Origin of the sequence: Kocuria oxytropis (genome assembly GCF_040981195.1) — a bacterium.
GTDB classification, from domain to species: Bacteria; Actinomycetota; Actinomycetes; order Actinomycetales; family Micrococcaceae; genus Kocuria; species Kocuria oxytropis.
This window is the reverse complement of sequence record NZ_JAVFXA010000007.1, coordinates 171,402-212,858: the sequence shown is the minus strand read 5'-3', so window position 1 is coordinate 212,858 and position 41,457 is coordinate 171,402. Positions and strand designations below refer to the sequence as shown.

At 71.2% G+C, this 41,457-nt stretch carries 40 protein-coding genes (1 of these 40 cut by a window edge); 23 read left to right on the top strand and 17 right to left on the bottom strand.

Features of this window, described 5'->3' with window-relative positions; translation table 11 throughout:
* On the bottom strand, positions 1 to 719 hold a 719-nt coding region (locus tag QYM41_RS09600; protein ID WP_368799508.1), incomplete at its 3' end, for a (Fe-S)-binding protein.
* Positions 720 to 1,162: 443 nt separating this feature from the next.
* Here QYM41_RS09600 and QYM41_RS09595 point away from each other — a divergent pair.
* From QYM41_RS09595 to QYM41_RS09585, 3 genes are all read left to right on the top strand, one after another.
* The gene (locus QYM41_RS09595) at positions 1,163 to 2,950 is read left to right on the top strand and encodes an L-lactate permease (protein WP_368799507.1); all 1,788 of its coding nucleotides are present in this window, start codon (positions 1,163 to 1,165) and stop codon (positions 2,948 to 2,950) included.
* A 147-nt stretch (positions 2,951 to 3,097) separates the two neighbouring features.
* Positions 3,098 to 3,811 (top strand): FadR/GntR family transcriptional regulator, encoded by a 714-nt coding sequence (locus tag QYM41_RS09590; RefSeq protein ID WP_062735556.1) that lies wholly within the window; start codon positions 3,098 to 3,100, stop codon positions 3,809 to 3,811.
* Between the two features lie 342 nt (positions 3,812 to 4,153).
* Positions 4,154 to 4,405 (top strand): hypothetical protein, encoded by a 252-nt coding sequence (locus QYM41_RS09585; RefSeq protein ID WP_058872649.1) that lies wholly within the window; start codon positions 4,154 to 4,156, stop codon positions 4,403 to 4,405.
* A 62-nt stretch (positions 4,406 to 4,467) separates the two neighbouring features.
* On the opposite strand, the gene QYM41_RS09580 is transcribed toward QYM41_RS09585, so the two are convergent.
* Entirely contained in the window at positions 4,468 to 5,058 is a 591-nt protein-coding gene (locus QYM41_RS09580) for a recombinase family protein (protein ID WP_368799519.1), read from the bottom strand.
* Between the two features lie 237 nt (positions 5,059 to 5,295).
* Here QYM41_RS09580 and QYM41_RS09575 point away from each other — a divergent pair, with 237 nt between their 5' ends.
* The 5 genes from QYM41_RS09575 (at position 5,296) to QYM41_RS09555 (ending at position 8,292) form a co-directional block, all read left to right on the top strand.
* Complete coding sequence (locus QYM41_RS09575) at positions 5,296 to 5,763, top strand: hypothetical protein (protein WP_017831926.1); 468 nt, start codon at positions 5,296 to 5,298, stop codon at positions 5,761 to 5,763.
* Positions 5,760 to 6,071, top strand: a complete 312-nt coding sequence (locus QYM41_RS09570; RefSeq protein WP_017831925.1) for a winged helix-turn-helix domain-containing protein — start codon at positions 5,760 to 5,762, stop codon at positions 6,069 to 6,071. Before QYM41_RS09575 ends, QYM41_RS09570 begins: the two co-directional genes overlap by 4 nt.
* Positions 6,072 to 6,304: 233 nt before the next feature.
* Complete coding sequence (locus QYM41_RS09565) at positions 6,305 to 6,505, top strand: antitoxin (protein WP_017831924.1); 201 nt, start codon at positions 6,305 to 6,307, stop codon at positions 6,503 to 6,505.
* A gap of 369 nt (positions 6,506 to 6,874) precedes the next feature.
* Positions 6,875 to 7,267, top strand: coding sequence for a large conductance mechanosensitive channel protein MscL (gene mscL / locus QYM41_RS09560; RefSeq protein ID WP_031282206.1), 393 nt, complete (start codon positions 6,875 to 6,877; stop codon positions 7,265 to 7,267).
* Positions 7,268 to 7,872: 605 nt separating this feature from the next.
* Positions 7,873 to 8,292 carry a hypothetical protein gene (locus tag QYM41_RS09555; protein WP_336650179.1) on the top strand — a complete coding sequence of 140 codons (420 nt, stop codon included), beginning with the start codon at positions 7,873 to 7,875 and terminating at the stop codon, positions 8,290 to 8,292.
* A 137-nt stretch (positions 8,293 to 8,429) separates the two neighbouring features.
* Here the strand turns inward: QYM41_RS09555 and QYM41_RS09550 are convergent, their stop codons facing one another.
* Positions 8,430 to 9,062 (bottom strand): recombinase family protein, encoded by a 633-nt coding sequence (locus tag QYM41_RS09550; protein WP_017831921.1) that lies wholly within the window; start codon positions 9,060 to 9,062, stop codon positions 8,430 to 8,432.
* Between the two features lie 719 nt (positions 9,063 to 9,781).
* Between QYM41_RS09550 and QYM41_RS09545 the strand changes: the two genes are divergently transcribed.
* The 3 genes from QYM41_RS09545 to QYM41_RS09535 all read left to right on the top strand — a co-directional run bounded on the left by QYM41_RS09545 (position 9,782) and on the right by QYM41_RS09535 (position 11,289).
* Complete coding sequence (locus tag QYM41_RS09545; protein ID WP_368799506.1) at positions 9,782 to 10,009, top strand: hypothetical protein; 228 nt, start codon at positions 9,782 to 9,784, stop codon at positions 10,007 to 10,009.
* A 369-nt stretch (positions 10,010 to 10,378) separates the two neighbouring features.
* Complete coding sequence (locus QYM41_RS09540; protein WP_368799505.1) at positions 10,379 to 10,855, top strand: VOC family protein; 477 nt, start codon at positions 10,379 to 10,381, stop codon at positions 10,853 to 10,855.
* A 137-nt stretch (positions 10,856 to 10,992) separates the two neighbouring features.
* Complete coding sequence (locus tag QYM41_RS09535; RefSeq protein WP_368799504.1) at positions 10,993 to 11,289, top strand: antibiotic biosynthesis monooxygenase; 297 nt, start codon at positions 10,993 to 10,995, stop codon at positions 11,287 to 11,289.
* 120 nt (positions 11,290 to 11,409) lie between these two features.
* Here the strand turns inward: QYM41_RS09535 and dnaB are convergent, their stop codons facing one another.
* Positions 11,410 to 14,010 (bottom strand): replicative DNA helicase, encoded by a 2,601-nt coding sequence (dnaB, locus tag QYM41_RS09530; RefSeq protein ID WP_368799518.1) that lies wholly within the window; start codon positions 14,008 to 14,010, stop codon positions 11,410 to 11,412.
* 155 nt (positions 14,011 to 14,165) lie between these two features.
* Between dnaB and QYM41_RS09525 the strand changes: the two genes are divergently transcribed.
* Both QYM41_RS09525 and QYM41_RS09520 read left to right on the top strand, forming a co-directional pair.
* Positions 14,166 to 15,596 carry an amidase family protein gene (locus tag QYM41_RS09525; protein ID WP_368799503.1) on the top strand — a complete coding sequence of 477 codons (1,431 nt, stop codon included), beginning with the start codon at positions 14,166 to 14,168 and terminating at the stop codon, positions 15,594 to 15,596.
* A 217-nt stretch (positions 15,597 to 15,813) separates the two neighbouring features.
* Positions 15,814 to 16,782, top strand: coding sequence for an ABC transporter substrate-binding protein (locus QYM41_RS09520; protein WP_368799502.1), 969 nt, complete (start codon positions 15,814 to 15,816; stop codon positions 16,780 to 16,782).
* Here the strand turns inward: QYM41_RS09520 and QYM41_RS09515 are convergent.
* A complete protein-coding gene (locus QYM41_RS09515; RefSeq protein ID WP_368799501.1) occupies positions 16,779 to 17,852 on the bottom strand; it encodes a patatin-like phospholipase family protein in 1,074 nt (357 codons plus the stop codon). The genes QYM41_RS09520 and QYM41_RS09515 overlap by 4 nt on opposite strands.
* 467 nt (positions 17,853 to 18,319) lie before the next feature.
* Positions 18,320 to 18,628, bottom strand: a complete 309-nt coding sequence (locus QYM41_RS09510) for a hypothetical protein (protein ID WP_368799500.1) — start codon at positions 18,626 to 18,628, stop codon at positions 18,320 to 18,322.
* A 78-nt stretch (positions 18,629 to 18,706) separates the two neighbouring features.
* On the opposite strand from QYM41_RS09510, the gene QYM41_RS09505 reads away from it, so the two are divergent.
* A complete protein-coding gene (locus tag QYM41_RS09505; protein WP_368799499.1) occupies positions 18,707 to 19,324 on the top strand; it encodes a class I SAM-dependent methyltransferase in 618 nt (205 codons plus the stop codon).
* A gap of 205 nt (positions 19,325 to 19,529) precedes the next feature.
* On the opposite strand, the gene rplI is transcribed toward QYM41_RS09505, so the two are convergent.
* The 5 genes from rplI to QYM41_RS09480 all read right to left on the bottom strand — a co-directional run bounded on the left by rplI (position 19,530) and on the right by QYM41_RS09480 (position 21,915).
* Complete coding sequence (rplI, locus tag QYM41_RS09500; RefSeq protein WP_298587300.1) at positions 19,530 to 19,979, bottom strand: 50S ribosomal protein L9; 450 nt, start codon at positions 19,977 to 19,979, stop codon at positions 19,530 to 19,532.
* A 19-nt stretch (positions 19,980 to 19,998) separates the two neighbouring features.
* On the bottom strand, positions 19,999 to 20,235 hold the full coding sequence (gene rpsR, locus QYM41_RS09495; protein WP_017835048.1) for a 30S ribosomal protein S18: 237 nt from the start codon (positions 20,233 to 20,235) through the stop codon (positions 19,999 to 20,001).
* A 78-nt stretch (positions 20,236 to 20,313) separates the two neighbouring features.
* A complete protein-coding gene (locus QYM41_RS09490; RefSeq protein ID WP_368799498.1) occupies positions 20,314 to 20,952 on the bottom strand; it encodes a single-stranded DNA-binding protein in 639 nt (212 codons plus the stop codon).
* Positions 20,953 to 21,062: 110 nt separating this feature from the next.
* On the bottom strand, positions 21,063 to 21,368 hold the full coding sequence (gene rpsF / locus QYM41_RS09485) for a 30S ribosomal protein S6 (protein WP_058873271.1): 306 nt from the start codon (positions 21,366 to 21,368) through the stop codon (positions 21,063 to 21,065).
* Positions 21,369 to 21,522: 154 nt separating this feature from the next.
* A complete protein-coding gene (locus QYM41_RS09480) occupies positions 21,523 to 21,915 on the bottom strand; it encodes a TM2 domain-containing protein (RefSeq protein ID WP_368799497.1) in 393 nt (130 codons plus the stop codon).
* Positions 21,916 to 22,146: 231 nt separating this feature from the next.
* On the opposite strand from QYM41_RS09480, the gene QYM41_RS09475 reads away from it, so the two are divergent.
* The 4 genes from QYM41_RS09475 to QYM41_RS09460 are packed head-to-tail and all read left to right on the top strand — an operon-like array spanning position 22,147 to position 28,608.
* On the top strand, positions 22,147 to 23,175 hold the full coding sequence (locus QYM41_RS09475; RefSeq protein WP_368799496.1) for an extracellular solute-binding protein: 1,029 nt from the start codon (positions 22,147 to 22,149) through the stop codon (positions 23,173 to 23,175).
* A complete protein-coding gene (locus tag QYM41_RS09470; RefSeq protein ID WP_368799495.1) occupies positions 23,172 to 24,863 on the top strand; it encodes an ABC transporter permease in 1,692 nt (563 codons plus the stop codon). The genes QYM41_RS09475 and QYM41_RS09470 overlap by 4 nt, the downstream gene beginning before the upstream one ends.
* Positions 24,860 to 26,044 carry an ABC transporter ATP-binding protein gene (locus tag QYM41_RS09465; protein ID WP_368799493.1) on the top strand — a complete coding sequence of 395 codons (1,185 nt, stop codon included), beginning with the start codon at positions 24,860 to 24,862 and terminating at the stop codon, positions 26,042 to 26,044. The genes QYM41_RS09470 and QYM41_RS09465 overlap by 4 nt, the downstream gene beginning before the upstream one ends.
* Before the next feature lie 23 nt (positions 26,045 to 26,067).
* Entirely contained in the window at positions 26,068 to 28,608 is a 2,541-nt protein-coding gene (locus QYM41_RS09460; RefSeq protein ID WP_368799492.1) for an AMP-binding protein, read from the top strand.
* Here the strand turns inward: QYM41_RS09460 and QYM41_RS09455 are convergent.
* The 6 genes from QYM41_RS09455 to QYM41_RS09430 form a co-directional block, all read right to left on the bottom strand.
* Entirely contained in the window at positions 28,583 to 29,710 is a 1,128-nt protein-coding gene (locus QYM41_RS09455) for a hypothetical protein (protein WP_368799491.1), read from the bottom strand. The two genes, QYM41_RS09460 and QYM41_RS09455, sit on opposite strands and share 26 nt — an antisense overlap.
* A gap of 115 nt (positions 29,711 to 29,825) precedes the next feature.
* On the bottom strand, positions 29,826 to 30,842 hold the full coding sequence (locus tag QYM41_RS09450) for an ABC transporter permease subunit (protein ID WP_368799490.1): 1,017 nt from the start codon (positions 30,840 to 30,842) through the stop codon (positions 29,826 to 29,828).
* Positions 30,839 to 31,804: an ATP-binding cassette domain-containing protein gene (locus QYM41_RS09445; protein WP_368799489.1), complete on the bottom strand. Its 966-nt coding sequence runs from the start codon at positions 31,802 to 31,804 to the stop codon at positions 30,839 to 30,841. Before QYM41_RS09445 ends, QYM41_RS09450 begins: the two co-directional genes overlap by 4 nt.
* A 174-nt stretch (positions 31,805 to 31,978) precedes the next feature.
* Entirely contained in the window at positions 31,979 to 33,217 is a 1,239-nt protein-coding gene (locus QYM41_RS09440) for a glycosyltransferase 87 family protein (RefSeq protein ID WP_368799488.1), read from the bottom strand.
* The gene (locus tag QYM41_RS09435; protein ID WP_368799487.1) at positions 33,214 to 34,506 is read right to left on the bottom strand and encodes a glycosyltransferase family 87 protein; all 1,293 of its coding nucleotides are present in this window, start codon (positions 34,504 to 34,506) and stop codon (positions 33,214 to 33,216) included. Before QYM41_RS09435 ends, QYM41_RS09440 begins: the two co-directional genes overlap by 4 nt.
* Positions 34,503 to 35,915: a CCA tRNA nucleotidyltransferase gene (locus QYM41_RS09430; protein WP_368799486.1), complete on the bottom strand. Its 1,413-nt coding sequence runs from the start codon at positions 35,913 to 35,915 to the stop codon at positions 34,503 to 34,505. Before QYM41_RS09430 ends, QYM41_RS09435 begins: the two co-directional genes overlap by 4 nt.
* A gap of 177 nt (positions 35,916 to 36,092) precedes the next feature.
* Between QYM41_RS09430 and QYM41_RS09425 the strand changes: the two genes are divergently transcribed.
* From QYM41_RS09425 to trxA, 5 genes are all read left to right on the top strand, one after another.
* Positions 36,093 to 36,593, top strand: coding sequence for an NUDIX domain-containing protein (locus QYM41_RS09425; protein ID WP_368799485.1), 501 nt, complete (start codon positions 36,093 to 36,095; stop codon positions 36,591 to 36,593).
* A gap of 73 nt (positions 36,594 to 36,666) precedes the next feature.
* A complete protein-coding gene (gene murJ / locus QYM41_RS09420) occupies positions 36,667 to 38,289 on the top strand; it encodes a murein biosynthesis integral membrane protein MurJ (protein WP_368799484.1) in 1,623 nt (540 codons plus the stop codon).
* A gap of 154 nt (positions 38,290 to 38,443) precedes the next feature.
* A complete protein-coding gene (locus tag QYM41_RS09415) occupies positions 38,444 to 39,922 on the top strand; it encodes a hypothetical protein (RefSeq protein ID WP_368799483.1) in 1,479 nt (492 codons plus the stop codon).
* A 132-nt stretch (positions 39,923 to 40,054) separates the two neighbouring features.
* Entirely contained in the window at positions 40,055 to 41,086 is a 1,032-nt protein-coding gene (gene trxB, locus QYM41_RS09410; protein ID WP_438612574.1) for a thioredoxin-disulfide reductase, read from the top strand.
* Between the two features lie 135 nt (positions 41,087 to 41,221).
* Positions 41,222 to 41,457, top strand: partial view of a thioredoxin gene (gene trxA, locus QYM41_RS09405; RefSeq protein WP_368799482.1) — the 5' portion only. 100 nt of this gene lie beyond the right edge of the window; the window shows 236 of its 336 coding nt (coding positions 1-236); its start codon is at positions 41,222 to 41,224; its stop codon lies off the right edge, out of view.

Here is a 41,457-nt window from a genome sequence, read left to right as displayed (position 1 = left end):
AAGTGCACGGTGGCCGGCCCGGTGTCCCGGCGGTTCATGGCCCCGCCCAGGTGCATGAGGCAGGAGGCGTCCCCGCCGGTGCACAGCTCGGCGCCCGTGGTCTCGATGTTGCCGATCTTCTCCTCGGCCATCGCGGCGGAGACGTCCGGGTTCTTGAAGGAGAAGGTGCCGCCGAACCCGCAGCACTCCTCGGCGTCGGGCAGGTCCACGAGGTCGATGCCGTCGACCGAGGCGACGAGGTCCTTCTGCCGGTCCCCCAGGCGCAGCAGCCGCATCCCGTGGCACGACGGGTGGTAGGTCACCCGATGCGGGAACCAGGATCCCAGCTGCGCGGCCGCGTCGCGCACGCCGAGCACGTCGGTCAGCAGCTGCGAGAGCTCGTAGGTGCTCGCGGCGACCGCCGCGGCGTCCCGGGCGAGGGCCTCGTCGCCGCCGGCCCGGGCGATCATCGGCTGCTGGTGGCCGAGCGACGCCACGCAGGAGCCGGAGGGGGCCACCGCCACGTCGTAGTCCGCGGCGGAGAAGGCCTTGACGTGGTTGCGGACCACGGGCAGGGCGTCGTCGAAGTAGCCGCTGTTGACGTGCATCTGGGAGCAGCAGCCCTGACCAGGCGGGAACACCACCTCGTGGCCGAGCCGCTCGAGCACCCGCACGGTGGCCAGCGCGACCCGCGGGTACATCGCGTCCACGATGCACGTGGCGAACAGGGCGATTCTCATGGGACCTCCGGGGGACAGGAGAACAAGGACGAAAGAAGAAAAAGGGTCGATGCGAGAACACCGCACCACCTGTGGTCTGACCATAGTAGGACTATGAGCCGCACCACACAACCAGGGCGGCAGGCGGCGAAAACATTGCGCCGAAGGGTTGGTGGTGTGACCTGGGTCATGTACTCTTTGTGGTCAGACCATTGTGGTCCGACCATACGGTGATGGCCTGTCTGGTTCTTCTCGCACCGGGGTGTGGGGAACCCGACCGGCCACCCGACAGACACCAAGGTCTGTGCTGCTTTTCCGGAACTCATCGAAAGGCGCATCGAGGCCACCGGGGACGGGACGAGCTGCGCGTCGCGTCCCGGAAACCTTGACCCAGCCCGTACCACGCACCCGGCCCGCCCCGTCACCCGTGATCCTGCGGGGCAGGGCCCAGAAAGGATCTGTCAATGGACAATCTCGCTGTTCTGAGCCTGTTGGCTCTGCTGCCCCTGCTGTTGGTGGGTGTGCTGTTGGCCGGGTTCCGCTGGCCGGCGAAGTTCGCGATGCCGGTGGGCTACTTCGCCGCCGTCATCGTGGCTCTGGTGGTGTGGCAGATGAGCTTCACCGGGGTGCTGGCCGCCACCGTCGAAGGCCTCATCGTGGCCATCACCATGCTCTACATCGTCTTCGGCGCCCTGCTGCTGCTCGCCACCCTCACCGTGGGCGGGGCCATGGCCACCATCCGCGCCGGCTTCAACAACATCTCCGCCGACCGGCGGATCCAGGCCATCATCATCGGCTGGCTCTTCGGCTCGTTCATCGAGGGCGTCTCCGGCTTCGGCACCACCGCCGCGGTCGTGGCCCCGCTGCTGCTGGCCATGGGCTTCCCCGCGATGGCCGCCGTCATGATCGGCCTCATCGTCCAGTCCACACCGGTCAGCTTCGGGGCGGTCGGCACCCCCATCCTCGTCGGGGTCGCCAACGGCCTGGGCGGGGACCCCGCGGTCGCTCAGCGCGTCGAGGTCCTGGGTGTGACCATGCCCGAGTTCATCAACTCGATCGGCTTCTACACCGCGGCCATCCACGCCATCGTGGGCATCCTCATCCCGCTCATCCTCGTCACCCTGCTCACCGGCTTCTTCGGCCCCGAGCGGCGCTTCCGCGACGGGCTGGCCGTGTGGCCCTTCGCCGTGTACGCCTCCCTGGCCATGACCGTCCCCTACGTGCTGGTCGCCCGCTTCCTCGGCCCCGAGTTCCCCTCCATGTTCGGCGGGCTCCTCGGCATGGTGCTGGTGATGTACACCTCCAGCCGCGGCTTCCTCATGCCCAAGGACACCTTCCAGTTCGGCCCCCGCGCCGACTGGCCCACCCGCTGGATGGGCACCATCGAACCGGCCGAGGCCACGGACGTCTCCACGCACATGAGCACGGTCCGCGCCTGGGCCCCCTACGCCCTGATGGCGGGGCTGCTGGTGGCCACCCGTGTCATCGCCCCGCTGAAGGAATGGCTGACCGGTCTGGCGATCCCCTTCGAGAACATCCTGGGCACCGAGATCACCACCACCGTCCAGCCCTTCTACCTGCCCGGGTTCGTGCTGATCCTCGCCTCGGCCTTCGCCTACCTGCTGCACCGGATGAACTCCCGCGAGATCGCCCAGACCCTCAAGATCTCCGCCGGCCAGCTCGCCGGCACCGCCGCCGCCCTGCTCTTCGCCGTGCCCCTGGTCCGGGTCCTCATCCAGTCCGGTCCGGCCCTCAACGAGTCCGGGCTCTCCAGCATGCCGGTCACCCTCGCCGAGGGGGCCGCCGCGATCTCGGGCAGCTCCTGGCCGGTGATCGCCCCGTGGATCGGCGCGCTGGGTGCCTTCGTGGCCGGGTCCAACACCGTGTCCAACCTGACGTTCTCCCAGTTCCAGTTCTCCACCGGAGCCGCGATCGGTCTGGACCGTCCCGAACTCGTCGTGGCCGCCCAGGCCGTGGGCGGGGCCGGAGGCAACCCGATCGCGATCCACAACATCGTGGCCGCCTCGGCCACCGTGGGCCTGCTCGGGCGTGAAGGTGATCTGCTGCGCAAGACCATCATCGTCACCACCTACTACTGCCTCGCCGGCGGCGCGATCGCCTACCTGTTCATCCACGGGGTGGGCCTGAACCTGGGCACCATCATGCTGGTGGCCCTCATCGCCGGACTGGCCCTTATCGCCGCCCGACTGTGGCGCCAGGACGCCCCCACCAAGAACGAACTCCGGGTTTGAGCCCGGCACATGGGGCCGGGCTCATGACCGGCGCCGGCCCCACGCCTGCTGCACCCCGGGGGCTGCACCCGACTGATCCGGTCGGGTGCAGCCCCCGGGGTCTCTCTAGAATGGTTTGGTTCCCCATCTACCCTCCAGGAGCCCCTCGTGCCCGCGCCCACACGCACCTACACCCTCGTCCTCGACTGGCTCGAAGAACGACTGCGCTCGGGCGAGATCTCGGTGGGCGACAGACTGCCCGCAGAGCGCCACCTGGCCGAAGAGTTCGGGATCTCCCGCGCCTCGGTCCGCGAAGCATTCCGGGTCCTCGACGCCATGGGCCTGGTCCGCTCCTCCACCGGGTCCGGGCCCAACGCCGGGGCGATCGTCATCTCGGACCCCTCGGCCGCCCTCGGCTGGGCGCTGCGGATGCACGTGGCCAACCGGTCCCTGCGCATCGGCGATCTGGTGCAGACCCGGCTGCTGCTCGAAACCCAGTCCGCCCACGAAGCCGCCACCGCCCCGGACACCCCCGAGCGCACCGCGATACTTGACCAGGCCACCGAGCTGGTGGCCGCCATGGACGACCCGGACCTGCCGGACGAGCGCTTCCACGCCCACGACGCGCAGTTCCACATCCTGCTCGCCTCCCTGGCCGGCAACGTGGTGGTCGAGACCATCATGGCCTCGCTGCGCCAGGCCACCATCGGCTACGTCCAGGAGACCGTCGCCGGCCTGGCGGACTGGCCGCAGGTACGCCACACCCTCCAGGAACAGCACAAGAACATCCTGGAGGCCTTCCAGCAGCGCCGGGGCGCAGACGCCGCCGAAGCCCTGCGCCACCACATCATCTGGTTCTTCGAACTCAGCGATCACCGCTAAAGAGCGGCCCCCAGACTCCCGCACCACCCAGGACTCTTGACCGCCGCCCACCGAACGGTGCCACCAGCACGGGACCGCCCGAACGAGCCATCCCAGACCCACCCTGCCCGACTGCTGACGGACACCTCCAAAACCTCCGGCTCCAGCCGGCCGCGACCGGCCTCCGCCTCGTGCCGCCGTGGGGGACCCATACGCGTTCCAGGCCGAGAACACCCCGCGTCGACACCGCACCACTGAGCGCACCAGATCGGGACGACCACCCAGCATGTGCTCACCGCGTCCCGGCTGACCACCCCGAGGCCGCACCCCAGCCCATAGGCGCCGACGAAAGGCACCGCCACCATGACCAGCCCCGACCCCGTCCCCGGCCCAGTCCCAGTCCTCGTGGAGGACTGCACCGTGCTGCAGGCAGGTGATCGCATCGACGTCCACCTTGCCGGTGACCTCTACTACCGCGGACTCGTCGAGGAGACCATGCCACTCCTCCACGTGGTGTGGGCCCGAGAACTGGGAACCGGCGAACGGAGAATGTTTTCCACCGACGAGAACCGCATCTTCCAGCAACCACCCCCAGCCACCCCCGGAAAACTCTGACGGAGGCTTCTCCACGCGCCTACGCATCACCGACGGTGCGGTGGAAACACCACCACGCCCCCTCAGCCCGCCGGTGTCGACAGCTCTCGGACGCGCCGATAGAACGTCGCCCTGGACATCCCCAGATCGCAGACCACTTGGGTGACTGGCTCACCCGCCTCGACGAGCCGGAGTGCGTTGCGGATCTGGGAATCAGTGAAGACCGGACGACGCCCACCCAAGTCCTTGCCGGCAGCCCGGCGCTTGGCCACCGAGTCCGTGATCCGCTCCCGCTTGATCTCCAGCTCCATCTGCGCCAAGGCCGCCATCACGGTGAACACCATCGAGCCCATCGGGGTGTGAGTGTCCACGTCTCCCCCACCAAGATTCAACACCCGCAGACCGGAACCTCTGCTCCGCAGCGCCTCGGCAAAAGCCAACATGTTCTGGGTCGAGCGCCCCAGACGGTCCAGGGTCGTGATCACCAACGTGTCGCCCTCCTGGAGGGCGGCCACCGCCTTGTCAAACTGCGGACGCGAAGCATGAGCTCCAGACACTCCATGATCAACATAGAGGTCATCACGCCGCACGCCGGCAACCAACAGATCAGACACTTGACAGTCCGCGTCCTGCTGCCGCGTCGAAACACGTGCATACCCGATCAACTTCCCCACGTCCACCCCATCTGTCTCGCAACCAATGTCCACTACGCGATTCTGGGCACATAGATAAAGTACATGGTTGCAAGACTCAGCAAGTCGCGGGAATCCGCGAAAAATCACAACGGAAAAATTCCTGGGACGAGACGTCTCGCATCCCATGAGTTGGGAGGGGCGGTGGGCTGATGAGCAGCAATTGGTCCAAGGCACATACTTGTGAGAGTGGAAAGTATTTGCTTTGATCGTGATATCATGTCTTTTCTGCAGGAGGACCCCGTGGGCCATCACCTCACCCCCGACCAAGCCCGGCAGCGGCTGGACGCTATCCGGAGCCGTCCCCTGGTCACCTCCCGAGACCGTGCGGTGCATGCCGGGGCGACGGCGGTGTTCGGGGTGATCACGGTCCTCTACATGGCCGCCCAGAACATGCGCTCCGACCGGGTGAGCTATACCGTGGCCACCGCGGTGTTCGTGGTTGCCTGGGTGGTAGCGGTGTGCTGGATCGAGCGGGTGGCGCGGACCGTGCCGCGCCGGGCCAAGGCGTGGTCGCGGGGCGGGATCGCAGCCTCTTTCGTGCTGACGCTGACCGTGGTGCTGCCGTGGCTGAACCTCTCCGCCCAGAATTCCCCCAATACCTGGCCCATGGTCGCCGCCGGGGCGACCGTGGCCGCCGTTCCCGCTCTGGTGGCTGCGGTCGTGATCCGCTGGGGGGCCAGATGAGCACCAGGGCAGGACGCCACGCCCGGCACCGGCTGGACGAGCTCATTCACGCCCCGGTGCGCCTGAGCATCGTCGCGGCCCTGGCCCAGGTCGACGAGGCCGAGTTCGCCCGGGTGCGCGACACCGTGGAGGTCTCCGACTCGGTGCTCTCCAAACAGGCGGCCCAGCTCGAGGCCGCCGGCTACGTGAAGATCCGCAAGGGCTACGTCGGCAAACGCCCCCGCACCTGGCTCTCGCTCACTCCCACCGGGCGCACCGCCTACACCGGTCACCTCGAGGCTCTGCGCGCCATCGCTGAGGGCGTGTAGAGGTTCAGACGTTCCCTTTTCCGGAACAGGACAGCCAGGAGCAGCCACCTCATTTGCCCGGCTGGAGGGGCTGATCCCTTTTCCCTGACGAGTCATCGCGCACCCCTTACCGTGCGCACTTCCACACCCTGGGTCTTTTCGGCGATCGATTGACATGAATCGAAGCGGTGCTCCAGGCTGGGGAGTTCCCGGGCGGAGAGGATTCGCCCTGACCGATCGAGGAAGGAGTCAGCATGGTGGACATCGGAGGCTTTGCGGACAAGGCTAAGAATTTCGCCGGCGAGAACCCGGACAAGGTGGAGCAGGGCATCCAGCGCGGCGGCGACATGGTCGATGACCACACCGGCAACAAGTTCCAGGACCAGGTGGACCAGGCTCAGGAACACGCCGGCGGCCTGCTCGGCGGGCAGAACCCTGAGGACCAGCAAGGCTGATCCAGACGGGGTATCACGGGCCTCGGCCCCCCCTGGGGGGACCGAGGCCCGCGCCGTGCCCGCCCCCTTGAGCTCGAAGAACCGGCGCCCCGACCCGGGCACGGGAGGCGGATCCCCCGACATCGGGCCGACCCGCTGCTGCACACTCCGAGCCGGCTACTACCGCTCTCCCCGTCAAGACCCGCCCCCTGCACCCGGTGCCACCCCCCTGTCCACCCGCAGGAGACGGGCATACAGAACCCGTGGGTGCCGACAGTAGTGGCCGCTCAGACCGATATGCCGCCACCGGCGCATCGCAAGTTCTCGAAAGCGTCTCTAAAGGTGGATGGGAGCGGCTCCGGGGGAGCTCAACACCGGTAGTCTGAGCGCATGCTTAAAGGATTCAGAGAATTCATCATGAAGGGCAACGTCCTGGACCTCGCCGTCGCCGTGATCATCGGCGCCGCCTTCGCCCAGGTCGTCAACGCCCTGGTCGAGTCCGTGCTCATGCCCGCCATCTCCGCACTGGTGGGCTCACCCAACTTCGACTCGTTCGCGATGGTCACTCTCAACGGCAACGACATCAAGTTCGGGGTGCTGCTCACGGCGCTGGTGAACTTCCTGCTCGTGGCCGCCGCCGTGTACTTCGCGATCATCATGCCCATGAACAAGCTGATCGAGGCCCGCAACCGGCGCCTGGGCATCACCCCGGCCGAGGAGGAGGTCGACCCGCAGGTGCAGCTGCTCACCGAGATCCGCGACTCCCTCAAACAGCGCTCCTGAGTTCAAACCCATCCTTGACGGGGGCCTGTCCCTACCCCGGGGCAGGCCCCCCGTTCCTGTCCTCCGGACGAGGTGACACCCGTCAAGCCAGACCCGGACAGCAGTCGTCACTACCTCGCCCTGGTGAGCACCTCGACCCCATGAGCGCCTCGACCCTATGAGCGACTCGGCCCCGAGGGAGCGAAACCTCAGGCGCAAGGGATCCGATCTGGGAGTGCTAAGCCACAACCAACCACAGCGGCGCTCCACCGCACCGGAATGGTGTGGGGCGGGAACACCGGGCAGCCGGCGCCGCGCAACATCCTGTGACGCTGGCCGTGAGGGGCGCATTGGCTCCCGATCGCACCACCCATGGGGATCCCGCGACATGACCTATGGCCGGCATCACTCCCACACGAGTCGAACAGCCGACCCACCGTGGATGAGACGTCAAGCATCCCCTCAGTTGAAAGATGCCGCAGGTCACAAGGATCAGCGTGCTTCCCTCGGTGTCCGTGTGGTGTCTACCGTGGACCATCACCATCGGGTTTCGTCTTCGTCCGCAGTGGGGTTCATCCCTGGCCGCTTTCGCGACGTGATTCTTCACCAGCAACCAGGAAGCCGGCATGGACGCCTCTGCCTCCGGGACTCTCGCCGTTGAGCTGTACCCGCACTCCCCCGCCCACTGGGTCGCCACCTACTACCCCATGGTGGTCACTCCCGCGGGCCGCTGGGCCGATGTCACCTGGGTGCTGCACCAGTGTCTGATGCCCCTCGCCCGTTACCCCTTGACCTCGACACGGTGGTTGGAGCTCGGCAGCTCCGATCCGGCGCACCCGGGATACGACCGCCACCCGCTCTGGAGTGCGGCCCTGGCCGCCGGCTATGCCACCGCGCGAGTCGTGCACACCACCGAAACCGCGAACACCACCGGTGCGACTCTTTCGCCCGAGGAAACCCGGCAGCTGCGTGCGGCCACGACCGTGGTGCCGGCCGCACAGCTGACGGAATGGCTGCTCGACGATCTCCAGCACCTGGACTGCTGAAACCACCCCGATCACCTATCGACCGGCCACCAACCCCGAGGTGGAACGAGATCCACCTGAAGCTGTGGCTGACCCCGTGGCCGGAGCGCAACCTCCACACCGGACCCTGCCCACCCCCAGCCACCGCCGTAACCTGATCAGCCCGCGGCACCCCGCTCGGCCTCGGCAGCAGTGACCGACTCGACCGTGACCGACTCGACCGGCCGGGGCGGCAGGTGCCGGTAGAGCGTGGTGCGGGTGATCCCGGTCTTCGCCACGATCTGCGCCATGGTGTGCCCGGTCTCGCGCAGGTGCACCGCGTAGGCCAGCTTGTCCGCATCCACCACGGAGGGCCGCCCGATCCGCCGCCCCTTGGCCGTGGCCACCGCCCTCGCGTGGGCGGCCCGCTCCAGGGTGTAGGTGCGTTCCATCTGACCGAACAAAGCCAGCAGCACCACCGCCAACTGCGCCATCGGATCATTGGGGTTGGTGGAGTCCACCTTGATCGGATCCGCCAGGTTGCGCACCCCCACCCCCCGCTCGGCCAGATCATGGATCAGGTTCAGAGTGTCGCGCACGGTGCGCCCCAGCCGGTCCAAGGTATGCACCACGATCACATCACCCTCCCGGGCATAAGCCAGCGCCGCGGTCAGCCCGGGGCGGTCAGTCGTGGCCCCGGACTTCTTGTCCACATAGATCCGCTCCGCCGCGATCCCCACCTGTCGGAGGGCATCGATCTGCCGATCGAGGTCTTGTTTGGCCGTCGAGACCCGCGCATAACCCAAATCCATGACGACAGCGTACCGAAGGTCGGATCCGTACAGCTGAAACGGGACTGTACTTTTGACCCAACTTATGGAACAGGAATCGCCGATGCCAACCTCGATCTGACGCTCTTGCGACCAACCGTCCCACTACCAAGGAAGTGGGACACCCATCTGGAGCCGTCGGCCCTCGACCGACTCGAGCTCAAGGAGAGATCTCGCATCATGTCGGGGGTAGAGCTCGGTGCGTACATTTCTGTGGTGGACCATTCCCCTTTGCAACCACACCTGATTGCCTGATCCATGGAGGGTCTGGGACGGGGGAAGAGGGGACACGTGCGGGGATCAAGGACACAGGGGCTGCTGACGGGAATGGCCGCCCCGACGGCTCTGGCGGCTGCTGGTTGCTTCGCGGCGGGGTACACGCTCCTGGGGCTGGGGCTTGTCCTGCTGACTCTTGGCCTGGTCTATGCCGGTTGGCGCGCCGTGAAGCGCGGCCGGACGACCGAAGCGATGGATGCCAAAGCAGAGTACGACCGCTTGCACGAGAGGGAGCATCACGACGAGTCCAACTGAGCCGACGGAGCCCGGGGTGGGTGCTTCCAACCGGGAAGCCGGCGCGCCCGGCGGTGCTCACCAGGTCGAGGCCGGGACGGGCTCTGCGCATCACCTTCGTAGTACTTCGTGAGATCCGTCGTGAGGTGTTGTGCTCCGCGCTTCGGACGGGCAGATCGACAGGGGGCATCGTGGCCGCGGGAAAAGCGCCGATCAGCGGGAGCATCGCCATCGTCTTGGGCGTTCTGGCTGTGACCCTCTTGGTCGTCGCGATTTTCGACGGAGTCACCTGGAGCACTGTGGTGGGCGCGTTCCTCAACTTCACGATCTTCGTCATGGTGTGGCGAGGTGCGAAGAAGCAGGATCGGGAATACCAAGAGCGCGTGGAACGCCTGGAGGAGCGCCTGAGAGGCGATTAGTTGTACCTCAAAGCCCCGGAGCCTGCCCCATGCGCGTCGACACCACCACTGGTCCGGCTGATCGGACCACGCACTCTCGAAGCCGTCAATCAGCTCTGGGAGAAGCGCGCCACTTATCACTGCGGTTCATATGCGGAGCCTGGAGTCTCGCGGTTGCAAATAATTTCGACGAGACGTCTCGCGTCCCATTCTTCAGAACACCTGAGCCTGTCCCCGTCGTCCGCCTGACCCACCTCTTTCGCCTGGTCCGGGGGTGCGCCGATGGCGCCTGGTGCGGCAGTCCCCGCATGCTGGATGAGCACTTTGCAGGCCCCGTCATGTCGTCGCCGGCACCTTCCCCCGCCGAGCACGAGGGCGGACAATCCCCCCATGACGACTCTCACGCCCTGCCTGTGGTTTGACACGGAAGCCGAGGAGGCGGCGAACTTCTATCTCACCGTGTTCCCCCGCTCCCGGATCACCGGCATCACCCACTACGGCGAGGCCGGGCCACGGCCGGCGGACATGGTGCTGACGGTGGAGTTCGAGCTCGACGGGAATCCGTTCACCGCGCTCAACGGCGGCCCCGAGTTCCGCTTCACCGAAGCCGTGTCCTTCCAGATCGACTGCGCCGATCAGGCGGAGGTCGACCGGTACTGGGATGCCCTCACCGCCGACGGCGGTGAGGAGAGCATGTGCGGGTGGCTCAAGGACAAGTACGGACTGTCCTGGCAGGTGGTGCCCCGCAGGCTGGTCGAGCTGCTGTCGGATCCCGACCCGGGTCGGGCGCAGCGGGTGATGGCCGCGATGATGCCGATGCGCAGGCTCGTCGTCGCCGATCTGGAGGCCGCCGCCGACGCCTCCTGAGGAACGGAGGACATGCCTGGAAGGGCCGTGGGCCACCCGGTCAGTGCGGATCCGGGGCGTGCCCGTCGAACCGGTCCCGGGTCGTCCTCACGGTGAGGCTCAGAACCATGTCACACACGGCGAGAAGAGGGACGCACATGAGTGCACAGGTCGTGACGACGATCGACACCGTGATCGAGGCTGAGCACGAGGAGGACCTCATCGAGGGATTCCGTCGGATGACGGCAGGTCCCCGGCCCGAGGGCCTCATCCGCTCGGAACTCCTCCGGGGACAGGGCGGTGCGTGGCGGATCCAGACGACGTGGCGGGACCGAGAGGCCCTGCTGGCTCTGCGCGCCACCGGCGAGCCTCCGGCGGCCGTGGCCCTTCTCGACCGGCTGGGAGCCCGGCACTCCCACACCGTGCACACGGTGGAGCACAGCATCACGGCATAGGGACTCGGGCACACCGGAAAGGCGCCTGTACCCCATGCCCCGTGGACCGCTCGCTCCGGTCCGCATCCCGGCCATCTGGCCCCGGACGACCGGGACGACCTGGACCTCACCCTCCGGGCGTCACAGCCCCTCGTGGGCCATGTTCGCGAAGCGCGAGTAGTGACCCTGGAACGCCACCACGATCGTCTTGGTGGGACCGTTGCGGTGCTTCGCCACGATCACGTCGGCCTCGCCGGCGCGCGGCGACTCCTTGTCGTAGACGTCGTCCCGGTGCAGCAGGATCACCATGTCGGCATCCTGCTCGATCGAACCCGACTCGCGGAGGTCCGAGACCATCGGCTTCTTGTCCTGGCGCTGCTCCGAGCCACGGTTCAGCTGGGACAGCGCGATGACCGGGACCTCGAGCTCCTTGGCGAGCAGCTTCAGGGCACGGGAGAACTCCGAGACCTCCTGCTGGCGGGACTCGACCTTCTTGCCCGAGCTCATGAGCTGGAGGTAGTCGAGCACCACGAGCTTCAGGTCGTGCTTCTGCTTGAGCCGGCGGCACTTCGCCCGGATCTCCATGAGGGACATGTTCGGGGAGTCGTCGATGAACAGCGGCGCGGAGTCCATCTTGCCCATCGTGGTGGCGATCTTCGCCCACTGCTCGTCCTGCAGGCGGCCCTTGCGCAGATCCTGCATGTTCAGCGTGGCCTCGGCGGAGAGCAGGCGCATGGCGATCTCGTTGCGGCTCATCTCGAGGGAGAAGATCACCGTCGTCTGGTTGTGCTTGATCGCCGCGGACCGCGCGACGTCGAGGGCCAGGGTCGAGTTGTGCGTGGGGATGAACGTCCGTCCGGCCAGATACAGGTGTGAGGGATGGTCGATCTCGATACACCGCACCGGCACGCACTCCATGGGCTCGACCGAGGTGATGAAGCGCTGAGAGCGCTTCGGGGTGGAGCGCGCATCGCGCTCCTTATGCATAATTTGTTTGCGGCTCAGACCGAACACCTGATCGGCCGTCGAAAACGTCACGAGATAGGCGGTGGACGAGGCTTCGCTCCGTCCTTTGACTCTTTTCTCGGCCCACCCTGATCGGTATCCCAGCGAATGGACCAGTTCACGCACGTCCTGTGCCAGTCGTCGGTTTGTCACCGCGAACTGGACGCAACCCGCATTGGTCACGGTCCCGTCGGTGTCCAACAATCCGGCGAGCAGTTCTCGGCGCTGGGTTTCACTGGCTCTCAGGTACGGCAGGGGAATGTGCTTGTCGCCGAGCACGCCCAGCGCACGCAGGCGGCCTTGGAGTGACGCCTTTTGCTGGTGGCAGGCGAGGCACCGCAAACCTCCAGTACAGGCACCACCGCAGTCAATACACGTAGCCCTTACCTTCGTCGCCAGTTCCCCTTTGAGCTTGCCGCCGCAGGTCTTGGAGCACGTGCGGACATTTCTGTCGGTGTGAGTGAAGGGTTGGTCACAGACCTCGCATTGACCGTGCAACACCCGCTCTTCTCTAGGCAGGCCTATGGCATGGGTGATTCCGGAAACTGGGTGGATTTCATATCCCTCCGCCGATACACGCATCAGAACCTCATCGTCGGCGCTGGTGATGCGTGCCGCCCTCGAGTGACCGTCGCCGAGCCACGCGCCGAGTGTGTACGGCTCAATCGTTAACTCTCTGGGAGCCAACTGCAATGCCGAGGCATTCTTCACGCTGTGATTGAGCCTGGCTTCCTTGGTGGTACAGCGCAATGTCGAACGAATGTCGGCCGTCGTCCGGATTTCGGCAAAGGTCTGCTGATTCTTCGCCCGGCTGTATTTGGCCATCGCGGCCTGGGCAGATTTCCGGGACGAGCGTGTGTCCGTCAACCACTCGTGCTGCTCGTCGGCCACGATCTCCGAGCCGTCGTCGAAGGTCACCCGGTAGCAGGGGCGGTCGGTCATGACCTCGGTCGCCGCGACCACTCGGGTTGGAGTGCCGTCGGCGGCGATGACGTCGTCCCCCACCTGGACCTCACCCATGGTGGTCCACCCGGTGGGAGTAGGGATCGCGGTGTCCAGGGCGAGCGCCTTGCCCATGGCCGGCCTCGCCGCGATGACGATCATCTGACCGCCCTGGAAACCCTGGGTCAGCTCGTCGAGCTCGATGAAGCCGGTGGGCACCCCGCGCATGCCCTCGCCGCGGGAGCCGGCGGCCTCGATCTCGTCGACCGTGGACTCGATGACTTCCTTCAGCACCGTGTAGTCCTCGGAGGAACGGCGCTCGGCCACCTGGTAGATCTCGGCCTGGGCGGCGTTGACGATGTCGTCGACCTCGCCGTCCGAGCTGTAGCCCAGCTGCACGATCTTGGTGCCGGCCTCCACGAGCCGGCGCAGCACGCCGCGCTCGCGCACGATCTCGGCGTAGAAGCCGGCGTTCGCCGCGGTGGGCACGGAGGAGATGAGGGTGTGCAGGTACGCGGGACCGCCGACGCGCTCGATCTCGCCGCGCTTGGTGAGCTCGTCGGCCACGGTGATGGCGTCGGCGGGCTCGCCGCGCCCGTACAGGGAGATCACGGCCTCGTAGATGGACTCGTGGGCGGGCTTGTAGAAGTCGACGCCGCGCAGGACCTCCACCACGTCCGCGATCGCGTCCTTGGACAGCATCATCCCGCCGAGCACGGACTGCTCGGCGACGTTGTCCTGCGGCGGGGTCCGGCCGAACTCCCGGTCGCTCCCGGACGAGCGCTCCGACACCATCGACACCTGGTCCACCTCTCCTCGCACCACCTGCGGACGGCAGGGGCGCACACGACGACGACGACGCCGCCCCGGCCTTCCGGGCAGCCCCTCCATTCTCGCACCGACTGCGGACACCGCTTGCCGCCCGGGCCGGTCCGTGGACACCATGGACCATGACGCTCAGCACAGATCTCAGCGGGCCCTGTTCGTGGGACGTCCGGACCACCCGGGCGGAGCTGGCGGCGGGCCGGATCAGCCACGTGGAGCACGTGGACGCCCTGCTGAAGCGCCTGCCCACGGCGCAGCGGCTGGGCGCGGTGATCAGTGCTGACCCGGAGCTGGCCAGGGCGCTCGCCCACTCCCTGGACCGCCGGGAGACGCGGGGCCCGCTCACGGGCATCCCGCTGGCGGTCAAGGACATCGTGGACGTCGCGGGCTTCCCCACCACGGGCGGGACCCGAGCGCTCGAGCAGGACGTGGTGACGCGGGACGCCCCCGCGGTGGCCCGCCTGCGTGAGGCCGGGGCCCTGTTCACCCTGAAGACCAACCTGCACGAGCTGTCCTTCGGCATTACCTCCAACAACGGCTCGTACGGCCCGGTGCGCCACCCCGCGGACCCGGCGCTGAGCCCGGGCGGCAGCAGCGGCGGCTCGGCGGTGGCCGTGGCGGTGGGCCTGGTCCCGGCGGCGGTCGCCGCGGACACCGGGGGCTCGGCCCGCATCCCCGCCGCCCTGTGCGGGATCGTGGGGTTCCGGCCCACGCTGGGGCGCTACCCCTCCCGGGGCGTGCTGCCGATCGCGCACTCGCGGGACACGATCGGGCCCATGGCCCGTACCGTGGACGACGTGGTGCTGCTGGACGCCCTGCTCGCCGGGGAGCACCCGCGCGGCGTGCCCGGTGCACGGCACCTGGAGTTCGACGACGAGGGCCCGGGGCCGCTGCACGGCGTCCGGCTCGGCGTGCCGGAGCTGTTCCTCGAGGACCTCGAGCCGGGCGTGGACGCGGTCATCGGGGCGGCCCTGCGAGCGCTCGAGGCCTCCGGGGCGGAGCTCGTGGGAGTCGACCTGCGGCCCGCCCGCGAGCAGGCCGCCGCGGCGGGCATGACGATCGCGCTGCACGAGTTCCTGCCGGACCTCGAGGCCTACCTGGACGCGCGCGGCACGGGGCGCTCCCTCGACGAGGTGCGGGACGGGATCGGCAGCCCGGACGTGCGGCGGATCTGGGAGCTGGCGCAGGTGTTCCGCGCGGCCGAGGACGAGTACCGGGCGGCCCAGGAGCAGCGTCGGCTGGCCCAGCGGCTGTACGCCGGGCTGTTCCGGGACCGGGGGGTCACGGCCCTGGTGCAGCCGACGTGCCCGCTGACGGCCCGGCCGATCGGCGACGACGAGACCGTGGAGCTCAACGGCCGGCGCGTGCCCACCTTCGAGACCTTCACCCGCCACAGCGACCTGGCGGGGATCCTCGGCACCCCGGGGATCAGCATCCCGGCCGGACACACGGCGGAGGGCCTGCCCGTGGGCCTGGAGCTTGCGGCGGGGCCAGGGACGGACGCCGTGCTGCTGGACCTGGCGCGCACCGTGGAGGCGCTGCTGCACGACCAGTGAGGCGGGGCGGCCAGTGAAGCGGGGCGGCCAGTGAGGTTGCGCGACCGGTGAGGCGGGGCGATCCCTTTCGGGGGACACCGCAACGATTCACAGCCACAACCATTGACGAATCCAACGGTACCCCTCTACGGTGAGGGCACCGACGTGCGTGATGCATGTCACAGCGGAGTCGCCGGCGCCGGGCGCCGGCCGGACCGACCCGAGGAAGAGGACCACCATGAAGCACCCGTTCGCCGGAGCAGCCGCCGTCGGAACCGTCCTGACGTTCGCCCTGACCGCCTGCGGCGGCGGGGGGACCACCGGCGGGGGCGGGGAGCAGCTCCAGCCCCTCACCATCGGCGTCATCCCCATCGCCCCGTCCGCGCCCGTGCAGCTGGCCCTCGACGAAGGCATCTTCGAGGAGCACGGCCTGGACGTCACGATCGAGACCGCCCAGGGCGGTGCGGCCATGCTCCCGGCCGTCTCCGGCGGGTCCATGGACATCGGCGTGGGCAATCCGCTCTCGGTCATCCTCGCCAAGGACCAGGGCCTCGACATGAAGATCCTCAGCGGCTACAGCAGCTCCCTGCCCGAGGGCGAGGACATCACCGGTGTCGCCGCCAACCGGGACGCAGGCATCGCGTCCTGGGCCGACCTGGCCGGCAAGCGGGTCGCGGTGAACACGATCAACGGCCAGGGGGACCTGACCATCAAGGAGGCCGTGAGCCAGGACGGCGGCGACCCCGAGGCCGTGGAGTTCGTGGAGATGCCGTTCCAGGACATGCCGGCCCAGCTGGAGCGCGGGGAGATCGACGCCGCCTGGGTCCCGGAGCCGTTCCTGACCCAGCTGATCAACGGCGAGCAGACCGAACTGGTGGGCTACAACTACCAGGACACGGTCCCGGGCCTCGACACCATGGTCACCTTCAGCAGCGCCTCTTTCGCCGAGGAGAACCCGGAGGTCCTCGAGAACTACGACGCCGCCATCGAGGACGCGCTCCAGTTCGCCCAGGAGAATCCCGACCGGGTGCGCGAGACCATCGTGAGCTTCCTCAACATGCCGGAGGAGGTCGCCGCGGACCTCCGGCTCGAGGAGTTCGACGCCGAGGTGGACCGCGACGAGCTCGAGACCCTCTCGGAGCTCATGCTGAAGTACGACGTGATCTCGAACGAGGCGAACCTGGACGAGATCATCCAGGCCGACTAGACCTGCGGGCCCGGCCGCGCCGGCGAGAAATCGTCGGCGCGGTCGATGGCCTCCGCGGTCAGCCGCCGGCCGAGTTCGACGAGCTCCCCGGCACGGTGGAAGTCCAGCAGCCGACCGGCGCTCTTCGGCACGGTGATGAGGAGGTCCGGCGGGTACCCGGCCAGCCGGTAGCGCAGCACCATGGACTGCAGCACCTCAAGGGAGAGCTGCATGACGTCGAGCGTGCGCAGCCCCGACGGCAGGACGCCGAACCCCTCGGAGACGAGCTCCTCCCCGGCCTCCTCGACCACGTCCTGGACGAGGGCCTCCGCCACGTCCGCCGGGACGGGCCCGGACGGGCGCAGGAAACGACCCGGGACGCCTCGGGTGCGCGTCTCGGCGAAACGCTCCAGCACGCTGCGCGTCAGCTCGCGGTCCAGGACGTGGGCGGCACCGCGGCGGAACCGCTCCGCCCACTCCTCCGCGGGACGCGCGGCGGCCGTCTCGTGCGCGGGGACCCTGCCCTCCCCCGAGGGCTGCCCCCCGGACAGGGAGACCGCCACCGTCACGTCCGCCCGGGTGGCGACGGTCGCGGCGATGGGCACCGGGTTCATGATGCCCCCGTCGGCGAGCAGCCGCCCGTTGAGCATCACGGGCGTGATGATGCTGGGCAGGGCGATCGAGGCGCGGACGGCCACGTCCACCGGTCCTTCCTGGAACCAGACCTCCTTGCGGGCGAGCAGGTCGGTGGCCACGGCGGTGAAGGGGATGGGCAGGTCCTCGATCAGCGTGCCGTCGAGCAGCTCGCGCACCTTCGCCATGATCTTCTCGGCGCGGATCACGCCGGGGGCCGAGGGGGACGGGTCCAGCAGCCGCAGCACGTCACGCTGGCTCAGCCCCAGCACCCACTGCGTGTACTCCTCCAGCCGGCCGGCGGCATGGAGACCGCCCACGAGCGCCCCCATGGAGCTCCCGGCGACGGTCACGACGTCGTAGCCGCGCTCCTCGAGGACCTGCAGCACGCCGATGTGCGCGTAGCCGCGGGCGCCGCCGCTGCCCAGCGCGAGGGCCACACGGGTGCGTGGAGGCATCCGACGCTCCTCTCCGGCGGGGACACCCGGCCGCCGCGGCCGGGTGCCACCGAGCCTAGCCCCCCGACCCCGTTGCAGGGACCCGGTGCGACCCCCGGGAGAGCCGGCAACCCTACCATCCACGGGAGTTTTCCACCCTGTGGACAACCGGTGGAAAACGCCGGGGACGGCTGTGCACAGGTTGGGGAGAAGCCTGTGGACATTTGTCCACAGGCCGTCCACAAATCCGTGCTGACCTGCAACGATGTCGGTGCACACCCTGTGCAGGGCGGGGTGGGAGATGTCCCCTGCCATCCACAGCGACGTGTTCTTCGACTCGTCCGCGGACCCCGGCAGGAGGGCTGTGGGGACAGCCGGCCGCGCGGGCGCGGGAGGGGACTGCCGGACCAGGGTCGTGTCGGGCTCAACACGGGCGACACGGCCACGCACGTGCTGTTCGTGGAGCTGAACCAGGGTCCCCCGCGCGCTCAGGAGACCGAGGCGAGCAGGGCCAGCCACAGCAGCGGGTGGCACAGCACCGACAGGCCCAGCAGCACGAGGAACCGGACCCGGGCGGCGGCGAAGCCGACCGCCCCGGCGAGGGCGACGACCGCCGTCACGGTCGCCCCGACCGCCGCCGCGACGAACCCGAGCACGAAGAACGTCATGGACGTCTCGGGTCCCGCGGAGTTGCCGCCCAGGAACGCCACGGCGAAAGCCACTACGGTGAAGAGCAGGCAGCCCACGCCGAACCAGTACAGGGCGGACGGGGTGACACGGGAGATCAGGGACGGCATGCCCCCATTGTCCCCCGGACGGCCCCGCCGGTCCCGCCCCACGAGCCCCGCACGCCCCGACCCGCCGAGGAGATCCCCGTGGACGACGACCAGCGCAGGTGGGAGGACCGCTACGCCTCCGGAGCGTCCTCTCCCGACGGAGCCCAGCCGCACCCCGAGGTCACCGCCCTCCTGGCCCGCACGGCCCGGGAGCCCGGCGGCGGTCCGCCCACGGCCCTCGACCTCGGGGCCGGCACGGGCCGCCACACCCTGGCCCTCGCGGCCGCGGGCTACGACCCCACCGCCGTGGACTTCTCCCCCAGCGCCGTGCGGATCGTCCGGGAGGCCCTGGCCGAGCGCGGTCTGCCGGGCCGGGCCCTGATCGCGGACCTGCGGGCCTGGGCCCCCGAGCAGGAGCAGCGCTCCGGACCGGACGCCGTGCCGCCGCGCTTCGACCTGATCGTCTCGGTGTACGTCCAGCACGACCTGTCCCTGCTCCGCCGTGCCGCCGAGTGGCTGGTCCCCGGCGGTCGGCTGCTGTGGATCACCCACGCCCCGGCCAGTGTGGACGGCCCGCCCCCGGCCGTGCCCCGGCCGAGCCTGCAGGAGACCGTGGCCGTGCTCGAGGGCAAGGGGCTGGACCTGCTGCGCGCCGAGCAGGTGCGCACCACGGAGACCGCGCTCGACGTCGTCGTCGAGGCCGTCCGGCCCCGCTGACCGTCCGCGCCGCCGGCGCCGTCCGGCGAGGCTGCCGCTCCGGAGCGTCCGACGACGCCGACAGACCGGACCGTCCCGCGACACTCCCCGCCGGGACCGCCCCACGACGCTGGCCGCGCTGCCCGCCGGGGCCCGGAGCGCAGGAAGGGCCCCCGCGGCGCACCGCGGGGGCCCTTCCTGTGCTCGGACGGTCCGGAGGGACCGATCAGGCCGGGACGACCTCGAACTCGACGTTCGCGTTGACGTCCTCGTGCAGGCGCACGGAGGCCTGGTACACACCGGTGGTCTTGATGTGCTGGTTCAGCTCCACCTTGCGCTTGTCCACGGCGCCGAGACCGGCGGCCTCGACGGCCTTGGCGACGTCCTCGGCCTTGACGGTGCCGAAGAGGCGGCCCTCGGAGCCGGCCTTGACCGGGATGGTCACGGTGGCGGAGGTCAGCTTCTGGGCCAGGGCCTGGGCGTCCTCGAGCGAGGCGACCTCGCGCGCGGCGCGGGCGGCCTTGATGCTCTCGATCTGCTTCTCGCCGCCGCGGGACCACGGGGTCGCGAAGCCGCGCGGGAAGAGGTAGTTGCGGGCGTACCCGTTCTTGACCTCGACCACGTCACCGGCAGCGCCGAGACCCGTGACCTCGGTCGTCAGGATGATCTTTGCCATGAGTGTCTGTCCTCTCTGATCAGCGGCCGGCGCCGGAGTAGGGCAGCAGCGCGACCTCGCGGGCGTTCTTGATCGCCAGGGCGATCTTGCGCTGCTCCTGCACGGTCACACCGGTGACGCGGCGGGCGCGGATCTTGCCGCGATCGGAGATGAACTTGCGCAGCAGCGCAACGTCCTTGTAGTCGATCTCAGTGACTTTGGCAGCCTTGAGCGGGTTCTGCTTTGGTTTGGGCTTACGGAGTTCAGCCTTGGCCATCGTGGTGCTCCTTGTTCTTCGAGTGGAGCCCGCGGCTGGTCACCGCGGGATGGGGTGGATGGGAAACGTGCGGAAGGTCTAGAACGGCGGTTCGTCGTCCTGGCCGCTGCCCCAGTCGTAGTTCCCGCCGGAGGACTGGCTCCAGGGGTCGTTCTGGGGTGCTGCCTGCGGGGCGGACTGGCGCCCGCCCCCGGGGCGGCCGCCCTGGCCGAAGCCGGCGCCACCGCCCTGCTGGCCGCCGCCGAACCCGGAGTCGCCCCCGAATCCGCCGCCGGCCGGGGCGCCGGCGCCGAAGCCGCCGCCCTGTTGGCCGCCGCCACCGCCGCCGAAGCCGCCGCCCTGCCCGCCGGAGCGGGCGTTGCGGTTGACCTTCGCCGACGCGTAGCGCAGCGAGGGACCGACCTCGTCGACGTCGAGCTCGGTGACGGTGCGCCGCTCGCCTTCCTTGGTCTCGTAGGACCGCGACTTGAGCCGACCCTGGACGATGACGCGCATGCCCTTCTGCAGGGACTCCGCCACGTTCTCGGCCGCCTCGCGCCACACGGAGCAGCGCAGGAACAGGGTCTCCCCGTCCTTCCACTCGTTGGACTGGCGGTCGAAGGTGCGGGGCGTGGACGCAACGGTGAAGTTGGCCACGGCCGCACCCGAGGGGGTGAAGCGCAGCTCGGGGTCAGCGGTCAGGTTGCCGATTACGGTGATGACGGTGTCACCAGCCATGTGGACCTCCCGGGTCGAGGGTGTTCGCGGTCGTGCGGGACGTGCTGGGATCTCTCAGCATCCCACCGGGGGCCCGTCGCGGCGCCCTCGATGGTCAGTCTGTGAAGTCCTTACTCGGCGGAGATCTTCTGCTCTTCGGGGCGGATGATCTTGGTGCGCATGATGGCCTCGTTGAGGTTCAGGACGCGGTCGAGCTCCTGGGTGGTCTGCGGGGTCGCGGTGAAGCGCACGACGGCGTAGATGCCCTCTGTCTTCTTCTGGATCTCGTAGGCCAGGCGACGACGGCCCCAGATGTCGACGTTGTCGACGGTCCCGTTGTCCTTGGTGACGACGTCGAGGAACTTCTTGAGAGTCGGCTCCACGGCACGATCCTCGACCTCGGGGTTGATGATCACCATCAGTTCGTACTCACGCATGGAAAGAACCCACCTCCTTCGGGCTGAGCGGCTGCGGTCCTTCCGCAGCAGGAGGTTCTGTAGCGTCGTCCGCGCGCCGGCACCGCGTGTCGGGCGGCGGGCACACAGACCTCGCAACACTACTACATCCGCGGGCCGGCGCGGAACGGGGCCCTCACCAGCGGGAGGCGCTGCGGGCGATGGAGGCGTTCACGAGGGCCGTGCGGAACGGCATGGTGAAGACGTCCACGAGCATGAGCAGCGCCCACGGGATCAGGAAGAGGATCCCCACGCCGATCCCCGCGAGGCTCCAGCCCAGGCCGCCGAGGAGGAGGTAGATCAGGCCCCAGACCGGCTGGCGCAGGTAGAACTTGTGGATGCCGAGCCAGCCCAGGAAGAACCAGAGGAGGTAGGCGAGGACCACGGACTTCCCGCCCACCACGCCGATCACGGGCGGTCCGGGGTACGGGGCGCCGGACGGCTGCCCGTAGGGCGCCCGGGAGTACCCGGCGCGGCCGGGGTCGTTGTTCAGCGGGACGGGACGGTAGTACTCGGGCTCGGGAGCCACGGGGGTCCTTTCGGGACGGACGGGGGCGTCGCGGGGATCCCCGGCGGGATCCCGGAGGGCGCTCCACGGCGGAACCGCCCGACCGGTGCAACCGCCGGCCCGCGGGCCGTATTCCGGACCGGGGCCCCGGGCGGGCGGCCGACACGAGCGTCCGGTCGATTAGGTTACGCTTTCCTTATCAAATGATCGTCGCGCGGTCCCCGAGCGCCGCGCCCGCAGGAAGAGGTCCCGATGCGCCGTCGTTCCCTGTATGCCACCGCCGGCATCCTCACCGCGCTGACCACCCTGGTCACGGGGTGCGGCACGCTCGGTCTGGGCGAGCAGCCCGCCGATCTGCAGATCTACTCGGCGCGGCACTACGACCTCGAGGGCGCGTTCGGCCAGTTCACCGAGGAGACCGGCGTCACCGTCGAGTTCATCACCGGGGACGACGCCGAGCTGCTGGAGCGGCTCAAGGCCGAGGGGGACGACAGCCCGGCGGACGTGTTCATGACCGTGGACGCGGGCAACCTGTGGAACGCCGCCCGGCAGGACGAGCTGGCCGAGATCGACTCCGCGGCCCTCCAGGAGGCGGTCCCCGAGGACCTGCGCGACCCCCAGGGCCGGTGGTACGGCCTGGCGATGCGCGCGCGCACCGTGACCTACAACCCGGACAACGTCGACCCCGCGGAGTTCGACACCGAGGAGACCTACGCGGGCCTGGCCGACCCCAAGTGGCAGGGCCGGCTGTGCATGCGGGACGCCACCTCGGCCTACACCCAGTCCCTCGTGGCGAGCCTGATCGACCTGCACGGCCGGGAGCGGGCGCTGGAGATCGTGCAGGGGTGGGTCGACAACGACGTCCAGATCATGAGCAACGACATCCTGCTGCTCGAGGCGATCGACGCCGGCACCTGCGACGTGGGGATCAACAACCACTACTACCTGGCGCGCACCCTCGCGGAGAACCCGGACCTGAACGTCGAGCTCTTCTGGGCCAGCCAGGACGGCGCCGGCACGCACGTGAACATCTCGGGGGCCGGCGTGGTCGAGGGCTCCGACAACCCCGAGGACGCCCAGCGGCTCATCGAGTGGCTCGCGACCGACGGCCAGAACGCCTTCGTGGACGCCAACCACGAGTTCCCCGTCAACCCGTCCGTGGAGCCCGCGCCCAGCATCGCGGCCTTCGGCGAGTTCGAGCGGATGCCCCTGAACGCCGAGGCCTACGGGGACCTCAACGCGGAGGCCGTCGACCTGATGGCCGAAGCCGGCTACCAGTGACCGAATCCGCCGTCCTCGCGCAGTCGGGGACCCCGGCCCGCCGTCCGCGCCGGGCGCCCGGTTCGGGGCGCCCGGCGTGGTCGGCGCTCGTCGTCGTCGTCGCCGTGGTGGTGGCCACGCCCGTCCTGGCCGTGGTCGTGGACGGACTGGGCAGCCTGGGCTCCGCCGCCCCGCCGCGGGACCTGGGCCGGATGGTGCTCACCACGCTCCTGCTGATGCTGGGCGTGGGCGCGGGCACCCTCCTGGTGGGCGGCGGGCTCGCCTGGCTCGTGACGGCCTTCCGCTTCCCCCTGCGGGACGTGCTCGTCTGGCTGCTGGTCCTGCCGCTGGCCATGCCGGCCTACATCCTCGGCTTCGTGTTCCTCTCGGTCTTCGACGTGTCCGGGCCCGTGCAGGGGGCCCTGCGCGCCGTCCTGGGCCCGGACGTGTGGGTGCCCGAGGTCCGCTCGCTGCCCGCCGCGGTCCTCGTCATGTCCCTCACGCTGTACCCGTACGTCTACCTCCTGGCGCGCTCCGCGCTGGTCGAGCAGACCACCGGGACCTACGACGCCGCACGGACCCTGGGCGCCGGCCGGGGCCGCGCGCTCCGGCGGGTGCTGGTCCCCCTGGCCCGGCCCTCCCTCGCGGCCGGCCTGGCGCTCGTGATGATGGAGACGCTCACCGACTTCGCCACGGTGCAGTACTTCAACGTGCAGACGGTCTCCGTGGGGGTCTACCTGGTCTGGAAGGGCACCTTCGACTTCCACTCCGCCACCCAGCTCGCCGTGCTCGTGCTGCTGTTCGCCGTGGCCGTGCTGACCGGCGAGCGGCTGCTCCGGGGCCGGGCCCGGTTCCACCAGCGGGGCGGACGCGGCCAGGGCCTGCAGCCGCGGCGGCTCACCGGCTGGCGCGCGTGGGGCGCCACCCTGCTCGCCCTCGCCGCGCTCTCCGCGGGGTTCATCGTGCCCGTGCTGCAGCTGCTCGTGTGGGCGGTCGGGGAGGCCGTGGGCAACCCCGCCTCCCTCTCGGACCCGCGCTTCGCGCAGTACCTCGGCAACAGCCTCGTGGTCGCCGGGATCGCGGCCCTGGCCTGCGTGGCGCTCTCGCTCGCGGTCGCCCACGGGGTGCGGATGGGCGGCGGCCGCGCGGTGGCCCTCGCGGCGCAGCTCACGACCTTCGGCTACGCCGTGCCCGGCGCCGTGGTGGGCATCGGGGTGCTCATCGCCTTCGCCGGGCTGGACACCGCGCTCGAGCGGGCGGGCGTGCCTGGGGGCACGGGCCTGCTGGTGACGGGCTCGGTGCTCGGCATCCTCTACGCCTACGTGATCCGCTTCCTCGCCCCGGCCTACCAGGCCGTGGACGCGAGCCTCGCCAAGATCTCCCCGACCGTCACCTTCTCCGCCCAGAGCCTCGGCGCGTCCCCGCTGCGGGTCCTCACCCGGGTGCACCTGCCCATCGCCCGGCCGGGGGTCGCCACGGCCCTGGTCCTGGTGATGATCGACGCCGTCAAGGAGCTGCCCATCGTGCTGCTGCTGCGGCCCTTCGGCTTCACCACCGCCTCCGTGTGGGTCTACGAGCTGGCGCGCGAGAACTTCTGGGAGAAGGCGGCCCTGCCCGCGCTCGTGATCGTGGCGGCGGCCGTCGTGCCCGTGTTCTTCCTCGTCCGCCAGGCCCACCGGGCGGACCGCCAGGGAAAGGTGTCCCCGTGACCGCGCAGACCACGAGCCCGCAGACCGTCTCCGGCGGCGGCGGCACCGTGCCCGCCCTCGTCCTGGAGCGGCTGAGCAAGCACTACGGGGCCTCCGTGGGCGTCAGCGGGCTCGAGCTGACGGTCCCGCCCGGCGAGCTGGTGACGCTCATCGGCCCGTCCGGCTGCGGCAAGTCCACCACCCTGCGCCTGGTGGCGGGGCTCGAACGCCCGGACGAGGGCGAGATCCGCATCGCCGGGGACGTGGTGGCGGGCCGGCACCGGTTCCAGGAGCCCGAGCGCCGGCGCGTGGGCCTCGTCTTCCAGGACCACGCCCTGTTCCCGCACCTGACGGTCGCGAAGAACGTGGCCTTCGGCCTGGACCGGCTCCCGCGCGCCGAGCGGCGCTCCCGCGTGGGCGAGGTCCTCGAGCTCGTGCGGCTGGGGCACCTCGCGCACCGCTACCCCCACGAGCTCTCCGGCGGCGAGCAGCAGCGCGTGGCCCTGGCCCGGGCGCTCGCCCCGCGCCCCGCCGTGGTGCTCCTCGACGAGCCGTTCTCGAGCCTCGACGAGTCGCTGCGCGCGCAGGTGCGGCGGGACACCGTGGCCACGCTGCGCGAGACGGGCACCACCGCCGTGCTGGTCACGCACGACCAGACGGAGGCGCTCTCCGTGGGCCACCGCGTGGTGGTCATGCACGACGGTGTGATCGAGCAGGCCGACACCCCGGAGAAGGTCTTCGAGCAGCCCGCCACCCGCTTCGTGGCGTCCTTCATGGGGGACGCGGACTTCCTGCCCGCCCGCGTCCACCGCGCGCTGCTCACCTGCGAGATCGGCATCGTCTCCACCGTGCCCGGGTGGGCGGACAGCGACGTCGACGTGGACGTGGTGCTGCGGCCCCACGAGGTGGCCCTGCGCCCGGACCCGGCCTCCCCCGCCCGGGTCAGCGCGGTCGAGTACCACGGCGCGTTCGTGCTGCACCACGTCCGGCTGGCCTCCGGGCGCACGCTGCGCTCCTGGCAGCCGCACAACGTCCGCCATCCGGTGGGGACCCCCGTGGCGGTCACCGTCACCGCCGGGACCACCCCCACGCTGCTCGTCGACGACCGGGCCGTCACCGCCCCGCCCCCACGGTCCCCGGACGGCAGCTCGAACCGGCGGTCCCGCATGTCGGACGAATTAGGCAAGACTTTCCTTCGCTAACAGTTTTCCCTACCCTGGTGCAGGTGAGCCTCCAGCCTGACCTCGCCCGGGTCCCCTTCGCCGCCGACCTCGCCCGCCACGGGGACCGCCCCGCCGTCCTCACGGACGGTCAGGTCCTGAGCTACCGGGACCTGGCCCGGCGCGTCGAGGACGTGGCCGCGCTGCTGGGCACGGAGCGCCGGCTGGCGGTGCTGGCCGCGTCCAACGACGTGGACTCCCTCGTGGCCTATCTTGCGGCCCTCACGGCGGGACACCCGCTGCTGCTGGTCCCGGCGGACAAGCCGGCCGCCGTCGAGCAGCTCGTGGCGGCCTACGACCCCGACGTGGTGCTGCGCTCCGGGAACGGGAGCCCGATCGTCGAGCAGCGGCGCCCGGGCACCCGGCACGAGCTGCACCCGGACCTCGCGCTGCTGCTGAGCACCTCCGGCTCGACCGGCTCCCCGAAGCTCGTGCGGCTCTCGCACGAGAACCTCGCGGCCAACGCCGAGTCGATCGCCGCGTACCTGGGCATCGGGCCCGACGACCGGGCCGCCACCACGCTGCCCATGTCCTACTGCTACGGGCTGTCCGTGCTCAACAGCCACCTCCTGCGCGGCGCCGGGCTGGTGCTGACGGACCTGTCCGTGGTCGACCCCTGCTTCTGGGACCTGGTCCGGACCCACCGGGCCACCTCCTTCGCCGCCGTGCCCTACACGTTCGAGCTGCTGGAGCGCGTCGGGTTCGCGGAGCAGGACCTGCCGCACCTGCGCTGCGTCACCCAGGCGGGTGGGCGGCTCGCCCCCGAGAAGGTCCGGCAGTGGGCGCGCACGGGCCGGCGCCGCGGCTGGGACCTGGTGGTCATGTACGGGGCCACGGAGGCCACCGCCCGGATGGCGTACCTGCCCCCGGAGCTGGCGGTGGAGCGCGCCGGGACCATCGGCGTGCCGATCCCGGGCGGGCAGTTCCGGATCGACCCCGTGGAGGGCCTGTCGGACGGGGAGCTGGTCTACAGCGGCCCCAACGTCATGCTCGGCTACGCCGAGCGCCCGGAGGACCTCGCCGCCGGGCGCACGGTCGAGGAGCTGCGCACCGGGGACCTGGCCCGCCGGCACCCGGACGGGCTCTACGAGGTCGTGGGGCGGCGCAGCCGGTTCGTCAAGATCGTGGGCCTGCGCGTGGACCTCGGCCAGGTCGAGCGGATCCTCGCGGACCTCGGCGTGAACGCGGCCGCCGCCGGCTCCGACGAGCGGCTGGTCGTGGCCGTCGAGGGGGAGCAGGACCCGTCCCTGCTCGCCAAGCTCGTCGCCGAGAGCATCGGCCTGCCGCGCCCGGCCGTCGAGCTGCACGCCGTCGACCGGCTGCCCCGCCTGGGCACGGGCAAGGTGGACTACCCGGCGGTCCTGGCCCTCGCCGCGCCGCCCGCCGCGGCGGCACCGGCCCCGGCCCGGGCCGAGGGCCCCGAGGACGTCCGCCGGATCTTCGCCGAGGTGCTCGACCGTCCCGACGTCGGCGACGACGACACGTTCGTGTCCCTGGAGGGGGACTCGCTGTCCTACGTGGCGGCCTCGGTCCGGCTCGAGCAGGCCCTCGGGCACCTGCCCCCGGACTGGCACCTCACCCCCGTGCGGGACCTGGTCCCGCGGACCGCCCGGCGGGGGCGGGGCCCCGTCTCGTTCCTGGAGACCGGCATCGTGCTGCGGGCGGTCGCCATCGTGTGCATCGTGATCACGCACGTGGAGATCTTCACGTTCCAGACCGCCCACGTGCTCTTCGCGGTGGCGGGGTACAACTTCGCGCGCTTCCAGCTGACCGGGGCCCGGGTCCCGCGGCTGGGACGCCAGCTGCGCAGCCTGGGACGGGTCGTGGTGCCCTCCGTGGCGTTCATCGCCCTGGCCCACCTGCTCACCGACGACTACACGCTCGCCAACGTCCTGCTGCTCAACGGCATCGTCGGGCCCCAGGAGCTCACCTCCCAGTGGCACTTCTGGTTCGTGGAGATGCTCGTCTACGTCCTCGTGGCCGTCACCGCCCTCATGGCCCTGCCCTGGGCCGACCGCGCCGAACGCGCCGCCCCCTGGCTCTTCCCGCTCGGGCTGCTCGCGATCGGGCTGGTCAGCCGGTACGACATCGTGGACCCGGGCCTGCCCAAGCCCGCACCGGTGTTCTGGATCTTCGCCCTGGGCTGGCTGGCCGCCCGGTCGCGGAGCACCCTGCAGCGCGCCCTGGTGAGCCTCCTGACCCTGCTCACGGTGCCGGGCTACTTCGACAGCGCGGTGCGGGAGACCACCCTGGTCGCCGGGATCCTGCTGCTGCTGTGGGTGCCCACCCTGCCGGTGCCCGTGGGCCTGCGCCGGGTGACGGCCCGGCTGGCGAGCGCGTCCCTCTACGTCTACCTCACCCACTGGCTGGTCTACCCCGCGCTGGTGCCGGTGAGCCCGGTCCTGGCCGTGCTCGCCTCCCTCCTGGTGGGCGTGGGCTACTGGGCCCTGACCGAGCGGGTGCTGGGCGGGCTCCGGCGCCGGTCGGTGCGCAGCGCGGAGCCGTCCGTCGGGGAGCCGCTCACGGCTGCTCCAGGCCCACGCTGATCTGCGCGCTCTGCCCCGTGGAGCGCACGCCGGCGCGGACGGGGAACTCGATCCGCTCGGTGACCGTCCGGCCGTCCTCCTCGTAGCTCAGCCGCGCCACGGCGGGCCGGTACGGGTCCGCCGTCCAGTGCAGCGGGTCCGCGGGGTCCTGCACCAGGACCAGGGCGGGCCGGGAGACCAGCCGCCACCGGACGCCGGTGACCGCCGGGCCCGGGTCCCCGGACGCCGCGGCGGAGGGAGCGAGGGGCGCCTGCGGCCCCGCCCAGCGCCGGGACGAGGGGCACTCCTCGGAGACCAGCTCCGCCGCCTCCGCGCAGCCCTCCAGCCACTCCTCGATCCGCTCGTCGACCTCCTGCCACATCCGCGGGGCGGGTGCGATCCGTAGCGCCACCGTGGCCGGCTGCGGCTCCCGGAACGCCACGGTGTGCGGTTCCAGGGGCGGGTCCGCCACGTAGTAGGAGTCGCCGGGCAGCCCGATCGCGTAGTCCCCGGGCAGGGCCTCGAACCGCCACGTGCCGCCGGGGCCCTCGGGATCGGGCACCCGCTCGTCGGCGTCCGGGCGGACGCTCTGCCCGTTGACGGAGAGCTCGTCGAGCGGGGCCGGCAGGTGGACGGCCAGGGGGGCCGCGTCCGGGGAGTCCAGCTGCCACTGGTCGTTGAAGGGACCGGTGCGCCGCTCCTGGTGCACCGGGTAGACGTGGACCTCCTCCCGGCCCCGGGCGCCGCCGGGCCCGTCCCACCACACGCGCACCCGGACCTCGGCGCGGCTCCCGCTGCGCTCCGTGCCCAGGATCTCGTGGCCGGCGACCCTGCCCGCGGCGTTGCGGTACACGCGGTTCGAGAAGATCGTCAGGGTGGGGTCCGCCACGACGGCCTCCGTGCGGGACAGCAGCTGCCGCGAGCGCCCGCTCTCGAGCCCGTCCAGCCACGTCCGCACCGGGTCCTGCGGCTCCCGGTCGACGAAGACCCAGTTGACCGCGGAGCTGAACACGCTCACGAGGACCACCACGACCGTCAGCCAGTGCAGCAGCGTCCGCCGCAGGCCGCGGGCGTCGACCGCGGAGAGGGCCTGGCCCGCCTCCCGCTCCCGTGACACCGGCACCGCAGCTCCCGTCCCTGTCGGTCCCGCCGGCGCCCGCGCCGGCGGCGGCGGGCCGTGTCCCGGCCCCGCCCGCTCACATCGTAGGGCCGGGGCCGCGCGCGCGGCGGGAGGACCGTCAGAGCGCGCGCCTCCGGGTGACCAGGACCCCGGCGGTCACGAGCACCAGGCCCCAGGCGCCGTAGACGAGACCGGACTCCACGTGGGTGAGCACGGCGTCCGAGGGCTGGTACATCGCGGTCAGCTGGGCGCCCGCCGCCGCCGGCGAGTAGGGCTTGACGTCGTCGAGCCACTCGAAGGAGAGCGCGAAGAGCACGATCTCGAGGACCATCAGCAGCACCACGAGCACCACGATGCCCCAGGTGGTGGACTTCAGCAGGGCGCCCAGGCCGAAGCCCAGCCACGAGGTGATCATGTAGAAGACGCCCACGGCCAGGACGTTGAGCAGCACGGCCTCCTGCAGCAGGTCGTAGCCCAGGTCCCCGCCGGCCAGGATGGGCTGGACGAGCAGGTGCGAGAGCAGGGCGCTGAGCAGCCCGAACGCGAACGTGACCGCGGAGAGCACCGCCGCCTTGGCGAGCATCACCGGCGTGCGCCGCGGGACGGCGGTCATGGTGGTCTGGATGGAGCGGGTCGAGTACTCCGAGCCGATCGCGAGCACGGCCAGCGCGCCCAGCAGCAGCATCACCAGCTGCAGCCCGCCGTTGGCGCTGGACATGGCCATGTACTCGCCGAAGCCCATGCCGTCCGGCAGGGACAGCCCCGAGCCCTCCGTCATCTGCTGCTCGGACTGGGCGACGAACTCGTCCTTCTGCTGCTGGACGTCCTCCTCGGTGAGCCCGAGCTCCTCGGGGCTGCGCCCGTCCAGCATCGCGTCGACCTGCTCCTGGGCGGCCTGCTCGTTGAAGTCGATGAAGGTCAGCGCGCTGGAGGCGGAGAGGGCGGCGAAGCCGAGGGAGAGCACCAGGGCGATGCCCAGGAGGATCCAGTGCGAGCGCAGGGACCGGAACTTGATCCACTCCGAGCGCAGCACCCGGACGGAGCTCAGGTGCACGCGGGACGCGTGGCGGGACGGCCCGGCGGGGTCGGGGGTGCCGGCCTGCGGGCGGGGTGCGGTCGAGGTGCTGGTGCTCATGCTCGGTCTCCGGTTCGTGCGTCGGCGCCCGCCCAGGGCGCCGGGTCGGTCGGTGCGGGGGCGCCGCCGGAGCGGTACTCGACCTCGTTCTGCGTCATGGCCATGTACACGTCCTCGAGGCTCTCGGTGAGGGGCGTCAGCTCGTGCACCAGCACCCGGTGGGCGAGCGCGGCCTCGGCGATCCGCAGCGGCTCCGGCCCCGTGACCAGCAGGCCGTCGTCGTCGAGGTCCGTGATGCCGGCGTCCGTGCCCTCGAGGGCGCGGCGCAGGGCCGGCCGGTCGGTGGTGCGCACCCGGGTGCGCGTGCGGCCGCCGGCGAGGATCTGCTGGATGGGCGCGTCCGCGAGGATCCGGCCGCGGCCGATCACCACGAGGTGGTCGGCGGTCTGGGCCATCTCCGACATGAGGTGGGAGGACAGGAAGACCGTCCGGCCCTCGGCGGCGAGGTACTTGGCGAGGTGGCGCACCCACACCACGCCCTCGGGGTCCAGCCCGTTGACGGGCTCGTCGAGGATCACCGTGTGCGGATCGCCGAGCAGGGCCGCGGCGATGCCGAGCCGCTGGCCCATGCCCAGGGAGTAGCCGCCCACCCGCTTGTCGGCCGCGGCCCCGAGCCCGGTGAGGTCCACGACCTCCTGGACGCGGGACCTCGGGATGCCGTGGGTGGCGGCGAGCGCGGCGAGGTGCGCACGGGCCGTGCGGCGGGGGTGGACGGCCTTCGCGTCCAGCAGCACCCCGACCTCCGCGAGCGGCGCCCGGTGCTGGGCGTACGGCCTGCCGTTGACGCTCGTGCGGCCCCGGGTGGCGGACTCCAGCCCGACGACGAGGCGCATCGTGGTCGACTTGCCGGCCCCGTTGGGCCCCAGGAACCCGGTGACCCTGCCGGGGCGCACGGTGAAGCTGACGTCGTCCACCGCCGTCTTGCCGCCGTAGGTCTTCGTCAGGTTCTCGATCTCGATCACCGGCGCTCCTCCCGAGCACTCGTCGGACTTCTCCGCGTCCAACCTACGGGAGAGCCGGTGCGCGGGGGCACCGCCGGGAGGATGAGTCCGCGCGGGCGTGGCGCGGGCGGACTCCCCCTCCCGGCGGACCCCCCTCACGGCGGAGACGGCCGGCGCGGCCGTCCGCCGGTGCGCTCAGCCGGTCTCGGACAGGCCGATCCGCCGCGCCCGGCCGCCCCGGAGGACGTCCACCGCGACGGCGACCACGAGGAGCACGAGGAGCAGCACGCGCAGCACGGCCAGCAGGTCCTGCACGTCCCAGCCGAGCGCGCCGAGTCCGGGCAGCACCGGCCAGGCCGGGGCGGGCAGGACCAGGGTGGTCCACCACAGCACCTCCACGAGCTGCCAGGCGGCGAACTCTCCCCAGTGGCGCCGGCTGAGCACCATGAGGGGCGCCAGCCACAGCGCGTGCACGAGCGAGTAGCCGGGCCCGGCGAGCACGAGCACCGCCAGCAGGAGGAACGCGATCTGGACGACGCTGGGCTCCTGCCGGGTGAGCAGGGTCAGCACGAGCACCGCCACGAGGCCCAGCACCAGTGCCAGGAGCACGTACTGGTCCCCGCCCGCCGGATCGGGGGGCGCCCCCGTGCGCGCCTGCTGCACCCGGGCCCAGACGCCCCAGAGCGAGGGGCCGGCCACGGGCTCCTCCCCCGGTGCGCCGAGCCGCGGGCTCCACCGGTCCCGCGCCGAGAGCAGGACCGGCGCCTGGACGAGCGCCCAGGTCAGGGCCGTGCCGGCCAGGACCACCGCCACGTCTCGGAACTGGCGGTACCGGACGCCCAGCAGCAGCACGGCCACGAGCACCACGAGGGGGAACAGCGCCACGGAGGCCGCCAGGCCCAGGAGGACGCCTGCGGGCAGGGGGCTGCCGCGGACGTGGAACAGCAGCGCCAGCATCATGAGCAGCACCGCGAGCAGGTCCCACGTGCCGAAGCCGGCCAGGACCACCACCGGCGCCAGCGCCAGCACGGACGCGTCCGTGGTCCGCCGCCCGGAGAGCGCGGAGACCACGGCCACCGTGCCGATCCACGCCGCGGCCAGCAGCAGCATCGCCAGGTCGGCGAAGACCCGCGGGTCCGCACCCGTCCCGGCGGCACCGGGGAGACGGGCCGCGAGCCCGGCCAGCACCGTGCTGAGCATCCCCACCAGGGCGGGCTGGTCCCCCGCGGGTCCGCCCGCGAGGAACCCGCCGGCCCCGGAGGGCTCCCCGGGCACGAGCCCGGTCCCGCACAGCGCCGGCAGGCTCGCCTCCGCGGCCCACCCGGGCACCCGGCAGGGCAGCCGGAGCAGCCAGGCCGTCAGGACCGCGTAGAGGCCCAGCGCCACGAGCAGCGCCCCGTGGCCGCCCCGGGAGCGCTCGCCGGCCGGGCTCACGGGCCGTCCCGCCGGCCGCGCAGCACGTCCACCGCGACGCGCACCACGAGGTAGCCGACCGCGAGCGTGTGCAGGGCCACCGTGGTGAAGTAGACGTCCTCGGCGGGCCCGAGACCGTCCCCTCCGGTGGTGAAGTGGGCCAGCCAGGTGAACACCGCCGCCCAGTGCAGGACCTCGACGAGCTGCCACACCACGAACTCCCCGACCCGGGGCCGGGCCAGGAGCACGAGGGGGACGAGCCAGATCACGAACTGCGGCGAGTACACCTTGTTGGACAGCACGAACGCCGCGAGCACCAGGAAGGCCAGCTGCTCCAGCCGGGGCTCCTCGCGGGCCACGAGCCCCAGGACCAGGATCAGCACGCAGGCGAGGGCGAAGCCGGCGAGCGCCAGGACGTTGATCGCCTCGGCCGAGAGCGGCGGGATGTCCAGCCGCGGCGCCGCGACGTCGTTCCACCAGTGCCACACGGAGGAGAAGCCCGCCCCGCGGTCCTGGCTGAACTGCCAGAACCAGCCCCACTGCACCGGGTCCAGCAGGGCGAAGGGCAGGTTGACGGCGATCCAGGCGCCCACCGTGCCGGCGGCCGCCCGCAGCGCGGGGCCCGCCTCCCGGCGCCGCACGGCCAGGACCAGGACCGCGCCGAGGACCAGGAAGGGGAAGAGCTTGAACGCGGTCCCGACGCCCAGCAGGACTCCCCCCAGCCCCCACCGGTCGCGGCGGAAGGCGAACAGGGCGGCCACCGTGCACAGCACCGGCCACAGGTCCCAGTTGATGAAGGCGGTGACCACCACGGCGGGCGCCAGGGCGGCCAGCACCGCGTGCGCGGGACGGGCCACCATCCTGCCCAGCAGGAGCACGACCGCCACCCAGACGGCGGCGAGGAGCGCCGCATTGAGATCGAAATATATGCCCTGTCCGACATGCACGCTGGCCAGCGGGTTGACAGCGTGCGCCAGGACACCGGTGGCGCTGGCCACCACGGTCTGCAGCACCGGGTACTCGAGCAGGGCGGAGGCGTCCAGGTAGGGGAACCGGCCCTCGGCCATGCCGCGGGAGGCATACAGCGTGGGCAGGTCCGAGTAGCACAGCTGCCGGAAGGTCTCCGGCTGGTCCCAGGTGACGAGCCGGCACGGGAGCTTGGTCAGGTACGCCAGGAGCGCCGCGTAGAGCGCCAGCCCCGTCAGCACCCACGGCCCGACCCGGAGCACCGCCGGGGCGTCCCCAGGAGGGACCGCGGTGGGGACCGCGGTCCCCCGTCCGGCCGCGCCCGTGCCGAGCCGCGTGCTCACAGGGCGTCCGCCGCCCAGGCCCGCAGCCGCCGCTCGGCCTCCTCCGCGCCCAGCTCCCCCTCGTCCAGGCGCAGCTCCAGCAGGAACCGGTAGGCCCGTCCCACCACGGGCCCGGGCGGGACGCCGAGCACCGCCATGATCCGCTCGCCGTCCAGCTCGGGCCGCACGGCGTCGAGCTCCTCGCGCGCGGACAGCTCCGCGATCCGCGCCTCGAGGTCGTCGTAGGCCGCCGACAGCCGGTTCACCTTCCGCCGGTTCCGGGAGGTCACGTCCGCCCGGGTGAGCCGGTGGAGGCGCTCGAGGCACTCCCCCGCGTCCCGGACGTAGCGGCGCACCGCGGAGTCGGTCCACTCCGCGTCCCCGTAGCCGTAGAAGCGCATGTGCAGCTCCACCAGCCGGCTCACCGTCCGGGTGGTGTCGTTGTCGAAGCGCAGGGCGCGCATCCGCTTGGCGGTGAGCTTCGCGCCCACGGTCTCGTGGTGGCGGAAGGTCACCGCGCCGTCGGTCCCGAAGCGGCGGGTCGCGGGCTTGCCGATGTCGTGCATGAGCGCGGCGAAGCGCAGCGGGAAGTCCGGGCCGGGCACGGGCCCCTCCGGCCCCGTCTCCAGCGCCGCGGCCTGCTCCATGACGGTCAGCGAGTGCTGGTAGACGTCCTTGTGCCGGTGGTGCTCGTCCGTCTCGAGCCGCAGGGCGGGCACCTCGGGCAGCACGACGTCCGCGAGCCCCGTGCTCACCAGCAGGTCCACGCCGCGGCGGGGGCGGACGCCGCAGACCAGCTTGACGAGCTCCTCCCGCACGCGCTCGGCCGAGACGATGCCGATCCGCTCGGCCATCCCGGTCATGGCCTCGCGCACCTCGGGCGCCACCTCGACGTCGAGCTGGGACGCGAAGCGCGCGGCACGCATCATCCGCAGCGGGTCGTCCGAGAACGAGTCCTCCGGGGTCCCGGGGGTGCGCAGCGCCCGGGCGTGCAGGTCCTTGATCCCGCCGTGGGGGTCCACGAGCTCCAGGTCCGGCAGCCGCAGCGCCATCGCGTTGATGGTGAAGTCGCGGCGGTACAGGTCGTCCTCGAGCGAGTCGCCGAAGGCCACCTGCGGCTTCCGGGAGCCGGGGTCGTAGGCCTCGGCCCGGTAGGTGGTCACCTCCAGCTGGGCGTCGCCCCGGCGCATCCCGATGGTCCCGAAGGCGCGGCCGATCTCCCACACCGCGTCCGCCCACCCCGTGACCACGGCGAGGGTCTCGTCGGGGGTCGCGTCGGTGGTGAAGTCGAGGTCCAGGGCGGGCCGGCCCAGGAAGAGGTCCCGCACGGGACCGCCCACGAGGGAGAGCTCGTGGCCGGCGGCGGCGAACCGCCGCCCCAGGTCGAGGGCGGCGGGGTGGATCGCGTGGGCGTCGGGGAGCTGCGTCATGGTGCCGCCCATTGTTCCAGACCCCGCGGCACGGACCCGGCCGCGGCGACCGGGCGGGGCCGACCCCGGCGATGACGACCGTGCGGACGGCGCTGCGCCCGCGACCCGCCGGAACCGGCCGCGGGGCCCGTCCCGCACTCCCGCGGGAGCCCAGGCGATTGTGGCAAGGTAGGAGACATGGCTTTCCCCGTACCCAGCGCACCGAAGAAGCGGCCGTCCGCACCGGCCGCCGCGCTGCCCACGGTCGAGGAAGTCTCGGCCGGGGGGATCGTCGTCGATCTCGGCATCCCGTCCCACCCGGTGGCCATCATCGCCCGGATCAACCGGGGTGGGCGCCTCGAGTGGTGCCTGCCCAAGGGGCACCCCGAGAACGAGGAGACCAACGAGGAAGCCGCGATCCGCGAGATCGAGGAGGAGACCGGCATCGCCGGGGAGGTGCTGAGCCCGCTGGGCAGCATCGACTACTGGTTCACGGTCTCCGGGCACCGGGTGCACAAGACGGTGCACCACTTCCTGCTGCGCGCCACGGGCGGGCACCTGACCACGGACAACGATCCCGACCACGAGGCCGTGGACGTCGCCTGGGTGGACATCGACGACCTCGGCCGGAAGCTGTCCTTCCCCAACGAACGGCGCATCGCCGACATCGCCCGTGAATACATCATCCACCAGCTCTGAGACCGCGGGACCCTCCGCGGCGGCCGGCCCGCGCCCCCCGGCCCGGCGCTCGGGGGCGGCCTCCAGCGCCATCATGGCCTCGGGCACGCTCGTCTCCCGCGCGCTGGGGTTCCTCAAGGTCGTGCTCATCACCGTGGCCATCGGGTCGGTCACCACCGTCTCCGACGTCTTCGAGCTCGCGAACACCCTGCCGAACCTCATCTACGTCCTCGTGGCGGGCGGCATCTTCAACGCCGTCCTCGTGCCCCAGATCATCAAGGCCTCCCGGGGCGCCGAGGACGGCGGGGCCGACTACATCTCCCGACTGCTCACCCTCGCCGTGCTCGCCCTGCTGGGTGTCACCTCCGTGGTGGTGCTCCTCGCCGGACCCATCGTGCGGACCATGGGCACCGACTGGTCCGAGGCTCAGCTGTCCCTCGGGCTGACGTTCGCCCTGTTCACCTTCCCGCAGATCTTCTTCTACGGGCTCTATACCGTGGTGGGACAGGTCCTGAACGCCCGCGGCGCCTTCGGCTGGTACATGTGGGCGCCCGTGGTCAACAACGTGGTGGCCATCGCCGCGCTGCTCGTGTTCGTGCAGCAGTTCGGCGCCTACCAGCAGGACCCGCACACCCTGGAGAACTGGACGCCGGCCAAGACGTTCTGGCTGGCGGCCATGGCCACCGTAGGCGTCGCCACCCAGGCCCTCGTGCTGCTCTGGCCGCTGCGCCGACTCGGGCTGGGACTGCGGCCGAAGTTCGGCTGGCGCGGCATCGGGCTCTCCACCGCGGCGCGCCTGGCGGGCTGGACCCTCGCCACCGGGGTCCTCGCCAACCTGGCGTTCCTGACTCTGACCAAGGTCGCCGCGATCCCCACGGGCTACCGCCCGGAGTACCTCGCCATGGACCCGCCGCAGCAGATCGCGGGCGTGGCCGCACTGAACCAGGCCTCGATGCTGTACTCCCTCCCCCACGGGGTGATCGGCCTGTCCATCGCCACGGTGCTGTTCAACCGGATGGCCGCGGCCTCCACGGACGGTGACCGGGCCGGCATGGTCACGTCCCTGTCCTCGAGCCTGCGCATCACCGGCGTGGCCACGGTTTTCGCCACGGTCGGCCTCGTGGTCCTCGCAGGCCCGCTCGGCATGCTCTTCAGCGGCGGCGTCCCCTCCGCGGGGGCCGTGGTCGGGCAGGTGATCGCGGTGATCGCCGTCGGCGCGCCCTTCATGTCGATCTCCTTCATGCTCGGCCGCGCGTTCTACGCCCAGGAGGACGCCCGCACCCCGTTCCTGGTGCAGGTCGGGGTCGCCCTCTTCACCGTCGCCTCCGCCCTGCTGATCTGGTCCGTCGTCCCACCGGACCGCATCGTCTTCGCGGTGGCCGGCTGCTACGCGGCGCAGAACGTGCTGAGCACCCTCCTCTACCACGCGGTCCTGGTCCGCCGGATCGGGGACTACGACGTGGCGCGCATCGTGGACGCGCACGTGCGGATCCTCGCGGCCTCCCTGCTCGCGGGCGCGGTGGGCGCCGTGGCCCTGTTCCTGCTCGGCGGCTACGACCCCGACGGCTTCCCGTGGAACAGCCAGCTGAGCGCGATCGCGACCGTCGCCGCGGTCGGGACCGTCATGGGGATCGCCTACGCGGGCGCCCTGCGGCTGTGCCGCGTCCAGGAGCTCGACAGTCTCCTGCGCCCGGTGCTCGCCCGGCTCGGCCGCTGACCGTGTGACGGAGCTCTCGGCCCGCGGACGCCGCGACCGGTAAAGTGCACAGTGGTCGATGACGTGGGTCGGGAACACCCCTCCTGCCCCGCCGGCCACCCCCGCCCGCGAGTTCCGGCCCCCGCCGCGAACTCCCGACCCCCAGGGAGCCAACGTGCCCGCACCGATGAAGCTCGGTTCCGTCCTCGGCGGCCGCTACAAGGTCGTCTCCGACGTGCTGGCCACCGCCGAGGGCGACCACGTGCTCGAGGGACAGGACCAGATCCTCGGCCGCCGCGTCTCGATCCTGCTGCCCGCCGACCGGCACACGTCCCTGCTCGTGGAGAACGCCCGGTCCATGGCCAACGGGAGCATCGGCGCCCCCTTCCAGATCCTGGACCTGGGCCAGGCGGAGGCGCACACCTACCTCGTGACCTCGCACACCCCGGCCGCCGACATGCTCGACTCCCTGCTCGTGGAGCCGGACGAGGTCGAGGACGAGTCCCTCAGCGACGACATCTTCGGCGCCCCGCGCGGCAACGGCAGCGGCTCCTACGTGTACGAGGAACCGGATCCCACCAGCCCGGCCCCGGTGGTCGCGACCGAGCCCTCCGACGACCTCGGCGGCGCGGCCCCGCAGCCCAAGGTCACCCGGTGGCGGGACGACGACTCGTACGACGACGCCGCCCCCGCGCCCTCCGTGCGCACCCGGATGGGCCGGCCCGTGCGGGTCAGCGCGACCTCGACCCGGTCCACCCTCTTCGACCGGGCGGCGGCGAGCGGCACCGCGGCCTCGGCCGTCCGCACGGCCGGGAGGGAGATCGACCCCGGCTACGACGGCGACAACCGCTACGACGGCTACGAGAACTACGAGAGCTACGAGAGCTACCCGGCCCACGGGACCTCCGCGGTCCGGGAGCCGGACACGGCCGGTCGCCCGGAGCGCGCCGCCGCGGCCGCGCCGCCGCGGGAGCGGGAGAGCGCGCCGCGGACCCGGAAGGGCGGCAGCGGCCTGCTGCTGCTCCTGGTCCTGCTGCTGGCCCTGCTGATCGGCGCCGTGGTCTTCAGCTTCGACCGGCTGGGCGGGCTCTTCGCCGGGGCGCAGGCCCCGGAGCCCGCCGTGAGCGCGCCCGTGGAGGAGCCGGCCGCGGCGGAGCCGGCCCCGCCGAGCCCCGAGCCGGAGGCCCCGGCCGCCGAGCCGGAGGCGAGCTCCGTCAGCCGGTTGGTGCCCGGCGATCCGGGCTTCATGGCCGATCAGGACGCCCAGCTGGACCAGGTCGTGGACGGCAATCCCTCCACCTTCTGGATCAGCTACGGGTTCTCCGACCAGAACTTCGGCAACCGGACGCCGAGCGTGGGCCTGGCCGTCCAGCTCGAGGAGCCCGCACCCGTGGAGACGGTGCGGCTCAGCCAGTCGGCCGGCTCCGGGGGGATGTTCGACGTCTACGTCAACGACGCCCCGACCCTGGAGGGCGCCGAGCAGGTGGCCTCCGGCTCCTTCACGGGCCCGGAGATCACCGTTCCGCTCTCCGCGCCGGCACGGGACGGGGAGCACGCGTACGTGATCGTGAACTGGACGCAGCTGCCGCAGCTGACGAACCCCATCGCCGGGTTCGACTACGGCCTCCGGGTGGGCGAGATCCAGCTCGACTGAGCCCTCCCCTCCCCCGCCGGGCCCGGCAGGACGGGCCCGGCACCGGAATATCCGCCGAGCGCACCCCGTTGTGCCAGTGGTCCCTGCGGTCGGCGTGCCCGGCCGCTCCCTGTACGGAAGGTCTGCAGAACAGTGAGCCCCGACTTCGGTCCCGTGATCAACGCCCTGAACCTCGCCCCCTCGACCGGCGGGCCGGCGACCGGCGCGGACGACGAGACCGTCCACGAGGTGATCATCGTGGGATCCGGCCCTGCCGGGTACACCGCCGCCGTCTACGCGGCCCGCGCCAACCTCCACCCGATCGTGTTCGCCGGCTCCGTCACCGCGGGCGGCGAGCTGATGAACACCACCGAGGTCGAGAACTACCCGGGCTTCGTGAACGGCATCCAGGGCCCGGAGCTGATGTCCAACATGCAGCAGCAGGCCGAGCGCTTCGGCGCCGACATCCGCTACGAGGACGTCGTGGCCCTCGAGCTCGAGGGCGAGGTCAAGACCGTGACCCTCGAGGACGGATCGGTGCACCGCGCCCACGCCGTGATCCTGGCGACCGGCTCCGCCTACCGTGAGCTCGGTCTGCCGGACGAGAAGCGGCTCTCCGGCCACGGGGTGAGCTGGTGCGCCACCTGCGACGGCTTCTTCTTCAAGGAGCAGCACATCGCCGTGGTGGGCGGCGGCGACTCCGCCCTCGAGGAGGCCACGTTCCTCTCCCGCTTCGCCTCCAAGGTCACCATCATCCACCGGCGCGACAGCTTCCGCGCCTCCGAGATCATGCAGCAGCGCGCCTTCGACGACCCCAAGATCGAGGTCCTCTGGAACGCCGAGGTCGTGGGCATCAACGGCGAGGACAAGGTCCGCTCCGTCACCGTCCGCGACACGGAGTCCCGGCAGACCTCGGAGCTGCCGGTGACCGGGCTGTTCGTGGCCATCGGCTCCGACCCGCGCACCGGTCTGGTCAAGGACCAGCTGGAGCTCACCGTGGACGGCACCATCGCGGTGGACGGCCGCAGCTCCACCACGAGCCTCGCCGGGGTCTTCGCCGCGGGCGACGTGGTGGACGGCACCTACCGCCAGGCGATCACGGCAGCGGGCTCCGGGTGCGTCGCCGCCGTGGACGCGGAGCACTACCTCGCCGCCCTGCACGACCGCTCGGTGCTGCACAGCTGAGCTCGACCGGCCGGGACGCCCACCGGCGCCCCGGCCGGCATGGGTCATAATCGGAACAGATCCGCCCCACCCACATCTATCCCAGAGCGGCCCGTGCTCGCCGACCGCGAGCCCGCCGCCCGGACAAGGAGAACCATGAGCGCCGCCAAGAACGTCACCGACGCGGACTTCCGCACCGAGGTCCTCGAGTCGGACAAGCCCGTCATCGTCGACTTCTGGGCCGAGTGGTGCGGCCCCTGCCGCATGGTCGGCCCGGTGCTCGACGCCATCGCGGCCGAGCACGCGGAAGCCATCGAGGTCGTCAAGCTCAACGTCGACGAGAATCCCGCCGTGGCCTCCCAGTACGGCATCACCTCGATCCCGGCCATCTA

What these genes read in the sequence shown, in the direction of transcription:
- QYM41_RS09595 (WP_368799507.1), top strand. Translation starts at nt 1,163, where the DNA reads ATGGACAATCTCGCTGTTCTGAGCCTGTTGGCTCTGCTGCCCCTGCTG.
- QYM41_RS09585 (WP_058872649.1), top strand. Translation starts at nt 4,154, where the DNA reads ATGACCAGCCCCGACCCCGTCCCCGGCCCAGTCCCAGTCCTCGTGGAG.
- QYM41_RS09575 (WP_017831926.1), top strand. Translation starts at nt 5,296, where the DNA reads ATGTCTTTTCTGCAGGAGGACCCCGTGGGCCATCACCTCACCCCCGAC.
- QYM41_RS09570 (WP_017831925.1), top strand. Translation starts at nt 5,760, where the DNA reads ATGAGCACCAGGGCAGGACGCCACGCCCGGCACCGGCTGGACGAGCTC.
- QYM41_RS09565 (WP_017831924.1), top strand. Translation starts at nt 6,305, where the DNA reads ATGGTGGACATCGGAGGCTTTGCGGACAAGGCTAAGAATTTCGCCGGC.
- mscL (WP_031282206.1), top strand. Translation starts at nt 6,875, where the DNA reads ATGCTTAAAGGATTCAGAGAATTCATCATGAAGGGCAACGTCCTGGAC.
- QYM41_RS09555 (WP_336650179.1), top strand. Translation starts at nt 7,873, where the DNA reads ATGGACGCCTCTGCCTCCGGGACTCTCGCCGTTGAGCTGTACCCGCAC.
- QYM41_RS09550 (WP_017831921.1), bottom strand. Translation starts at nt 9,062, where the DNA reads ATGGATTTGGGTTATGCGCGGGTCTCGACGGCCAAACAAGACCTCGAT.
- QYM41_RS09540 (WP_368799505.1), top strand. Translation starts at nt 10,379, where the DNA reads ATGACGACTCTCACGCCCTGCCTGTGGTTTGACACGGAAGCCGAGGAG.
- QYM41_RS09535 (WP_368799504.1), top strand. Translation starts at nt 10,993, where the DNA reads ATGAGTGCACAGGTCGTGACGACGATCGACACCGTGATCGAGGCTGAG.
- dnaB (WP_368799518.1), bottom strand. Translation starts at nt 14,010, where the DNA reads ATGGTGTCGGAGCGCTCGTCCGGGAGCGACCGGGAGTTCGGCCGGACC.
- QYM41_RS09525 (WP_368799503.1), top strand. Translation starts at nt 14,166, where the DNA reads ATGACGCTCAGCACAGATCTCAGCGGGCCCTGTTCGTGGGACGTCCGG.
- QYM41_RS09520 (WP_368799502.1), top strand. Translation starts at nt 15,814, where the DNA reads ATGAAGCACCCGTTCGCCGGAGCAGCCGCCGTCGGAACCGTCCTGACG.
- QYM41_RS09515 (WP_368799501.1), bottom strand. Translation starts at nt 17,852, where the DNA reads ATGCCTCCACGCACCCGTGTGGCCCTCGCGCTGGGCAGCGGCGGCGCC.
- QYM41_RS09510 (WP_368799500.1), bottom strand. Translation starts at nt 18,628, where the DNA reads ATGCCGTCCCTGATCTCCCGTGTCACCCCGTCCGCCCTGTACTGGTTC.
- rplI (WP_298587300.1), bottom strand. Translation starts at nt 19,979, where the DNA reads ATGGCAAAGATCATCCTGACGACCGAGGTCACGGGTCTCGGCGCTGCC.
- rpsR (WP_017835048.1), bottom strand. Translation starts at nt 20,235, where the DNA reads ATGGCCAAGGCTGAACTCCGTAAGCCCAAACCAAAGCAGAACCCGCTC.
- QYM41_RS09490 (WP_368799498.1), bottom strand. Translation starts at nt 20,952, where the DNA reads ATGGCTGGTGACACCGTCATCACCGTAATCGGCAACCTGACCGCTGAC.
- rpsF (WP_058873271.1), bottom strand. Translation starts at nt 21,368, where the DNA reads ATGCGTGAGTACGAACTGATGGTGATCATCAACCCCGAGGTCGAGGAT.
- QYM41_RS09475 (WP_368799496.1), top strand. Translation starts at nt 22,147, where the DNA reads ATGCGCCGTCGTTCCCTGTATGCCACCGCCGGCATCCTCACCGCGCTG.
- QYM41_RS09450 (WP_368799490.1), bottom strand. Translation starts at nt 30,842, where the DNA reads ATGAGCACCAGCACCTCGACCGCACCCCGCCCGCAGGCCGGCACCCCC.
- QYM41_RS09430 (WP_368799486.1), bottom strand. Translation starts at nt 35,915, where the DNA reads ATGACGCAGCTCCCCGACGCCCACGCGATCCACCCCGCCGCCCTCGAC.
- QYM41_RS09425 (WP_368799485.1), top strand. Translation starts at nt 36,093, where the DNA reads ATGGCTTTCCCCGTACCCAGCGCACCGAAGAAGCGGCCGTCCGCACCG.
- murJ (WP_368799484.1), top strand. Translation starts at nt 36,667, where the DNA reads ATGGCCTCGGGCACGCTCGTCTCCCGCGCGCTGGGGTTCCTCAAGGTC.